The following is a 57,671-nucleotide window of genomic DNA, read 5'->3' on the forward strand; positions in this document are numbered from 1 at the left end:
GGATGTACAATTATAATAATGAACGGACCCATAGCGGGAAATACTGCTTTGGTAAAACGCCCATGCAAACGCTCATCGACAGTATACCAATGGCACAGGAAAAGTTATTGGAGAGGCTCGCCGATGACCAGATTCTTCAGAGCCCTCACAAAAAGGGCTCAGAAGAATCTGTGTCGATGCATTTACACGAGAAAAAACTATATTCACAAATCAAAGCTGACAACTTATAAAAACACACAACTGTCAGATCAAATAGTGGCTATTACATCATCAGCAGATAGTGAAAAATGCTTACATTGGTATAAAACAACCGAAGCTTGTTAACCTCTATCGGATCAAGACCCTCAAAGTTAACCTTAACCTGCAATAAACGCTCCTGTGTTGGTAAATGATGAAAACGGCCACTAAGCTCATCCTGCCAGTTTTTAAAACTTACAGATAAAAATAATTGAACGGGTAATAGCCAAATGCCTAATATGCCAAAGGTAATAATCAGCGGCAAGCGTATTCCCGGAACCAAAAGGTAGACCAAGGTAAAGGCAATTACTAGACCGATTTCAAAGAAAACCTTTCTCATATTCAAAGTTTAGGAAATTTCAACATTTCGTTTCGTTTCTTCTCGTCAACGATTTTGGCGTAGATTTGGGTCATTTCAATTTTACTGTGCCCCAGCAATTCTTTCATAGTATATATGTCGATTCCAAAAGTCAGGCCAATGGTTGCAAACGTGTGACGGGCAGCGTGGAAATGGAGATTTTTTTTCAGACCAGCTTCCAATGCCCAGAATTTTAAATAAACATTTACCACCTGACTCGTTGGCAAATCCCAAAACACTTTTTTATTTGTAGGATGCTTTATCACTTTTGTAATAATCTTTTTTGCTTCATCGGCCAATGGTACAGTAACAATTTTCTTTGTCGTTTTCGCCGGTCGAAATATCAACTGATCGTTAACAATTTCATCGTAATGCAACTTCTTGATATCCGAAAAACGCAAACCAGTAAAACAAGAAAATATAAAAGCTTCCCTGATCTGGCTGTTACCTCTTTTGGGAACGAAATTAGCTAAGGTTCTAACTTCCTCGATAGTGAGCGTGGTGCGCTCCGAGTCTTCCTCCTCAATAATCCTAAAATTAACAAATGGAGAAGTTTGAATAATCCCTTTAATTACTAGCTTATTGAAATGCTGCCTAAACACAGACATGTAAGCATTAGTTGTATTTCTGCTAACCTGATTAAGAAGGTAACTCTGAAACTTATCTAAAAATTCTTCATCTACTTCCTGGAATAATACGGTTCGTTTGGGGCAATACTTTCCGAGATGAATGATCAAGCATTCCAGTTTATAGTTAAATTTCTTTGCAAGGCATTGGTCAAGATAGTCCTGCAAATAATAATTGATTTTGGCAGGTTGCTTATAGCCATGCTCCGAGAAATTCAATTCGTCTTCCCTTTTATTACGCAGTGCTTTAATAATTTTCATCTTTTCTTTATCAGCCTCGCTAACACGGCTTGCTGCATCAGAATAGTCTTTATCTACATAAATCTTAAGAAACTCGTAGTTGCGTTTACTTTTACCCTCACCGGCATTGGAATAGACATCCAAATAAGCACTAAATTTGCCTGTGCTTAGCTTTTTATATCTAATAGTTACCATGACTTATCGATTAGCGTTTAATTGTTACTTTTGTTACTTATGAAACCTAAATAGTAACGCTCGAGTAACAAAAATAACATAAAATGGAATAAAAAACAAAAGATTAAGAAAGCTAACAAAGTGCTTTTTAATACTGATAATCAAAATATTGACATCATTAACCTATCCCATTCATTACGGGATTACATACTCTTAAAGCATGGCCGGAATTTACATCCATATCCCTTTTTGCAAACAGGCTTGCCACTACTGCGATTTCCATTTCAGCACATCATTAAAATATAAAGATGAAATGCTGCAGGCTTTATTGCAGGAGATTAAACTGCAGAAAAGCTACCTGGATAATGAAACTATCCAAACCATTTATTTTGGCGGCGGTACGCCATCCGTTTTAGAGGGGGATGAAATCAGCGGTATCATCGATGCTATTACTGATCTGCATACAGTTTCATCCACTGCCGAAATTACTTTAGAGGCCAACCCCGACGACCTGAAGGCTGATAAAATCAAAGCTTTGCGGCAAACCCCCGTTAACCGGTTCAGCATCGGCATCCAGTCGTTTTATGATGAGGACCTGATTTGGATGAACCGCGTACACCGGGGACAGGAGGCAGAAGCATCGGTAAAACGGGCGCAGGATGCCGGATTTGAAAACATTACCGCCGACCTGATTTATGGTTACCCCATGTTAAGTGATACCAAATGGAAATATAACCTCGATAAAATTTTTGATCTGGATATTCCGCATATATCCTCATACAGTATGACAGTTGAGCCGCAAACGGCCCTCGCCTCATTCATCAGGAAAAAGAAACAAGCCCCCTTAAACGAGCAGCAAAGCGCCGAACAGTTTATAGTACTGATGGATGCGATGCAGGCGCGTGGTTTTGAACACTATGAAATTTCCAATTTTTGCAAGCCCGGACACTATTCCCAGCATAATTCCAATTACTGGAAGGGGGCTAAATACCTGGGCATAGGCCCATCGGCACACTCCTATAATGGTGACACCCGTGCATGGAATATCGCTAACAATGCCAAATATATCCAGTCAATCGAAAAAAACAACATCCCCGCCGAAGCCGAGGTACTGACGGAAGAAAACCGGCTGAACGAATATATCATGACCTCGCTGCGCACTATCTGGGGCCTTGATCTTGATCACCTGAACCAGATTGCCAAAGGCACCGCCGACCAGCTATTAAAAGAAGCTGCCGATTTTTTTGACCGGGAATGGATTATCCGTAAAGAAAATACTATTTACCTTACCAACCGGGGTAAACTATACGCCGACCATATCGCCGCCGAACTGTTTTTCTAAACCTTTGCTGTTTTTTTGCAGTCAGTACTTTGTTACAAAGCAAAATGGTTTTAAAAACTGTTTATCTTTAAATAATCGTACTATATTTATAACCTGCAATTATGAAAAAACTGCAAATCGTCATCGCATTATTATTGGTAACTTATCTCGCGGCGCCAAAAGTTTTCGCACAAAAAACCGTGGGCGGTGCGGTAATGTCGCCAGCTAAAAATATTGTACAAAATGCTTCCGGCTCAACAGACCATACTACGCTGGTAAATGCCATTAAAGCCGCCGGGTTGACCCCTACCTTATCCGGTGCCGGGCCTTACACTGTTTTTGCCCCTACAAACGAAGCCTTTTCGCAATTGCCTGCCGGTACAATTGATAACCTTATGAAACCGGCCAGCAAGGCAAGCCTGATTAAGCTACTCACCTACCATGTAGTACCGGGTAAATTAACCTCGGCCGATTTGCTGACCAGGGTAAAAGAAGGTAAGGGCAAACTGGAGTTAAATACCTTAAGCGGCGGTACCATCACCGTAATGTCGCAGGGAACAAAGCTTTACCTGGTTGATGAAAAAGGCGGCAAATCATTGATTACCATAGCCGATGTGGCACAAAGCAACGGCATAATCCATGTAGTTAATTCGGTGCTTAAACCCAATTAAGTTGGCGGCAGTTAAATGGATGCAGCGGCAGCTGTAATATTATTAGTTCACAGTAAATAGTTTAGCGCTGAAGTTAGCCCATGCTGCATCCTTTTATCTTATTTATACGTGTCGCTACCGCTACCGCCACTAAGAATAACTGTCAGTTGATTTTCAAAATCCCTTAAATAGTTTACATATTTTTTACAAAGAATTAATTTTGCTCATTAATTAACGTAAAAATGAGTATAACCCTCACACCAATTGATAGTGTAGATTATATAAGCAAAGAAGACTTTGTTAACAATTATCTGAATCCGCGTAAACCGCTGATTATCCGCAAGGCTACCGAAACCTGGCCCGCTCTACAAAAATGGACTTTCGATTACCTGAAAGAAACCGTTGGTGATATTACTGTTCCCTTATATAACAGCGCCAAAGCCGATCCTTCCAAGGCTATCAACGCGGCTTCGGGCGAGATGAAGTTTGGCGATTATATCGACCTGATCCGGAGAGAGCCTACCGATTTAAGGATCTTTTTATTCGACCCCATAAAACATGCCCCTAAGCTGCTGGATGATTACCGCTCACCATCTGATTTAATGGGCGGCTTTTTGGATAAATACCCCAACATGTTTTTCGGGGGTTCCGGCTCAGTTACTTTTTTACATTACGATATCGACCTGGCCCACATTTTCCATACTCATTTTAATGGCCGCAAGCATGTGATGCTGTTTGACCAAAAGTGGACTGAGCGCCTGTACTGTATTCCCTTTGCCACCTACGCACTGGAAGATTATGATATCGCCAACCCCGATTTTAAAAAATTCCCGGCGCTTGACGGAATTGAAGGCCAGGAGGCGATACTTGAACACGGCGATACCCTGTTTATGCCTACCGGTTACTGGCACTGGATGAAATACCTGACCGGATCTTTTTCAATATCATTACGCGCCTGGGATAAATCATGGGCTATTAAAGCTAAAAGCCTTTACAACCTCACCTTGCAGCGCAAGTTTGATAACCTGATGAAAGCAAGGTTTAAAAAAGACTATATGGACTGGAAAGAAAACCTGGCTATAAAACGCGCCAACAAAGCCCTTGCGGCAGGCAAACCTTAATATTATACATTAGTTGATACTACTTTGGCGTTTATTTCGTTATTTTGAATGCTTTTAAATAAGTAAGAAACATTGTTGTAACTTTATTTTAAAATAAGCATAACCCCCTAAGTAACAAAAACTATATTATGTGCTTCATTCTTAACCCGATCGATACGGTTGAAAATATTTCTCCCGAAGATTTTAAGAAGAATTATTTAGACCCACGTCGCCCGCTGGTTATTAAAGGGCTTACCAAAAGCTGGCCTGCCCGCGAAAAATGGACACCCGAGTATTTAAAACAAGTGGTTGGTAATAAAGTGGTGCCGCTGTATGATAATTCAAAAGCCGATCCGTCAAAACCGATCAACTCCCGGGCATCAGAAATGCCTTTTGATGAGTATATCGATCTGATCCGCAGCCAGCCAACCGAACTGAGGATTTTTTTCTTCAATATATTTAAACAGGCCCCCCAGCTTTTAGATGATATCGTTTTGCCTAAAGATTTAATGGGCGGCTTTTTAGAAAGCATGCCGGCCATGTTTTTCGGCGGATCAAACTCGGTAACTTTTTTACATTACGATATTGACCTTCCGCATATTTTCCACACCCACTTTGGCGGCCGTAAACATGTGATTTTGTTTGAAAATAAATGGAAACGCCGTTTATACTGCATCCCTAACGCTACTTACGCCCTGGAGGACTATGATGTATTAAACCCCGACGTTAAAAAGTTCCCGGCCCTGGATGGGGTTGAAGGTATTGAAGTATTCCTTGAACATGGCGATACCCTGTTTATGCCAACCGGCTATTGGCACTGGATGAAATACATTGATGGCTCATACTCACTGAGCCTGCGCGCCTGGGACGCGAGCCTAACCCGTAAGGCGGCAAGCGTGTACAACCTGGCCGTTAAAGGCGGGGTTGACAGTGCGTTAAAAATGCTATTTAAGGAAAGGTATGCCAAATTCCGCGAAGAGCTGGCTATAAAATGGGCCAATAAAGAACTGGCTGAAGGAAAGCCTTTTTAATATAGCTTAAAGTTTTAAACCGTTTAAAAAAACAGCGATTGGTTTACCAATCGCTGTTCTTTTTATCCCCGTATCGCCGCTGCGTAAGTCCGCTTTTTGATCAACAACTCCAGTGAGGTGAGTACTCGCAAACCTAAACTTTATACTTGATAATAGCTCCTAACCGCCTGGGGTAACAGGTGCGCGTACAGGGAAGGTTCCTGCCTGATGCGCTCGGCCGCTACGGGCACCACTTTGCAGGGTTCTTCGTAAATAACGCTTTCGCAATCTAAAAAACGGCCCATATAAGCCCCGTATGATTCTGATGCAAATATCACATCAATATGCGGCAACTGCTTTTTGAGATAGCTGGCCCACAACCTCGACATGTTTTCGACCGATACGGTTGCTTCGGGTAACATCGCCTCTTCGTAGTTTAACAATACCGGCTTAACTCGGTCGTTATCCGCATAAGTTTGTTTAAGCCATTCAAGCCTCGCGTTGCCGGGTACCGGCTCATCATCGGTTGCACCAACTAATACCACCAATTCGTCGCAATGCTCAAGGGCATAACCAATCAGGGCCATATGCCCCATATGCAGCGGCAAAAACTTCCCAATTACCAAACCTCGTTTCATGCCGCAAAATTAAACAAATTTACAATTCTACCCTCTGCTACCTTATAGCAATCACTAATCCGCTAAGAAGTATGATCGCAAACTATTTTCCACTTACCGTTAATCTTCCTGAACCACAGGGTAAAATAACCTCCCGGGGTATCCTTTTCGCGGTCGAGTTTCCACCCGCCTAAAACAAAAGCGTTTTTAGGGTCGAGCAATTTTACCTGGATAATAGTGAAAGTGAGTTGCCCCATGGCTGCCTTATCGGGATACGATTTTTTATAATGATCGAGCGTTGTTTGCCAGCCGTAGGTCGGGGCTTCCTTGCCAACAAATAGCAATGAGTCTGATTTCCAGTACCCTTGCATAAAATCGTCGATATCGCCGCGGTTCCAGGCCAACTGCTGGGTATGGAGAACCTTGAGGATGGCCTGTTTATCCTGCGCGAAACAGCAAACCGACATAGTTAGGAGAATAGTGCTTAGGATTAGTTTTTTCATAATGATTAGTTGTCTGAACTTAGTTTAAGGCATTATCCGAATTAACAGAATAAAAACAACAAATACTACTAATCATCCAATTCATTTAATGGGGATTTTAGTATTGAAAAAGCACATCTAAAAAAATCAGTGAAATCAAAAAAGGCGTTAAAATCTTCCAAAAAGAAAAGGCATCGAAATCAAGCTTATCATCAGCAATCAATGGTTCTTTACTATATTTGATTTTCATCCTCATCAAAAAAACAAACAGTAAATATGAAAAATACGGTATTAAGCTTTGGCGAAGTGTTATGGGATGCTTTTGGCGATGGCAAAAAGGCCGGCGGCGCGCCGATGAATGTAGCGAGGCATTTAGTACAGCAGGGGGTCGACGTTAGCTTTGCAAGCTCCGTGGGTATGGATAATTCGGGCGATGGGCTGATCGCCTTCTTAAAAAACAGCGGCTTGTATTCTGGCCTGATCCAGCAGGATGATGAATTTCCAACCTGCGAGGTTACTGTACAGCTTGACGAGAACAATACCGCCACTTATATCATCCCCGAGCCTGTATCATGGGATAATATTGAATTAACAACAGCGCTTAGCAAAGCGGCTAAGGCGGCTACAGCAATTGTGTTTGGCAGCCTGGCGTGCCGCGGTACCAAAACCCGCGAAACCTTATTAAACCTGCTTGATGATACCCCGGCCTTAAAAGTGTTTGATGTAAACCTGCGGCCGCCGCATTATACGCTATCCACCATCGAAACACTGGTAGCGCGGGCCGATGTGGTGAAAATGAACGAGGAAGAAGCGGATTTACTGATAGGCGGCGGCAGTGCGCCTCTACGCGAAAAGATCATCGAGTTCCGGTCTAAATATCACGTTAAAACTATTTGTGTTACCCGTGGCGAACACGGCGCCCTGGTATGGCACGATCATGAATTTTTTGACAGTCCCGGCTGCCCGGTAAAGGTGGCAGATACCGTGGGCGCGGGCGATGCTTTCCTGGCCACCTTTGTATCCGGCCTGCTTTCGGGCAAACCTATGCAGCAGGTTGTTGATAAGGCCTGCTCGGTAGGATCGTACGTGGCCAGCCAGCGTGGTGCAAACCCGGTTTATCCGCCCGAGTTGCTGAATAGTTTGGCATATATTTAATTTTTTAATTTCGGATTTCGGACGTTCGATTTCGGATTTGATTGAATTGAGTTTATCCAATTTGTCAATAAGCAGAATATCAGCCGGATATTTGACACACTAATAAATCAATAAAATCTAATCTGCGAAAATCGGTGTAATCAAAATTCAATCGGTGTAATCCCCAATAATAAAATCCGAAATCGAACATCCGAAATCAGAAATGACCAAATCAAATTGTCATGCTTACCTAACAATTTGATTTATCGGCAGCAGGGGAAAACTTTTACTGAAAATTATCCGTTCCTTTATGTACAGAAAGGACAAAATATGCGCGGTTTTGGATTTTCCAAATTTGAGCCCAACCAGATCCCTAAAGGCGGATTTGACGAATTATTAAAACTATTCCTCGAGTTGCTCAACTACACTTCGGGCGACGCTGGCGAAGCTTTAGCCTGGCTCAACGAACTCGATAAACAATACAACCTCACCAACGATGATTACGGCATGGGCGATTTCATTGATGAGCTGAAGCAAAAAGGCTATTTGAATGAGGATAATCAAAACGGCGAGTTCAGCATCACCGCTAAAACGGAGCAAAGCATCAGGCAATCGGCACTGGAAGAAATTTTCGGTAAGCTGAAAAAATCAGGCAAAGGCAATCACCGCTCCCCCCAATCGGGCCAGGGCGATGAGAAAAATGCGGAACGCCGCGAGTTTGAGTTCGGGGATAGCCTGGACCAGATAGATATGACCCAATCTATCCACAATGCCCAGGTAAACCACGGCATTGGCGATTTTATGATGACCGAGCGCGACCTGGAAGTGGAGGAAATGGATTATAAAACCCTCACTTCAACCGTGCTGATGATCGATATTTCGCACTCGATGATCCTTTACGGTGAAGACAGGATTACCCCGGCCAAAAAAGTAGCGATGGCCCTTGCCGAGCTGATCAGGACAAAATACCCGAAAGACACCCTGGACATAGTTGTTTTTGGCAATGATGCATGGCCGATAAGCCTGCAGGATCTGCCTTATTTACAGGTAGGCCCTTACCACACCAATACCTATGCAGGTTTAGAACTGGCAACAGATCTGCTCCGCAGAAGAAAAACCCACAACAAACAGATTTTTATGATTACCGATGGTAAGCCCACCTGTTTAAAAGAAGGCACCCGGTATTATAAAAACAGCATAGGTCTGGATAGAAAAGTGGTTAATAAAACGCTGAACATGGCGGCGCAATGCAAGCGGTTAAAAATACCCATCACCACCTTTATGATAGCCAAAGACCCATACTTGCAGCAGTTTGTACGTAAATTTACGGAAACCAATGGCGGCAAAGCATTTTACAGCTCGCTAACGGGCCTGGGCGAATACATTTTTGAAGATTACATTAAAAACCGGAGAAAGACGGTGAGGTGAGTTGGAAAGTCGGAAAGTCCGCAAGTCGGAAAGTCCGGAAGATTGGGCTCGATAAATGATTAAATAAAAATTAAACCGCGCTTCTGGACTTGCGGACTAAAATAAATCTTCCGTACTTACGGACCTACCGACTTCCGGACTAAAACATAACGAATGAGCAAACTATTAGATATAAAAACCCTCGGCCAGTTAAAGCAAACAAACTATAAAAGCCGTTCGGTTAAAGATGAACTCCGCGCCAACCTGATTGAGCAGTTAAAAAAACGCGAAGGGGGGTTTGAAGGCATTATCGGTTTTGAAGATACGGTTATCCCCGATCTGCAAACTGCTATATTATCGCGCCATAACATATTGCTGCTGGGCTTACGCGGCCAGGCTAAAACCCGTATAGCGCGCCTGCTGGTAAACCTGCTTGACGAATACATCCCTTATATTGAAGGATCTGAATTGTTTGATGACCCTTACAACCCCATATCGTGGTACGGCCATAGCGTTATTACCGAAAAAGGAGATGACACCCCCATTGGCTGGATCCACCGTTCGGAGCGTTATACCGAAAAGCTGGCCACCCCGGATGTTACCGTTGCCGATTTAATTGGCGATGTTGACCCCATCAAGGCAGCTACGCTGAAACTAACCTATTCAGACGAACGCGTGATCCACTTCGGGTTAATTCCGCGCGCGCACCGCGGCATTTTTGTAATTAACGAGCTGCCCGATCTGCAGGCCCGTATCCAGGTATCGCTGTTTAACATCCTGCAGGAAAAAGATATCCAGATCCGCGGTTTTAAACTCCGTTTGCCATTGGATCTCCAGTTTGTATTTACGGCAAACCCCGAGGATTATACTAACCGCGGTTCGATAGTAACGCCGTTAAAAGACCGTATCGAAAGTCAGATCCTTACACATTACCCACGTTCGATAGAGATTTCACGTAAAATAACACAACAGGAAGCCTCTTTAACCGATGACCAGCGTATAGCTGTTGAGGCCGACGGACTGGTTAAAAACCTGGTGGAACAAATCGCCTTTGAAGCCCGCAACTCGGAGTATATCGACAAAAAATCGGGCGTATCAGCGCGTTTAACTATTTCGGCTTATGAAAACCTTATCAGCAATGCCGAACGCCGGATGATCATCAACAACGAAAAAACAACTTTTGTACGCATAACCGACTTTTTAGGGGTGATCCCGGCTATTACCGGTAAAATTGAACTGGTATACGAAGGCGAACTGGAAGGCCCGGGTAAAGTAGCCAACATTCTGATAGGTAAGGCCATCAAAAGCTTATTGCTGTCGTTTTTCCCAGATCCGGAAAAGGCAAAAAAAGCCAAAGCGCCCAATCCATATGCTGCCATCATTAACTGGTTTAGCGATGGTAATACTTTAGCATTAGTTGACGACATGCCACTGCAGGAATACAAAAAAGCACTGGATGAAGTTACCGGCCTTAAAGACTTGGTTAAAAAGATACACCCCCGCCTTGCCGAAAACCAGCAATTGTTACTGATGGAATTTGTGCTGCATGGCCTGTCGGAGTTTTCGCAGTTAAATAAAGGATTTTTGGATAATGGTTTCGCATTTTCGGATATGTTTAACAGTTTGTTTAACTTGCAGCCCGATGATGATGACCTTGATATTGACGACGACCGATACTAAACACCAGCGCTGATATGATATTGAAAGCGCTGAGCCTTTTATTTTGGATTATAGTTGAACTACTGGTTGACCGGTACACTTTAACGGGTATCCGCGGCGCGTTCCCGAAATGGCGATTGCTTAAATCAAAAGCATTCGCCATTTTTTATTGGGGATGCTCGGCGATGATTGTAACTGCACTGCTAACAGGCGGCTATGCCGATTTTGCCGGTACCGGCGTAAGGGCCGGGTGCTTGCTGGCAACATTTGTATTGCTGATTTGTAAAACAGTGTTTATTTTTTTTGTTTTTGCCGACGATATCAGGCGTAAGTTTATCTCCAAAAAGAAAATAACAACCACTACTAACACCCCGATTCCGGATACTTCCGCTACAACTGATACTGAACCCCCAACGTCAAATACGATACCCCGTTCTGAATTTCTGCTTAAAGCCGGCCTGCTTGCCGCTGCTGTTCCGTTAGCTGCCATAAAAAAAGCGATGCCAAAAGGCTCGTACGATTACCATGTATGGTATCAAACCATGTACCTGCCTAACTTGCCAAAAGCTTTTGATGGTTTACGGATAGGCCAGATCTCGGATATCCACTCCGGCAGTTTTTACAACAAAAAAGCGGTATTGGGCGGTGTGGAAATGTTGCTGCGGGAAAAAACAGACGTTATATTCTTTACCGGCGACCTGGTAAACGGTGAAGCCACCGAAATGAAAGATTACCAAGACATTTTCAGCAAAGTAAAGGCGCCGCTTGGCGTATTCTCCACCCTCGGCAACCATGATTACGGCGATTATGGCGACTGGAATTCTATCGCAGATAAACAACGGAACCACCGCGATTTGATAGCCACCCACAAAAACATGGGTTGGGATTTACTGCTTAATGAAAACCGCCGCCTTAAAGTGGGCAACGAAGAGATAGGCATTTTAGGCATTGAAAACTGGAGCGAGTACAGCCGCTTCCCTAAATATGGCCGCATGGACCTCGCCACAAAAAATACAGATGACCTGCCTGTAAAACTGCTGTTATCGCATGATCCATCGCACTGGCGTGCCGAGGTATTGCCTAAATACCCCCAAATTGATGCCATGTTTGCCGGGCATACCCACGGCATGCAGTTTGGCGTACGTACCGAACATTTCCAGTTAAGCCCTATTACCTATGTTTACAATGAATGGGCCGGTCATTACCAGGAAAACAAACAACAATTATATGTGAATGTGGGCTTTGGTTTTGTTGGTTTAACCGGCAGGGTTGGAATATTGCCGGAGATTACGATATTTACATTAAAAGCGGGTCATGATCCGGCGCTACCAGTTTCCTAAATGATCGGGCACAAGCTCCTACTCCATTACCGATGAAGAAATTACTACAACCTGTATTAGATTTCCTGCTCTTCAGTAATATATTCATGTCGCTTTGCGCGGTTGCGCAGGCTTTACTTACCTTTCACCTGATCGGCTCAAAACCCCTGTTTCCTGTTTTGGGGCTACTGTTTACATCAACGCTGGGCATTTATAACTTCTGCATCCTGGTAACCAAACCTGTAAAACCCGAAAAATCGCCCTACAAGCGTGTGCGTTGGTTTTTTGCCCATTACCGGCTGATGGTTACCTTCACCATCGTCTCGCTGCTGTCGCTCGTCCCTTTATTTTTTATCATCACTACCGAATCCAAAATCCTGCTCATATTTCTGGGCGTATTATCTTTTGGATATGGTTTACCTTTATTTACTGTAGGCGAGCAAAAGTTTGGCCTGCGTAATATCCCCGGGCTCAAACCATTTTTAATAACCCTGGTATGGACAATGAGCTGCGTACTGTTCCCGGTACTCGAATCGATGCACAGGCACCTTACTGGTGTTACCATGCGCGATACTACTATTCTGATAGCCAAACGATTCCTGTTTATCGGCGCGCTTACTATCCCCTTTGATATCCGCGACCTGTTTGATGACCGTAAAATGGGCCTTAAAACCATCCCGGTGGTTTGGGGCGAAAAAAAAGCATACCTGTTTTGCCAGGTATTGCTTGCGGGATATATCATCCTGTTGTTCATGTTCAGGCAGTATGGCTTTAATCTTGATTTTTTTGCGCTCACCCTTACCGTGGTCCTCACCGGCTGGCTCATCTTCAAATCGGCCTGGCAAAAAAACGAGTATTACTACTTCTTTTATATGGATGGCGTACTTATCCTGCAGTATGCTTTGGTGGTGGCATTTAATGCCGTAAAGTATATTATCCGTTAATAACCGATGGCGGCCAATTATGATAACTCTGCCTGGTTTTACGATAACCTTTCGCGGCTGGTTTATGGCAAGGCATTAATAAAAGCGCAGGTTTATCTGCTGAATATGGTGCCCCCGGGCAGCAAAATCCTTATCGCGGGGGGCGGTACCGGCTGGATCCTGGAAGAATTGAGCAAAATTCACCCGGGCGACTTAACCATAACCTATGTTGAGGTTTCGGCCAATATGCTTGCCCTCTCTCAAAAAAGAAAAACCGGCCAAAACAAAGTTATCTTTATGAACAATGCCGTCGAAAACGTCAACCTCGACGCCGACTTTGATGTGATCATCACACCGTTTTTGTTTGATAATTTTTTGGATGAAACTGTAGACCGGGTTTTTAACCACCTTCATAGGCTTCTGAAACCGGGCGGGATCTGGCTCAATGCCGATTTTCAGCTTACCGGCCGCTGGTGGCAAAACGTGTTGCTTAAAAGCATGTTTATATTTTTCAGGCTGCTTTGCGGCATAGAAGCCGGCAGGTTACCGGCTATAGAAAAGCGTTTTAATAATGCCGCCTATAAAATTATTGACGACAAAACTTTTTTCGGGGATTTTATTGTATCGCGCGTTTATACCAGGCCCTGATCCGGCAATAGCCTACACTAATCCGCCGGGGAAGGTCAATTTTATATGCCAATAACACCCCTGCACTGACCAACCTTTATTCTCGATAGACGAACTCCCCTTTTTCTCCGACCAACACCCCAATTATCGACAAAACGCCTTTTTTAGGGTTTTTTGCTCTTTTTTTAGTGTTGGTCTATTTGTTTAGGTAGCTGGTATAACACTTTTTAGCAGTCAAAATATATGTTGTTCATTTGATCATTGAAAATAACAACAACAAAATTTAATCACTCTAAAAACTTTATAGCCATGAAAACCTCAATCAAATTATCAGCATTATTCTTCGTATTAAGTACCATCGTTTTCGCCGCAAATACAGCCAGCGCCAAAGACAATACAGATATTAACCCTAAAGTAAAACAGACCGTTAGCTATGATCTTCTTGACCATGACCGCGGTTTAAAACTTACCATGGCCAAATCAGAAAGCGGCCGTACCTATGTACGTTTTTATAGCAACGACGGCCAGCTTATAATGAAGGATGTAGTTAATACCAAAACAGCCGTAAGTAAAGGATACGTTTTTTCAGAACTTGATCTCGGCGATTATAACCTTGAAATTGCTTCGGACGGTAAAGTGATCAAAGAAACGGTACACGTTTACCTGGACGGTGACCAGAAATCATTTTACATCGCCCAAAAATAATCCGCTCCGCTTTATTTAATCAGGGCCCCGGCTTACAGCCGGGGCTTTGCTGTTTCTCAACAGGGTTATGAAGATGCAACAACTTCCCCTCCCCCGAAATAAGCCAGTATTGCCCTGGCCTGTTTCAGGTTCACCACCTCCAAAAGCACTTCCTCGGTAGCCTCCCGCACTTTTTTTACCGACTTAAAGTATTTTAAAAGTTTCTCGGCTGTGGTTTTACCAATGCCGTCTATCAGCTCAAGCTCGGTAACAAGCGTACCTTTGTCGCGCTTTTTACGGTGAAAGGTAATACCGAAACGGTGCGCCTCATCCCTAAGGTGCTGGATCACCTTCAGTGTTTCTGATTTTTTATCGAGGTACATCGGGTATTGATCGTTAGGATAGTAAAGTTCCTCCAATCGTTTTGCGATACCGATAACGGTTACCTTTTTATCGATCCCCAACAGCTTAAGGCTGTGCATAGCCGACGATAGCTGCCCCTTGCCGCCGTCAATTACAATCAGTTGAGGTAATTCTGTGCCTTCATCCAGCATGCGGCGGTAACGGCGGTGTACGGCTTCTTCCATGGTGGCAAAATCGTTAGGCCCTTCAACGGTTTTTACGTTAAAATGCCGGTAATCTTTCTTGGATGGCTTGCCGTCTTTAAACACTACTATAGCCGATACCGGGTATTTACCCTGGAAGTTAGAGTTATCAAAACACTCGATATGCCGGGGCAACTGGTTCATGCGTAAATCCTTCATCATTTGCGTAAGCAGGCGCTCAGTGCGTACTTCGGGGTTCAGTTTTTCGTACTGATCTATCTTTTCCTTTTTAAAGAACTGCACATTTTTTTGCGACAGATCTAACAGCTTACGTTTTTCGCCCAGTTTAGGTACCGTAAATTTGATATTGGGGTGATCTTCCAGGTCGATATCAAACGGAACGATGATCTCCTTACTATCGCTGCTGTAGCGGCTCCTGAACTCGGATATGGCCAGCGTAAGCAGTTCCTCATCCGTTTCGTCAAGTTTCTTTTTCAGCTCGATGGTTTGGGTCTGGATCACTGTACCATTCATCACCTTTAAAAAGTTCACAAATGCCAGCTTCTCTTCCGAAGCAATGCTAAATACATCCACATCGGTAATGGATGAGTTTACGATGGTTGATTTGCTCTGGTAATTCTCCAGCATATCAAACTTACGTTTAAGGCGGTGGGCCAGCTCAAAATTCATATCCATGGCAGCGGCTTCCATTTCATTTTTTAAACGGCGGAGCACCGCGCCTATCTTACCGTTCAGGATATCCTTAATTTCTTCAATGCTGTTATCATAATCGTCCTCCGTCTGGAAGTTTTGGCAGGGGCCTTTGCAATTACCCAGCTGGTATTCCAAACAAACCTTAAACTTGCCTTTATCAATATTTTCGCGGGTAAGTGCCAGGTTGCAGGTACGCAGGGGGTAAGTTTCCTTAATTAAACCAAGAATATTGTGCATCATGCTTACCGAAGCGTACGGGCCGAGGTATTTAGAGCCATCTTTAACAATGCGGCGCGTCCAGAAAATGCGCGGAAAGTTTTCGTTTTTGATAATGATCCAGGGGTAGGTTTTATCATCCTTCAGCAATACGTTGTAACGCGGCTGATGCTTTTTAATCATGCTGTTTTCCAGCAGCCAGGCGTCAACCTCGGTATCAACAATAGTAAAAGTTATAGCACGTATTTTTGATACCAGCACCCTTGTTTTAGCATTGATATGGATATCCTGGTTAAAGTATGAGCCAACGCGGTTGCGCAGATCTTTGGCTTTGCCAATATATATCAGTTCGTTTTCACTATCCCAGTACTGGTACACACCGGGCTTGTGCGGAATATTTTTTAAAGCAGCCTTGTAGTCAAATTTCTCGCTCACTTAAGTATTGGTTTTAATTAAAAACGCCGTCGGGATTTAAACCTCAGGCTAAGCCCGGAAAAATCACAACATACAAAAATAGCTATTGATGATCAATAGCTATACACTTATGCCCTTAATAACCCGGGCACTTTAAAACTTTACAAAACAGCTATATACCAATATAACAGCCCAAGCCGCTAACTAACTTATTGGTTATAAACAAACTTATACCCTATTCCGCGCACCGTTTGTAAATATTGCGGTGAATCGGCATTGGTTTCTATCTTTTTACGCAGGCGTACAATATGCATATCCAGGGTACGGGTATTAACATCGGCGTTGTAGCCCCAAACTTCCATCATCAGCTCTTCGCGGTTAATTACCTTATTTTTGTTTTTGAGGAAGTACAACAAAATCCTGTTTTCGAGAATGGTGAGCTCAATTTTACGGCCATCACGAATAAGCAGGTGCGTATTGGGCAGGTGCTCCATGTTGGCAAACTTGTACGATTCGGGCTTTTCACTGTTTAATGAAAACTTGATCTTGTTCTCGATCAGGGCCACCAACACGTCCATATTGTAGGGTTTGGTAACATAATCAGATACGCCGAAGTTGTAAGCCTCAATTTTGTCAACATCCTGGGCTTTAGCGGTCATCATGATGATGAGCTTATCGAAACCTTTTGCACGGATGTTGCCGCAAACTTCCGAGCCTGATTTACCTGGCAGCATCCAATCCAGTAAAACAATATCTGGTTGCTCTTCCAATATTATGGTCTCCGCGTCGTTACCATTATCAGCTTCCAGTACCTTGTAACCTTCAGATTGTAAGCGTTCGGCAACCAGGAAACGCAGGTTTTCATCGTCTTCAACCAGCGCGATTTTAATTTCTCTGTTCATATTTTAATTTTCGTATGGAAGCGTAACAACAAATTCTGAGCCTTCATTTATTTTACTGTGAACGGTGATATCACCGTTCATAAAATTAACCAGTTCTTTACAAAATGCCAAACCCAGGCCAACGCTCCCGTTTTGGTTATATTGGTTTTCTATCCTGTAAAACTTTTTAAACACGTTACCCAATTCATTTTTAGGGATGCCTATCCCCTTATCAGCAAATGAAAATACAATATTGCGCTTTTCCTGTGAAATATTGATGAACAGTTCTTTCTGGTGCGGATGCGAATATTTGTACGCGTTTTCAATCAGGTTTTGAAACACACTTCCTAATAATACCGGATCGGTGTAAAAAGTTTGCACGCCCGTAATTTTATAAACCAGGTTAAAATTGGGGTATTTAATTTTAAAGGTTTCAATGTACCTGCCAACAAAACTATCCAATGCAATCTCTTCTTTTTTAAGGGTGATGGATTTGTTTTCGAGCTGGGTAAAGGAGAGCAGTTTGTTCATCAACTCGTTCAGTTTATCGGCCTCTTCATCCAAAATTTTGCCGTAGTGGCGGCGTTGCCGTTCGGTAAGCTCGCCATCGCCCTTCAGGTTCGAGCCTGCTATTTTAATAACGCTTACCGGCGTTTTAAACTCGTGGGTAAAGTTGTTGATAAAATCGTACTGAAGCTTAAACAGCTTGATATTTACATTCAGGTTGCGGTAAATAAGCCAGCCAATCAATATCAAAATCCCGGTCATAACTAATACCACGGCGCCAATGGGCATAAATCGCCGGTTAATCTCGGTGGTGAGGTATCCCTGTGCAGAACTGAAAAACAGCTTATAATCAGAAAAAGCGCCCGGGAAGGATACTTCGGTGATCAGTTTATCCCCCTCGCTGTCTATCGGGTCGTAAACCACCGGCGTGATGGTTACGTTTTCATATAATTCAGGATGCGTGTTTTTTACCTTCATCAAATAAGGATCAAGATAAAAAGTCACCATGTTTTGTTTGTAAGTGGCGCCCTTGGCATTACCCAATACCTGCATGTTACGATAAATACGCACATCTTCTCTACGTAAAATGTTGGTATAACTGATCTTATCAGGCTTTACATCCCAAAAGGCCTTAAACAGCTCGTCCTGGGTTGATATTTTCGATGTATCAGAAAAAGCCACATAATTACTTAGTTTTACCGCCATCTCCCTGAAATCATCCTCATTGGTACCGTTATGCTGCCGCGAACCTTTAACCACTCCTTTTTCATTCCAGTATTGGTAAACCGCCGTGGCAGATATATTAAGATTATTCCGGTTAACAGTGAAACCTGTTTTGCCACCTATCAGGGCATCGTAAAAAATAATGCGCCGCACAAAGCCGAAATCGTTAAAAACCGTGGCGGCGTATTTTCCTGCCGAAGCCGAATCCAGGAACCCCTGGTACGATGTTATCTCGGGAATTTTATTCTGAAAAAAATCGTTATAGGGCTTAACGGTTTGCTCCAGTACTTCAATCTTTTTGGAGGCAAACTCATTTTCAACATACTTGGCAGTAAGGTTATAAGATATAAACAGCGCCACCACAAAAGTGATGGATATGAACACCAGGAAAATGATGATCAATAAACGGTTTTGCCTGTAAGCGTTTTTCTGTACTGCCATAGCCGCGGCTTAAGGTTTAACCCGCATATTTTTATCCAGGAACTTCTCAATTTCGGTATACATTTCCATACGGTTATGCTCGCTCCTGAAGTAGGCCCGTTCGTTAGGTTTTAAAAAGTATTTAACATCAACATTCCGTTTGCGCAGTTCGCGTACAAACTGGTTAAGCTCGCTGATGTTTGCCCGCTGATCTTTTGCGCCCTGGAAGATAATTAAAGGTACCTTTATTTTATCGGTATGAAAAACCGGCGAAATGGCCCTGAGCTGGTCGGCATCTGTTTCGGGGTTGCCTACCATTTCGTAAACCATTTTTAAATAAGGTTTAACAAAAGGCGGGGCATCTTTAATGTAGGTAAAAAAGTTGATCAGGCCATATTGTACCACCGCGCAATTATACAGCTCGGGATGAAAAGACACACCATACAAAGCCGAAAACCCGCCAAACCGACCGCCAAAAATGGCTATCTTTTTAGGGTTGGCTATTTTGGTATCGATAAGCCAATGCACCCCATCGGTAATATCATCCTGAATTTTACCGCCCACCTGCTTGTAACCCGCGCTCCTGAAGGCTTTGCCATAACCGGTTGAGCCGCGGTAGTTAACCTGAAAAACGGCATAACCACGGTTGGCCAAAAACTGTACCTGCTCATCATACCCCCACAAATCGCGGCCCCAGGGCCCATCATGAGGCATCACCACTACGGGGTAATCGTCCTTTTTATTACCAAGCGGCAATGTCAGGTAGCCGTTTATCAGCAAGCCGTCGCGGGCTTTGAATGATATCGGCTTCATTTCGCAAAGCTCGTTGGGCAAAAGGCTTGAATTTACGTCACCCAATTTGTTCAACTTCCCGGTACTTTTCTCATACAGGTAATAGGAGCCTGGGTTGCGGTCGGTATAAGTATTTACTATGAATTTGTTTTCAGAACTGTCGCGGTCAACCACCCTGATCTGGTTACCTTTTAACTGCTGCTGAATGATGTTATAAACCTGCTCCATATCCGGCGCCAGAAAATGTTTACGGGGCATGGCTTCATCCCAGCCGGCAAGTTCTATACGGCGTTTGTTTTTGGAGTAATCAACCCAGGTAATATCAGCTTTGGCGCAATCAAAAATAGTACGTACTTCTTTTCCGTCCTCGGCATTGATCTCAACAAGGGCAGTTTTATCGCGGTTTACATTTGATAACGCGTAGAAGTAGTTTTTTATCCCGGTAAATGCTATCGGCCTGACCGTATTTTTGAAATTATTTTCGATGATGGGCTTAAACGGCGCATCCTCATCCGGGCGGAACAAAATGGTTTCGTTCACCCCGTCAGACGCGCGCTCCAGCCTGATGCGACCGTCGGCGTCGGCAAACCATTCGGTTATGTTACCGGGGTTAAGCAGGTATGTTTTCATTTCGCCGGTTTTGATATTTAAGCGGTAAACATCAAAATTGGCGGGGTCGCGTTCATTGGTTTTTATGGTGATGATATCGGGCTGCTGCCTGTTACGGTTCACCAATCCTATACGAACATTACCAAGCGAAAGAATGGTATGCATACGGTTTGATGCTACATCAAGCGCGTACATTTTTACCGAATCGGTAGCGATAAGATCCTGCGAAAACACCAGTTGGTTAGCATAGGTCCAAAAGTAATCGCCCCTTACCGAATAATCGGCAAAAGAGGTGGCCATGTGCTCTTTCCCGTCGGCCAGCGATTGTATAAATATGTTCTGCTTATCTTTATAAGGCTTAAGATAAGACACATATTTACCATCGGGCGAAATCTTGTAAACGCTCCTTTCCGGCGTTTTAAAAAAGTCGATAATAGGGATCCGCCTTACCTTATTCCCGTTACAGGAAAAGCAGGTAATGATTGCAGTTATAAGAAGAAAAAACCTGGTTCGGCTAAGCATGTTATCGGCACCCTATTTAAATATTGACCTCAAATTAGATAAATAACTTCGATGTTATCAAGATGTCACTACAATTTTACCCTGATATTCCGTTATATAAATAATACCGCAACAGGCATTAATCAATACCTTTAATTGATTATTTTTGAGCAGATGAGGGCTTTATACGCAGTTATTATTTTAGTTTTTTGCTTTAGCGCCAGCCTGTTGGCACAGGATAACGAGCTGTTGCTGGCCAGGCAATACAGCGCCAACGGCGAACCCCAAAAGGCCCTCGAAATACTCCAAAAGCTATACAGGCAAAACAACGAAGCTTACTACAGCAATTATGTAAATGCCCTGCTCAACCTTAAAAAATTTGACGAGGCCGAAAGCATCACCAAAAAACTACAGCGCCGCCACCCTGATGATCACCAGTACTCCATAATGCTGGGCAATATCTATACCCAGGCCGGCAACCTGGAAAAAGCAAATGCCATTTATGATGGTTTGCTCAAAGATCTCCCGGCAAATGTGGGGCAAATTGCCGCGCTGGCATCAGAGTTTTACCAGAACGCCAATATGGATTATGCCATCAAAATATTTCAACAGGGGCGCAAGCTGCTTAAAGATGATAATGCTTTCAGCTATGAGTTGATCAGCCTGTATCGTTTTAAACGCGATAAGGTTGCCCTTACCGAAGAATACCTCAACTTTTTGCCGCAAAACCCCAGCTTAATTAACCAGGCGCAAAACGCGCTTTCAAATGTATACGAGGGCAGCGCCGATTATGATATGCTCAAAGTGGCGCTATTAAAGCGCATTCAGAAAGATCCGCAACAAACCATTTATGCCGACCTGCTTACCTGGCAATACCTGCAGCAAAAAGAGTTTGGCCTGGCGCTTAACCAGGCATTGGCACTGAGCCGCCGGCAAAATGATGATGGCAACAGTATTTATGAGTTGTGCCGTACTTTTATCCAGAACGAGGCTTATGATGAGGCTATCCGCGGTTATGAATACATTATTGAAAAGGGCAAGGCTTCGCCGCTATACATCACCGCCAAAATAGAGCTCATCAACACTAAAAACCTTAAAATAACATCGGGCAAATACCAGCCTACCGATTTGCTTGGCCTCGAAAAGGATTATTACGACCTGCTTACCGAGTTTGGCCGCAATGCAGGCACAGCTTTCGCCATGCAAAAGCTGGCCAATTTACAAGCCTTTAAACTACACAAAACAACCGATGCCCAAAAGCTGCTTGAAGAAGCCGTAAAAACTCCCGGCATCCGCCCGGGCCTGCTTGCCGATTGCAAACTTGATCTGGGCGATATTTACCTCCTTAACAACCAACCCTGGGAAGCCACATTACTATACAGCCAGGTTGAGAAAGACTATCCGGCAACGGCCATTGGCCAGGACGCTGTTTTCCGTAACGCCAAACTGGCCTATTACACCGGCGATTTTACGTGGGCCAAAGGGCAACTGGATGTGTTAAAAGTAGCCACATCGCAACTGATTGCCAATGATGCCCTCAACCTGTTGTTGCTGATTCAGGATAACCTGGCCGCGGATAGTACCGGCGCCGCCCTGAAGATGTATGCACGGGCCGATTTGCAGATCTTTGCCCAAAACCCCGAAAAAGCGATAAGGATATTAGACAGTATCGATAAGAAGTTCCCGAACAACGCCCTGGACGACGATATCCTGATGTCGAAATCGCGCATATTCATCCAGCAAAAGGATTATGCAGCTACGGTTCCGCTGCTTAAAAAGATTGTTGAAGAACACCCCGGAGGCCTTTGGGCCGACGATGCCGTTTTTATGCTGGGCGATATTTACGAAAACCGCCTCGATGATAAAACCGCCGCTAAAAATTATTATCAAAAAATTATTACCGATTATCCCGGCAGCCTGTGGATCAATGAAGCCCGCAAACGGTTCAGGTTATTGAGGGGAGATAAGCCTGTTTAACCATTGTTTCATTGGGTCATTAAGTCATTACTCAACAGCCGGACGATCCTATCTACGCCAAAAAAATGGCTCAATGCCCCAATGACATAATGACTAAAAAGAAATGATTATTTTTGAGGATGATTGTATACAACGATACCATAATAATTGACGAAAGCATTCACGACGAATGGCTTAACTATATTAAAACCGTTCATATCCCGGCCATTATGGCTACAGGGCTTTTCAGCTCGTACAAAATGCTTACGGTGATCGATTCGCCTAACGAAGGGGTAACCTACTGCATCCAGTACAATGCTGAAACCATCGATCATTTTCACCAGTTTTACATGAACCATCTGCACAAATTCCAGGCTACCCACCAGGAAAAGTTTGCCGAAAAGTTTGTGATGTTCAACACGTTGATGGAAGAGGTAGCGTAGATTAAACCTGCCTGCCGTATTATTAACACAAAGTGATTATTAACTAAAAGAGGCTCACGGAATACCGCAAGCCTCTTTCATTTTATTTGGTTGTTATCAAATTATACAACTCATCTAACTTCGGCGTAAGTACTATTTCAATACGCCTGTTTTTTGCCCGGGCTTCGTCGGTACCGGCAGGATCTATCGGCTGGAACTCGCTTTTTCCGGTAGCAGTAAGCCTGTGCGGATCAACACCTTCGGTTTCGGTGAGGTAGCGGGTTACTGATGTTGCACGCAGTACGCTCAAATCCCAGTTATCTTTAATCTGACCAAGGTTTTTTACCTTTTTATCATCGGTATGGCCTTCAACTGCCATATTAATATCAGGTTCCTTATTTACCACTACTGCCAGTTGTTTCAGGGCCGCTTTCCCCTTATCATCAATAATAATACTACCCGACGGGAATAACAATTTATCGGCTAATGATACATAAACCTTTCCGTTCCTGATATCAACCGTTAAACCACTTTGCTGAAAACCCAACAACGCTTTTTGCAATTTGTCCTTCAGGGCATTAGTAGCTTCATCGCGTTTTTTTAGGATACCTTCAACTTCCTTAAGGCGGGCTTCGCGCTTTTTCAGGTCGGCTTCAAGCCTTGCAGCCTGCGATGCCAGTTCGTTAGCTTTTGACGATGTGGCGTCAAGGTTGCTGTTCAGCACACTGTTGTTACTCCTTAAATCGGCAAGCTGGCGGTTAAGGCGCATGGTATCGGCCTGCAGTTGCGCAAGCAGCCCTTCTAACGTGCCCGTACGGTTAGCCAGCGAATCGCGTTCGGCAACCAGGCTCTTATAGGCTTTAGGCGACATAATTTTGCATGAGTATGTTGTTAAACACACTGTAAGCACTAACAAAGCATATTTAATTTTCATGGTAATTAGGGTTTGATCTATGGTTAAGCAAGCGCGTTTTTCAAAAAAACGTTTAAAGGCAAAATGCGGGCACAAATATCAGCCACCAACTGAACCGAATTTGCGCCGGTTATCTCCTCATCGCTTATTTTATGCCAGGCCACAAAACTTTTAAGCTTTAGCAAATCGATATTTTCATTATCAGCCTCATAGCCTTTCGGAACTGTTTTTAGTTGCTCCTGCGCCCTGAAATCGCCAAAAAGCTTGATAAATTCCTGATCATCGATGATCTTTTTCAGGTCGGTAGCATTGTAATCAATTTCCTGGCGGATAGCTTTAAGGTGATCTGCCTCGGGCATCCAATACCCGCCGCCTATAAATGAGTTTCCGGGCTGAATTTGCAGGTAGTATTCTACACCCCCACCTTTGGTACCGGTGGTTGGTAAACTTATTCCAAAGTTATTTTTGTAGGGCGTTTTATCTATCCTGAAACGGATATCGCGGTAAATGCGCATTACACATTTCTTGGCGTCAAGGTTTTCGTCCATCCCCGGGTTGGCTTTCCGTACAATGTCCAGCAACTTGCCTGCAAAGTCTATCACATTTTCACGAGCTTTCTCGTAACGTGACTTGTTGGCGGTAAACCATTCGCGGTTATTATTTTCGGCCAGATCCTTTAAAAAATCAAGACTTTCCTGGTATATCATCGGTATCTAAATAGGATTGATAGTGTATTTTGGGCGATAACCAATACAACAGTATAACACGCGAATATCTGAAATTTATAGGAGCAAGCACCAGGCAGCCTAAAATTATAGTGCCCAAATATAACCAGGGCGAATCGTTATTTTGAGTAACCAGGTAAGTAAGCATGGCAATACCTATGGCCTCGGCCACATTAAGGGCATAGCTAACGTACATAGCCGCATAAAAGTACCCGGGTTCAATCTCGAAAAACAAATTGCAACGCGGGCAATTTAAATTGATTTTGTTAGAGAAACTGTAGGGGCCGCCCTGAAACATATCGCCCCGCCTGCAACGGGGGCATTTACATTTAAGCATTGCCCATGACTTGGGGGTTTGAGACATGGGAAGAAATGTTATTAAAAAACGGTGCCGGTTGATGTGATCAAACCGGCGCCTATAAGTTTTAATTAATTAAGATGCAGTTTTTCGCTGCGGATATCCAATTTAACATCCTTACGGCGATATTTTTTGTACCATACATAACCGCCTATGGCAACAGCAAGGTAAGGCGCCGCTAATAAAAACAGGATGCCGTTGTTTAAACCTTTTGTTTTTGAACTGCCGCTCTGGGCATTAGTTTCAACCTGGGCGGCACACTGCGCACACTGGGCCACTGCAGGCTGGCGGGCAATCAGCATAAGGCCGAAAGCCAGCACAAAAAGAACAATTTTAAAGCTGTTTTTCATACTTACAAAGTTAACCAATTATTAATTAAAAGTGGTAATACGGGCGAATCATTAAATAAACAACTACCCCGCTTGCGGTAACATATAGCCAGATGGGAAATGCCCAACGCACCAGTTTGCGGTGCTTCTCAACCTGCATTTGCAAACCGCGGTAAAAGCTCAATAATATCAACGGTAAAACTGCAGCGGCAAGTATAATGTGCGGTGTTAATATAGCAAGGTATAAAGGACGAAGAAATCCGGCCGATGCCTTCTCCGCTTCCGATAGCTGTCCATCGCCATTCATATCGCCATAAAAAATCTCGTTACGCATCAGGTAATGAAACAGGATGTATGATACCAGGAAAAGCGACGACAAACAAAACGTAACGATATTAAGGCGTTTGTGTATTGTAACGTTACCCTGCTTAATGTAATAAAGCGAAACCAGTAGTAATATGGTGCAGGTACCGTTCAAAACAGCGTTAAGCATTGGCAAATAGGGCGTAAATGAAGGCGCAACCGCAGGCCCGGGAATGATATGCCGGTTTAATACAACTACTACCGCAATTACAAAAACGGTTACACCCGCAACAAAACGGATTATAAATTTATCGCTCATGATCAATCAATATAAGGGCTTATCTATTTTACGTAACTCCTCGGCTATCAATACTTTTATCTCGTCGTTAAGGCGGTTAACCTCGGGGGTTACCGCAGCCTTATAATATCCCCGGATGCGATGTTCCTGGTCTATCAGTACAAAACTATCGCTGTACACAAAATCACCGCCAACCTTTGCAGCGTTAACATAAAGGCCGTTACGCGCAAAGCTGTAAACTGATGAGGTATCGCCGCTGCACATTAACCAGCGGTTTGATTCGGGCTTAAACGTTTGCAGGTACTCGTTCAGCACTTTGGGCGTGTCGTGTTCCGGATCAACCGTGATGGTTAAAAAATAAACCATCTTGTTTTTATAGTACGTACCCACCAGCCAACTCATGTTTTTATTAACGGTTTGGCAAACCGAAGGGCAATTTCTGTAAAAAAAGTTAATCACTAAAATTTTCCCTTTCAGGCTATTCAGTGTTACGGTTTTGCCTTCCTGGTCGGTAAGTTTAAAATCAGGAATAGTATGGTAAATAGTATCGGGGATATATTTGCCATGGTATTTGTGCCCGGTTGCGGCTACCTGTTTTGGACCGAAAACAGCCAGCGGTTTATACCTGTTTTTACCTTTAACGGTAAGTAAATAATATAAAAATCCTGGTACTGCCAATATGAGCACCAGGATCGCTATCTTTTTTCCTATTGAAACGTTGTTCATTACCTCAGGTCTACCCAGTGGTGGCTTTCGTTAGTAAGTACCAGGATTAAACCGATAATAAATATTACAGGGATGGCGATTGATAGAATCAATCCCATTTTTTCGAATTTAAGGTGCATGAAGTACGCTACGATAGCATATGCTTTGGCCAATGTTAAAATAATGTAAACTGGGTTAGCAAACCTTAATAAATTGGGGTGGCTTGGCACTACTGCAAGAGCAATGATAAACTCGATACAAGTGATAAGCGTTAAAATACCAGCTACCTGCCAGATCTTCTTTTTGCTCATTGATTCGTGTTCACCGTCGTGGTGAACTTCATGCGATTCTGCTGATGACATATGTGTAAATATTTTTAAACTAAGTAAAAGAATGTAAATACGAATACCCAAACAAGGTCAACAAAGTGCCAGTACAGACCGACTTTTTCAACCATTAAATAGCTGCCGCGTTTTTCGTAAGTACCCATCAAAACATTAACGGTGATGATGATATTGATAATTACACCAGTAAATACGTGGAAACCATGGAATCCGGTGATGGTGAAGAACAGGTTAGCAAATTCCTGCGAGGTTAAATGCTGGGAAGCTTCACTGCCTTTAGTAAATAAAGCTTTCAGTTCTTCCGGTCCCGGAACGCTACCCCACCAAAAACCTTCATGGTGTAAGTGGCCCCACTCTAAAGCCTGGCAGCCCAGGAACATGAAACCACCAATAACGGTAGCCACCATCCATCCCATAACTTCCTTTTTCGAATTACGATGACCGGCCTCTACAGCCAATACCATGGTAACCGAACTTAAAATAAGGATAAAGGTCATTAAACCTACGAAAACTAATGGCGCACCATGATCAATAAGTCCGGGTACTGATTGGAAAACTTTATCGGCAGCAGGCCACACATCAGCACTGAAACGCAGTGCGCCATAAGCTATCAATAATGATGAAAAGGTAAACGCATCCGAAAGGAGGAAAAACCACATCATTATTTTTCCGTACTCCACGTTGAACGGGGATCTTCCTCCCGACCAGGGCGAAGTTTTTACTTCGTCAATTTGTGAAACTGTTGTACTCATCTGTACTAATCTATGGGTGTATTAATTATGATTCAAAAGTAAAAAAACATACAGATAAATCCATATAATATCGAGAAAATGCCAGAAAATGGAGGTCAGCTCCATCTTAAACAAATTCTTTACCTGAGGGATATTACGGTATGTACCTATAAGCGTATTGATTAACAACAAAAGCGCGGCGAAAATGTGCAGTAAATGCGCGCCAACAAAAACGTAAACAAACGAGCGCGAAGCATTCGGATCTACAAAATAGATCTGCATTTTGTAGGTTAGTACATAACAGGCATAAACCTGTAATGCGAAAAAGGCAAGCCCCAAACCCAATGTAATCCATAAATACAGCTTTTGCTTATCAAACTGTAAAGCTTTAGCCGCCTTTGAGGCTAAAAACAAAGTACCGCTGCTTAGCACAATAACAATGGTGCTATATAAAAACGAACCGGGCATAATTACGTTTAAGCCATGGCCGCTGCCGCCGCTGTAAACGATAAAACCACTTGTAAAGGCGGCAAAAAGCATGAACGAGGTGAATATGAAAATCCACATGTTAAACTTTTTGGCTCCGAGGTTAAGCCTGTCGTTATCCTGATCAATCCTTGCCATCATTTCACTTAACTATAAAGTCTACTAAAAACATTATCTGAACTATCGGCAGGTAAAAAAACGAGCCGAACATTAATTTACGGGCCTCGGGTATTTCGCGGGTACGTAACAACATGAATGCCTGGTACAAAAATATCAGGCTGCATAGCAACGATACGCCCCCTACCCAGTAACCGCCATAACCATAAATAGTTGGCAACAAACTTACCGGCACCATAATAACGGCAAATATAAAGGTAATTACCGCGCTGGTAACATCTCTTTTGCCCGATGGTAACAACCTGAAACCTGCGAGTTTATAATCATCATCCAAAACCCAGGCTATTGCCCAAAAGTGAACAAACTGCCAGATAAACTGTATACTGAACAGGATCACCGCGATGTCATCAATCCTGCCATGTACCTGTGCGGCAACATAACCAATAAGCGGCGGCAATGCGCCTGGAATCGCACCCACAAAAACAGCAATCGGCGATTTTCGCTTTAAAGGCGTATATGCAAAAGCATATAACAATATCGAAAACACAGATAATAAACCGGTGAGCAGGTTTAAACTTCCAAGCAGGTAAGTACCCGCCATACCCATGCCTAACCCCAGAACAAGTGCCTGCCCGGTAGTCATTTTACCCGACGGGATGGGACGGTCCATGGTGCGCTTCATCAGCTTATCCAGGTCCTTCTCAATAATCTCATTAAAGGAATTAGCTGCTGCGGTTACCAAAAAGCCGCCTATAATAAGTTTTGCCCAGTCAATCCAGATCACATGGCCATTAACCCGGCTGCCTATTAAAAATGATATTGAAGCCGAGAACACCACCAAAAAGGTGAGCCTGGTTTTAATCAGTTTCGAAAAGTCGGCCCACTTCATTTGCTCACCTCCCTGCCTTTAACGCCCTGAAATAAGTTCAAAAGCAAATAAAACTGGGCGCCAAACAGCAAGCTGGCCAATACGATGTGTGAAGCCTGGGCCACCGGCGGCAATGCCAGATAAGATAATAAAATACCGGTAACTATCTGCAAAGTAATAATCAAAAACGTGAAACTCATTAACTGCTGCTGGATGGAGTGCCGGCTAAAATTCTTACGGATCAACACAAACAGCGCTATATTCAATACCAACACAACAAGCGCAATATCCCTGTGGTGATGAAAGATATCGCCCGCGTGAGCAACCCAGCTATCGCGATAACCGCCCTGAAAATGGTTGGCAACCGCGTCTATTTTCTCCCGCACTTCTGTACCAAACGCTATTTGTAAGGTACTCATCAATAAGGCCACTAAAGTTAATATAGAAACCAAAGGCTTTGAAACCGACGTTGGTCTACCGGAGATCCGCGCCGCATGATAAGTATAAATACATATCCCCAATATGGCCAATGCAAGCAACATATGTACGGTAACAATCCATGCAACCAGATTAGTTGATACAACGATGGAACCCAACCACGCCTGAAAACCAACAAGTACCAGGTTCAAAAAACTCAAAACGGCTATACGCTTATCTGTTTTCCAGTAATTAAAGGAAAACACGAGCGATAACAGCAGGAAAACGCCTGATAACGCGCCTACCAACCTGTTGATATACTCTGTCCAGGTTTTGCCTGCATTAAACTCCTCGGGAACAAGGATGGACCTGTCCTCGCGAATCCGTTTGGCAAGATCGCTATAACCGAACACATCCAGCGTTTTGGCAAAACGCTGATTTTTTTCAAGGCGTTTGGCTACATATTTCTGTTTGTAATCCTTAGGGAGTTCATTGATGTTAGTGGGAGGAATGTATCTGCCAAAACACTTGGGCCAGTCAGGACAACCCATGCCCGAACCCGAGCTCCTTACAACACCTCCGGCAAGTATCAAAACAAAAAGCAGAACAATTGTAGTCAAATTGATCTTCTGAAACCTATTTCTCCCGGCTGTGCTCATCTAAATATGTCTAAAAAATTAGGGCACCTTGCCAAGTCGGAAGTGCTAAGTTTTGAGTTCAAAGTTATTCACTTCCAACTTAAAACTTCCGACTTAAGACTTAACCGGGTACCCTAAAAGATCAGCGTATAGTATTAAATCTATTTAACTTGTTCGTTTGCTTTTAGTGTACTTGTGTACGTATTCAATGCTTCCAAACCTGCAGGATTATCTTCAAAATCGTGCGGTAGGTTTGAACTCATGGTTTGAGAATAAGGCACAGTTTGCGGGATATAATCCTGCTCGGCACCTGGCTTGCTGTAATCATAAGGCCAACGGTAAACGGTAGGGATTTCGCCAGGCCAGTTACCATGTAAGTGCTCAACCGGTGTAGTCCACTCCAGGGTATTTGACTCCCATGGGTTTTGAGTAGCTTTCTCACCTTTAAACATCGATACAAAGAAGTTATAAAGGAAACCAAACTGGCTCAAAGCAGCGATAATAGCGGCCCAAGTAACAAAGGTGTTAATGGTTAACCATTTCTGCATTGAAGCAAATTCGGTGAAGGCGTAGTAACGACGAGGCACACCGTCAAGACCCATAAAGTGCATTGGGAAGAATACCAGGTAAGCGCATATAAAGGTAAGCCAGAAATGCAGGTAACCTAATTTCTCGTCCATCATACGGCCAAACATTTTAGGGAACCAGTGGTAAACACCGGCAAGCATACCAAATATAGCAGCCGAACCCATTACCAGGTGGAAGTGAGCTACTACAAAGTAAGTATCATGCAAGTTGATATCCAAGGTAGCATTACCCAGGAAGATACCTGTTAAACCACCTGAAATGAAGAACGATACCATGCCGATAGCAAATAGCATAGCAGGTGTAAACCTGATGTTACCGCGCCATAAAGTGGCCAGCCAGTTGAATGTTTTTACAGCCGAAGGAACAGCGATAATCAGCGTAGTGATCATGAACACACCACCTAAGAAAGGGTTCATACCGGTTACAAACATATGGTGTCCCCATACGATGAATGATAGTACGGTGATACCAATCAATGAATAAACCATCGCATGGTAACCAAAGATAGGCTTACGTGAGTTAACTGACATTACCTCTGATGAGATACCCATTGCAGGCATAATTACTATATATACCTCAGGGTGACCCAGGAACCAGAACAAGTGCTGGAACAGGATAGGGCTACCACCTTCAAACGGCTGTTGTACACCATTTAATACGATATCAGAAAGATAGAAACTTGTACCAACACTACGGTCAAATATCAGCAACACAACACCGGCAACTAATACCGGGAACGCCAGGATACCTAATATAGCGGTAAGGAATAAAGCCCAGATAGTTAACGGCATTTTCCAAAGGTCCATACCTTTTGTACGCATGTTTAATACTGTACTTACGTAGTTGATACCACCCATTAATGATGATGCTACGAATAATACCATACTGATTAACCAAAGTGTCATACCCTCGCCAGAACCAGGCATTGCTTTAGGTAAGGCTGATAGCGGAGGATAAATTGTCCAACCGCCACTGGCAGGGCCCTTTTGTACAAAGAATGATGACAACATGATAACGCTGGCTAAAAAGAACAACCAGTATGAAAGCATGTTCATAAATGGTGAAGCCATATCACGCGCGCCTACCTGCAATGGAATAAGTAAGTTGGCAAAAGTACCGCTCAAACCAGCGGTCAGTACAAAGAATACCATGATGGTACCGTGAATGGTAACCAAAGCAAGGTAAAAATCGGGGCTGATACGACCGTTAGGGGCAAAACGACCTAACAAAGTAGTTAACAGCGGGAATGTTTTTTCAGGATAAGCAAGCTGGATCCTGAAAAGGATTGATAATATCATCGCGATAACCGCCATTGTAATACCTGTAATCAGGAATTGCTTGGCAATCATCTTGTGGTCCATGCTAAATACGTATTTAGACAGGAATGATTGGTCATGGTGATGTTCGTGACCGTGCTCGTCGTGATGGGCCACTTCGTGGTCGTGAACTGCTAATGTTGACATATCTCTCTTTCTTATCTTAATTAATTATTTAAGGCTAACCTGTTTGTTGATCCGTTGCTCTGCTCGTTGGCTGATGCAAAATGCAATTCCTTCCTCAAAGCATCATTCAGATATGGTTTCTGTTTAGACAACCATGTTTGATATTCGGCTTCCGATACCACACGCACAACTTTCTGCATGTTGTAGTGGCTTCCGCCGCATATCTTGTTGCAATAAAGGGTGTATTCAAATTTCGGATCATCCAGTTTAGCACGCATTTGAGCCGTAGTAATGGTAGGCACAAACTTAAAGAAGGTAGGCAAGCCCGGTACCGCGTTTAGCTGCACCCTGAAATAAGGCATGTAAACGCTATGGATCACATCCTGGGCAAGTATGTTCAGCCTGATAGATTTGTTAACCGGAAGGTACATGGTATCAACCTTCAAATCATCAAAACTGGACTTCTTTTTAAAGTTAACACCAAGGTTATTGGTTCCTGTTACCAAACGAAAATCCTTAGGACCTAATACGCCATCTTTACCGGGATAACGCAGTTCCCAGGCAAACTGGTGGCCTGTTACATCGATATTGATATCATCCTTAAGGTTTTCGCTATTCATGATTTTTTGCCATGTGAAAAAGCCGAATACTACCAGGATGGTTAAAACCACAGCAGGAATAATTGTCCAAACTTTTTCAATAGTATTATTGTGCGGCAGGAAGTGCGCGCGCCGTTTTGCAGAATAGCGGTACCTGAACAAAAACGTAAACAGCAGTATCTGGGTGATGAAAAATACTATCATCGTTAAAATGGTAGTGACGGTAAACATCTCATCAATTTTAACACCATGTGCCGAAGCTGCCTCCGGCAATGTCATACTACCCTGCTCTGTAAACGACCAGTAAGCGCCGTAAAGACCAATTAAAAGGAAAATGATACAAAAAGTAGCCATAACTGTATTCCAGTTGAGGCCTTTTTTTCCCTGCATTTTTAGGGTAAGGTCATAAACCTTCAGGATCTTGCCAACAACGGCAACGCCTAAACAGATCAGGAAAAATATGAGCACGTAATAGGCAACACCTGTCCAGTCAACCTTAGGGGCCTCTGCCTGGCCGGTGGCCGCACTACCGGCATCGGTTTGCGCCATCAACAGGTTCGTGCCCAGGAGCATGAACGCCGCGAAAAACGATAGTAATTTTTTAGAATTTATTAGTTTTCTGAATCCCATTTTAGTATGCTGTTTGGTATTCTGTATTATAGTGCAAATGTAATAATAATTATATGTGCAGGTGTAAGCTTTCCTGCAGGAAAGGGTGCTTTTTAGGAGCAAGCGATTTGGCTTTGCTCAAAGCTGTCATTGCAAGGAAAGTAAATAAACCGGCAAAGCCTATTAAAGTACCTATTTCAATTGGACCAATCTCGGTTAACCATGATGAAGTAGGCCCTGTTGTGCCTGGCATAACCATCATAAAATAATCCAACCAGTGGCCAATGATCAGGATGATACACATCACCTGTACGGTGCCATAAACACGTTTTGAATCGCGGGACATTAATACCAGTAACGGTGTAAGGAAGTTTACCACGATATTGATCCAGAACCATGGTTTAAATTCTGGCTCCCAGCGTTTAAAGAAGTAAACTGTCTCTTCCGGTAAGTTAGCGTAGTAAATCAGCAGGAACTGAGCAAACCAAACGTAGGTCCAGAAAATTGAGAAACCGAAAATGAACTTGGTTAAGCTATGGATGTGATCTTCAGTTACCCATTCAAAGTAACCTATCTTCTTCAACCTTAACAGCGTTAAAGTGATAACAGACAAACCGCTAACCCACATAGCCGCGAAGTTATACCAACCGAACATGGTAGAGAACCATTCAGCCTCTAAAGACATGATGGTATCAAAAGCGTAAATCGGAGTTGTAAAGCCAAAAATCACCAGGAACAGGCACGACATGTTGAAGCTCTTTTTGTAGTAGAACATGCCACCCAAATCGTCTTCCATCTCTGAATATTTAGCCAATAAGCGGCCAAAAATGCAATATGACCCAAGAAATACAACTAACCTGATCAGGAAAAAAACTTTGTTCATGTAACCAGACTTACCGGCGATCACCGCATTGTAATTTTCGCTATGCGGATCGGTAACGCCTGCTGCACCCCAGATTTTGTATAAGTAAGGGGCAACCACCTCTTTACCTTCTTCGTTAGTTATGTGGTGAGTTATAGAAAGACCGGCGAAAACTACCAGGATCAAAATACCTGCTGCCCATGGAAGCACTTTTCCAAAAGCCTGGGGAATCCTGATCATAGAGGCAGACCAACCAGCCTGAGCGGCGTATTGCACGGCGCAAAAGAAAATTCCGCACATACAAACCGCAGCGAAATAATACGCCATAATCAACAGGTTGGCAAACGTACGTTCAGTTTGACCAAACGCGAAACCACCTGCAATGGCAACTAAACCAATTACAATAGCAATGAGACTATATGTTTTGGCTTTGCCCACAAATTCGTATCGTGCGTCAAAATTATTATGAGTTTTCATTAATATCTTTTCTTATAGGGTTTGTAAATGGTGAACATACATTACCACTTTCCAGCGCTCTTCCGGAGATAACTGTGATGCGTATGAACCCATCGCATTTAACCCGTAGGTAATGGTGTGATAAATTTTACCGTCGGTAAGGTCCTTCATATTACCGCCACGTGATGATTGGCCGGTTGAATATGATGGCGGCGGTGGATAACCGTGTTTGGTTACTTCACCATCGCCCTGTCCGTTAACACCATGGCAAGGAGAACAAAAATGTTCAAACAAAACTTTACCTTCGGCGTAATTTGCCTGTGTTTGAGCGATTACCGTTTTAACTTCAACACTCGCCAGTTCATACCCTTCCTTAGTATTAGGATAATCGAAACGGGTAAAGCCAATCGGGGTAGTTCCCGCCGGTGGTACCTGCGCTGTCTTACCATCTTTAAAATTCGGGTTTTTCTGATCCGGATCGTATGCCAAATGCTCGTACATATTAGGTGCATACTCCCAACCGGTGCTCCTTTTATCCTTGCACGATGTAAAAACCATCGAGGCGGCGATAATGGTAACTACAGTTCCTAATATTTTAATTTTATTCATAGCTAACATATTTTCTGGTGTTGTGCTTCACTTCTGTAGCACCCGCCTCTTTTAGTAAATTAGTTATATCGTCGTGTGGAATATTTCCTTTGGCATCAATAGCGATCACAAACTTATCGTCAGTTGCCCTTAAATCCATTACCCTTGGCGTACGACCAGGAAATAAATGTGTAGCAAAGAAAAACGTAAACGTCATACCGAACGAAGTCCACAAGATTGTCCACTCGAAGGTAACCGGAACAAAATCCGGGATGGCGAAAAAGTTTTTACCACCGATATTGATTGGCCAATCGTGAACAAGCATGTAGTACACCATCGTAAACATGATCGAACCACCTAAACAGCCGAACATAAATGCCGCATAACCTAAACGCGAATCTTTAACATTCAACTTTGCCTCAATACCGTGGATAGGCATCGGGGTGTAAACATCATAAATCGGAACGCTGTTTTTTTGCAGCTTATCAATCCCGTGCATCATTTCATCGGGATCATCAAAAACGCCTAATATATATTTAGTGCTACTCATTGTAATATTATGCTTTTAGGTATTCAGATTGGTCAACACTATCATATTTCTCCAACGATGCGATGTAGAACTCAGCTTCAGCAGGTTCAACATGACCATCAGCCATCAATTTCTTCTTAGATTGCTCGCTCGAGCTCTTCAGCAGCAATTTCACCTCGGCCATAGCCACAGAAGGTAATACCCTGATGAACAGAAGGAACATCGTGAAGAATACACCTATCGAACCGATGAACACGCTCACGTCAACCCAGGTTGGATAGAACATCGCCCAGCTTGATGGTATGAAGTCGCGGTGCAGTGAAGTAACGATAATTACAAAACGCTCGAACCACATACCAATATTTACCACGATTGATAATACCCATGACAATGGGATATTGGTACGGATTTTTTTGAACCAGAACAACTGAGGAGTAATTACGTTACAGGTCATCATACTCCAATATGCCCACCAATACGGACCGGCAATACGGTTTGCGAAAGCGTATTGCTCATACTCGTTTTGTGAGTAGAAGGCGATGAACAACTCTGTTAAGTAAGCCACACCTACTATCGAACCGGTTAACATGATGATCTTGTTCATCGATTCGATGTGGAACATGGTGATATAGTTTTCAAGTCCTAATACTTTACGGGCGATAAGCAACAGGGTTTGCACCATAGCAAAGCCCGAGAAGATAGCGCCTGCAACGAAGTACGGAGGGAAAATGGTAGTATGCCATCCTGGTTCCAGTGAGGTTGCAAAGTCCATTGATACGATAGTGTGTACCGAAAGTACCAGTGGCGTTGAAACACCCGCAAGGATCAGCGATACGGTTTCAAAACGCTGCCAGGTTTTTACAGAGCCTGTCCAGCCGAAAGAAAGTACCGAATAGATTTTTTGACGGATGCCATGTGCACGGTCGCGGATGGTTGCGATATCAGGCAATAAACCTGTATACCAGAACACGAGTGAAACCGAGAAGTATGTTGAGATCGCGAACACGTCCCAGATAAGCGGTGAGTTCCAGTTTACCCATAATGAACCGTACTGGTTTGGAAGCGGCAATGAATATACTGCCATCCATGGGCGACCCATGTGAGCGGCGATGTAAGTGGCCGCGCAAATTACCGCGAAGATGGTCATCGCCTCGGCCGAGCGGTTAATCGAGTTACGCCAGTTTTGACGGAACAGTAACAATACGGCAGAGATCAGCGTACCGGCGTGACCGATACCTACCCACCATACGAAACCTGTAATATCCCATGCCCAGCCTACTGTTTTGTTCAGGCCCCATTCGCCCAAACCGAACCAGAAAGTCCAGCTGATAGCGAAAACCCAAAGCATGGCGCCAAGCGAGGCTACGCTAAAACCGATCCACCAGGCTTTACCCGGCATATTTTCTACAGGGCGTAATACATCGTTCGTAATCTGTGCATACGTGATGTCCTTACCCGTAATTAACGGTTCCCTTATTATTGATTCACTGTGAGATGCCATATATCTTTAATCTCTGTATATAAAATTTATGCCTGAGCTTCAGTTTCTACTATATTCCTGATTTTGGTTTGATAACCGATACCTGGTTGTACGTTTAATTCTTCAAGCACGTAGTAAGTTCTTTCGCTTGCAAGTGCTTTTGAAACTTCCGAATTAGGATCATTCCTGTTACCAAACACGATGGCGTTAGCCGAACAGGTTTGCTGACAAGCCATTTTAATCTCGCCATCTTTCAACGGGCGTTTCTCAATTTTAGCTTTCAGTTTACCAGCCTGGATACGTTGGATACACATTGAGCATTTTTCCATAACACCACGGAAACGTGTAACCACATCTGGGTTCAATACCAATTGTGTATGCTCACCTTGCAGGTAGTTATCGAAACGGGCATCGTTCCAGTAGTTGAACCAGTTAAAGCGGCGTACCTTGAACGGACAGTTGTTAGCGCAGTAACGGGTACCAACGCAACGGTTGTAAGCCATGTGGTTCAAACCTTCTGATGAGTGAACGGTAGCTAATACCGGGCACACAGTTTCGCAAGGTGCGTGGTCGCAGTGTTGGCAAAGCATTGGCTGGTGAACAACCGATACGTTATCAAAGTTATCCAGCTTCTCGATCTCTTTCTCTTTGGTTACCGCTTCTTCGCTGTTACCGTGATCGTTATAAGCATAATAACGGTCGATACGGATCCAGTGCATTTCACGGCGGCGGGATACCTCATCCTTACCTACAACCGGGATGTTATTCTCGGCATTACAAGCTACCACACAGGCACCGCAACCGGTACAAGCGTTAAGGTCGATAGCCATAACCCAGTCATAAACAGGGCGGTCGTGATTATCCCAAAGTGATTCGGCATTGTAATCCTTACGGCCATGCTCGTTACCGCTACCGGTAGCTGGGTTCTTTTTGTATTCAACAAAAGTAGCCTCGCGGATCACGCTCCTGCCCTCGTATGAGTGGTGGGTTTGCGTTTGCGCTAACGGCGATTTGTAACCGGCTGCTTTGAATGTAGCTACAGCGGCGGTTTGGAAAGTACCATTACTTAAGCTGAAGAATGGGTAGGCATTTTTACCTACATTGTTACCAACCGGACCGGCATTTGTACGGCCATAACCTACAGCTACCGATAAAGTACCCTGGGTTTGACCTGGCTGGGCCAATACGGGTAACTCAACCGAGTAACCGTTGGCATCAATTTTAATTACGTCACCTTCTTCCAGCTTCAATTTCTTCATATCAGAAATTGACATGGCTGCGAAGTTATCCCAGGTAACTTTAGATACCGGATCGGGCAACTCCTGTAACCATGGGTTGTTGGCACGTTTACCATCGCCAATGGCCTGGCTTACGTAAAGGCTCAATTCAAAATTGTCGCCACTGGCGGCAATAGCTTTGCTCTGGGTTAATATTTTTTGAGCTACACCGGCAAGGTCAAGGCTAAAGGTATAAGTTGACGCGGCTACCGGAGCTGCAATCACCATACCTGTTTGCAACAGGGTTTCCCAACCTTTTTGGCCGGATAAACCGCCTTTTGCCAACAAGCCTGAATCCCAGGTTTTGCGAACGTAGGTGTAGTAATCTTTTATAGGGTTTTCCATCCAAACCAATAAGCTATGCTCGGCCTGGCGGGTGTTATAAACAGGGTTAATAGTTGGCTGAACTACGGTATAGTAGCCTTCAACAGCGTTGGCATCACCCCACGACTCAAGGTAGTGGTGGTTAGGAGCAATTACCGTGGTTAATAAAGCTGTTTCATCAGCATGATCAGAAAATGAAACGCTTAAACGTGCTTTCTTTAAAGCCGCTATAAACTCAGCGCCTTTATAGTAGTCATAAGCAGGGTTAGCATTCAGGAACAATACAGCGCCAACATCACCGCGGTTCAATTCGTTTACAAACTCAACAAAGGCAGCATCGTTACCGGCATATTGTTTCGATGGGTTATCCAGATCGATAGTGGTACCATAGCTTCCTAACAATGAGTTGATGGCGTTAACCAATACCTGGGTAGCAACATCGTTTGATCCTGAAACAACCAGGGCTTTGCCTTTAGCTGCAACCAGTTCTTTAGCTGCTAATTGAATTGCGGTATCAACTTTTTTGCTGCCGGTTGCTTTTGAACCCGGCAAAGTAGTACCGGCAATAGCGTTATACAGGTTAAGCAATGCAACGCCCATTTCCGATGGTTTGGTAGTGATGCGGGCATCGGCATTGGTGCCGGTTAAGCTCATACCGGTTTCAAACTGGATGTGGCGCGACATTTTTTTAGCCGCCAGCGATTTGCTGTTACGGTTTGATACGTATTGGCGGGTAAATTCTTCGCCCGAAATCCAGGTACCCAGGAAATCAGCGCCAAAACTTACAATTACATCAGCCTTATCAAAGTTATAGTGCGGCAATACTGCTTTACCAAAACTGTTTTGATTAGCCTGGATGATACCGGTATAAGATACCGCATCGTAATTGATATGTTTCGTAGTAGGGTATTTAGCTATAAACTCGGCAATAACCGCCAAGGTTGAAGGGCTGTGCACGGTTGAAGTAACCAAACGGATGCCTTTACCCGAAGCAGCAACAGCGGCAAGTTCCTTTAATACGTAAGCGTCTGTTTCTTCCCAGCCTGCTTCAACACCTTTAATTTTAGGGTTTTGCAAACGGTTTACATCGTACAGATCAAGTACCGAAGCCTGCGCCTGGGCGCTTAAACCGCCTTTTGAAAACAGATCGTTAGGGTTACCTTCAACTTTGATGGGGCGGCCTTCGCGGGTTTTAACCAGGATAGCCTGACCTTCATAGCTTGAAGAGTAATAGTTGGCCACACCCGGGGTAACCTCTTCAGGTTTAATCAGGTATGGGATTGATTTATGCACCGGCACTTTCTGACAAGCAGCCAATGTTACCGCGCCAACACCAAAGCCAAGCGCCTTTAAAAAGTCGCGGCGAGGGGTTTTAGCAGATAAACCTGATCCGCTAAGCACTTCCTCGATAGGAATAGGCTCGGCAAATTCATTCTTATTTTTCTCAACAAATTCTGGTGTTCTGTTTAGTTCTTCTAAACCTTTCCAGTATTTTTTATTGCTGTCCATTTAAGTTATATAAACTGTAATGCTAAATTCTTTTGATTAATAGTGACACTTACCGCACTCGATACCACCCAATACGGCGGCTGTAACTTTCTCGCCCTTCTTGATCTTATCGTGTGCAGCCAGGATGCTGTCATAATAAGCATTGCCTTTACCGTTAACTTCGGTACGTTTGTGGCACTGGATACACCATTTCATGGTAAGCGGAGAGTACTGGTAAACCTCTTTCATGGTTTGCACAGGGCCGTGGCATTGCTGGCATTTAATACCACCAACTTTCACGTGCTGTGAGTGGTTAAAGTAAGCCAGGTCAGGCAGGTTGTGGATACGCACCCATTGAATTGGCTTAGCTGCAGTGCTGTCATACTTCTGGGTTTTAGGATCATAACCCAAAGCATCATAAATTTTATGAATCTCTTCCGACTCGGTTTTAACAACCTTGTGGCAGTTCATACATACGTTTAATGATGGTATTGAAGCATTTTTTGATTTGTATGCGCCCGAGTGGCAGTACTGGCAATCAATTTTCATAACACCCGCATGCAGTTCGTGCGAGTATTTGATTGGCTGTACCGGTTGATAACCTGTGTGTACGTTGGTGTTCCATAAAGTAACCCAACCCCAGCTGCCCATAGCTATGGTACCGCTAACCAGTATAAAGAATACCAGTTTCTTGTTTTTAAGAATCTTGGCAATAAACGCTTTCCTCGCATCGATAGCGGCGGCACCGGCAGCTTCGGCAGCAAGTTCGTCTTCAACCAAAAGGTCTTTATTTTTAAGCAGCACGCGCTCTAACGAACCTACTACCCTGTTTAATACCAGGATAACGATGAACGCGATGATGATAATACCGATCAAACCGAAAACAACCATTTCGCTCGGGCCGCTTTCAACAGGCACAGGCGATACTTTACCTTTATCACCGCCGCCAGATTGCTTTTCTTTCCAGTCGGCACGGATGTAAGTAAGGATGTTACCTACATCGGCGTCGCTCAGATCGGCAAACACGGTCATCCCGGCCTGGTTATACTCATTGTAAATTTTTAGCGCCTTAGGGTTTTTAGCCGCAATTAAGGCCTGGTTGTTCTGAATCCACTTGATAAGGTATTTATCATCAGTTTCTGCAGTAACCTGCGGCCCCAGCGCCGGACCAACTAAACGGGTATCGATTTTGTGACAGGCAGTACATTTCGATTTAAAAATAGCCTCGCCTTTTGCCGCGTCTGTTTGCGCGTTAGCGATGGATAAACTTCCAAATGCAAACCCGGCAATCAGTAAAACCGACCTTGAGAATTGTTTAAGAATCAATGAGAAGCTTCTCATACAGTGTATTTATGCTTAATAAATTTGTATTAGATGTGTGAAATTGTTGAAAGAACTTCGTTTCCTCGGGCAATTACAGGCACAAAAGTATAATTTTATACACTATCGGTGACACATAAATGACACCAACGTATAATTTATAATCGTTCTAAATAGACAAAAAACCTCATTTAAACGTTGCTAAACGCATATTAATGTCATTTAGCAATTTTTTGCCGAAATTGTCCCTTTACTTTTTTTATGAAATATTGTTATTGCTTCAAAATCCAGGCAAAAATGAGCGGCGCAACAATAGTCGCGTCACTTTCTACTATGAATTTTGGCGTGTGGATATCCAATTTGCCCCAGGTAATTTTTTCGTTCGGCACAGCGCCGGAGTATGAACCGTACGAAGTAGTTGAATCGGAGATCTGGCAGAAGTAGCTCCAGAACGGAACATCATGCATTTCCATATCCTGGTAAAGCATAGGCACCACGCAAATAGGAAAATCGCCTGCTATACCCCCACCAATCTGGAAAAAGCCGATGCCTTTGCCTGATGAGTTTTTAGTATACCAATCGGCCAGCCAGGCCATGTATTCGATACCGCTTTTCATGGTTGAGGCTTTAAGCTCGCCTTTAATTACGTAAGAAGCGAAAATGTTACCCATGGTCGAGTCTTCCCATCCCGGTACCACAATAGGCAGGTTCTTTTCGGCAGCGGCCAGCATCCATGAGTTTTTAGGATCTATCTCATAGTATTGCTCCAGTTCGCCGCTCAATAATATTTTGTACATGTATTCGTGCGGAAAGTAACGCTCACCGCTGTCATCAGCATCTTTCCAGATCTTGTGGATATGTTTTTGCAGCCTGCGGAAGGCTTCTTCTTCAGGGATACAGGTATCGGTTACACGGTTGTAGTGGTTTTCTAACAAATCCCACTCTTCCTGCGGGCTCAGGTCGCGGTAGTTAGGTACACGCTTGTAGTGCGAGTGCGCTACCAGGTTCATAATATCCTCTTCGAGGTTGGCGCCTGTACATGAAATAATAGCGATCTTATCCTGGCGGATCATCTCGGCCAATGAAATACCCAGCTCGGCTGTACTCATGGCACCTGCTAAGGTAACCATCATTTTACCGCCTTCTTCAAGGTGTGCTTCATAGCCTTTAGCTGCATCCATTAATGCCGCGGCGTTAAAGTGCAGATAATTTTTTTCAATAAACTGCGAAATAGGTCCTCTTGTAGTGCTCATAGTATTTCATTAAAATTCAGCCGCAAAAGTAGGCATTTTAGTTAAATTGAATTTTAAATGATGATTTATCTTTTTGCGAGCAAAACAAGGGTGATTTTACCAATTGGATCAGCTGCCCACCCGCTTAAATTAACATGTGGTTACGCTACCTTAAGCGAAGCGCGAATGGGACAATTCTTTATTTTCAGATCCATCAATCATCGGCACAAATCAGGGTTTAGTTATCTGCGCGGGCACCGTTTAGCGTGATCATATTGTCAATAACCGCGATTAAACTTTTAAATTGTTAATGGTAAACCAAAAGAAACAAAATGGGTTATATTAGCCACTGCAAATCTCTATGAAGAAACTTGTTACATTAGTACTGTTTATTGCCGCTTTTCAAAACGCCCATTCGCAAATATCCCGTGTTATCAGGCGCATGTATTTTGATAAAGATACCACCCGCAAAAGCAGTTTTGTTATTTTACCCGTACTAAGTTCGGCACCCGAAACCGGCTTAGAAGTGGGCGGAGCCGGTTTATTATCTTTTTATACCAATACTTCAAAGTCAAATACCCGCGTATCCAACGTGTTTGGTTATGCAACTGTAACAACAAAGGGACAAAGCCGATTAAGTCTTACCACCAGCTATTGGACACCCGGCAACGACTACCATCTTACGGCGGGTGTTAGCTATATTAACTTTCCGTTCGATTTTTATGGAATTGGTAACAATACGCTCAGGGCAAACTCCGATCGTATTGGTCAAAAACGCTTTAAGGTTAATTTTATCGGTGAAAAAAGGATCACCAATAACTTATATGCCGGGATAACCGCCGGCGCCTGGGATTACAGTTTTAGGGATGATGATAAAACGGGCATATTTTACACCGACCCGAGGGTTGAAAACCGTGGTGGTGGACCAAGCGCTTATATAGGCCCTACTATCGTATTTGATAACCGGAACAACAATACCTATACCACCAAAGGTATGATCATCAACACCTATTTTGAGGCTATACATGGTATGTTCAGCAATAACGGTTACAAGGGCGGCTTCTTCAATATCGAATATTCACAATTTTTCCTGCTGGCCCCTAAATGGGTACTTGGTTTGGATATACAGGAACAAAGCCTTACCGGACACGATTCGCCCTTTTATTTATTACCGGACCTGGGCAGCGACGAGCTGATGCGCGGCTATTACAACGGCCGTTTCCGCGACAGGAACATGATTGCCGGCCAGGCCGAATTACGCTATCGTCTGAGTAACCGTATAGGCTTCGCCGGTTTTGTTGGCGGAGGTGAGGTTTTTCAAAGCGAGTTTAAAACATCCCAGCTCAAACCCAACTATGGCGGCGGCATCCGCTACTTCTTCGACGTAGAGAAGGGTCTCGCCGTACGTATAGATTATGGCGTAGGCCAGAAAATACCTAACGAAAAAAGGCTGACAGGGTTTTATATCGGATTGGGACAGTCGTTTTGATTGTCACGTAACAGTTATTTCAGTGATATTGTTATCATTGAGTAATTTAACCCAGTCATTAAGACACTTGTTTGTTTGATCATTATTTACAAAATCAGAAAGATTAAAACTTTTGGCTATAAGAATACCTTTCTCATTAGTTCGTATTAAGCTACCTGAATTGGCTTTATAAAGATCCAGATTTTCGTCGTCAAATAATGCCTTATAATCAGGATCCCACCAAACGTTTTTCCCAATTAAAAAAATCAACTTTGTCATCGATTGCCTAACTGGTGAATATGAATTGACATCTTCAGATGGATTTTGCGCATCAAAGTACCCCGTATCCGCTTCAACCAATACAGAAAACCGAAATAAATTATTATTTATCTTTTTTTCTGAAAAATAAAATTCGTAAAAATACATACCCAACAAATCCCACGATAAAGTATCAAATTTAACTTTGCTCCTATAGGGCGGCGCAATGAAATTACACCAGGCAAAACCGCCTCCAAACGTTTGAAAATCTAAACTATCGCCGATGTGCTGCGCTAAGCTAAGTACTCGTTGTTGATAAAGGAATAATAACCTGTAAGCTTTTCTAACATCTAACAATACATTTTCAAATTGGTCCTTTGAAAGTTCACTCATGATTTTAATAATAAATAGTAGCTATCCATATCAATACTGCAATGATTTAATAATTTATGTCATTGGAGCAAATCGTTCTTAATATTAAAATATTCTAATAGATGAATACTTTCATCTCTGATACCTGATAACTCTCCAAAATCTGTTTTCTCAAACCACTCCCCGGTGTAAAATCCATGTATACGAAACCCCAACAACAAATCGTTTAATATATTAAAAACAGAAGAATGAGCACTAAGCATTAACTGATTTTTATCAAATTTGTAGTGAAAGTCTTTTACTGTCTTTAAAAGCCTCGACCAACGGCATTTTATTACTTTAATTTTCTTGTCCAAATATGGCGCCTCATTCAAAATAATGGTTTCCGTTTTATCATCGTTGATTCCTCCAACTGCTATCAGATAAACATCTCTATTAAAATCTCCAAATTCATTTAAGTAGGCTTTGTATTCGCTAATCCACTGTTCCGCATCCTGCAGTCCTTGGTCATACCGCTTAACTTCAATTATAATATCAAAATCAAGCGTTTTTATAAATAAATCAGGCTCAACTAAATTAGTGTTACGTGTATTTAAAGGATCCCATCTGGGCCAGAATGAATAATCTGTGATTCTATAACTGTAATTGGGAATGTCATTTCCATAACAGGATTTTAATAAAATGTCCCAAAATAGTTCGTTAGGAAGATAAAGCAATAAACCAAAAATTGTTGAAGTAAGAGAATCTTCAGACGTTCGAAATAGTTTCTTCCAATGAATTTCGTCACTTGTAATATTCCTTCCGGCTTTGTTTAGGCTTATCGCTTGGAGCATATTCGTAAAAATGCAATTATCTTTTTAAAATAAAGCTTTCAGTTTAATATTTTATAGCAAAATGCTCTTGTTCTTTCCTGTTTTCCTTAAAAAAAACTAAACCAATGTAAAACAAGTCGATTGATAGCATAACTCGTTTATTTGTTTTCACTACCTTCCAGGCTGCTTCTATTTCCATTTTCCGATGAATGTTAAAAAACAACATGATTGTTTGACTTTGAATATACTGCAGACAATCGTTGAAAGCATGAATAATATCGCCCCTCGAAGCGTCGATCATTACCCAATCTGGAGAATTATAGCCTGACAACCTATTTACATCAGTTAAAATAGCATCCGGAACAGCCTTTTTGATAGATAACGACAAAACGCCATTGTCATCGCCTGCAAAAGCGATTACCCGTGGGTTAAAATACACAGCCAGCCTATAAATTAACTGATAAACCTTTAAGGGCAGTGTATTTATCAAACGTTTGTCAGGATGATGGGCTTTAGCATAAGCGGCAATTTCCCGGTACACTTTTTGGGGACTGTAATCGTATATAACCGTATCAATCAGCTTGTAAACAAATGGGGAGTGGATTCCGTGCCTGTTATTGGCCACAAAACGGTGCCGCAGGTAATTGAGCCCGTACCTTAAATTATACATCGCTGTAAAAATAAAAAAGGTTTAGTATTTTAGCGTACAGCGTATGATTAATCCCAACGAAGTAAATTCACTGATCCGCTTACTGGATGATCCGGACGGCGAAATTTTTGAACACGTATATGGTAAGCTGCTCTCCTACGGCGCCGAAGCTGTAACTTATCTCGAATCGGCATTTGAGCAGGCTTTCGACCCTATATTGCAGGAACGTATTGCCAACCTGGTTCATGACATCCAGTTCGGCAGCCTTAAAAATGACCTTAAACTCTGGAACCAAAGCGGGGCGTTCGACCTGCTTCAGGGTATCCTGATCATCAACCGCTACCAATACCCTGATCTGGACGAGCAAAAAGTGATTAACCAGATAGAGGCCATTAAACGCGACATCTGGTTACAGATGCTGAACGAGGCGAGCCCGAAAGAACAGATCAAACTTATTAATCACGTTTTTTATAACATTTACGGCTTTAGCGGTAACACCGCCAACCACCTCGATCCGCAAAACAGCTACCTGAGCCAGGTGCTCGAAACAAAAAAGGGCAACCAGATCTCGCTCGCTATTATTTATTCTATAGTAGCGCAAAAGCTTGACATACCGGTTTACGGCGTAAACCTGCCCCAGCATTTTATCCTTGCCTATGTTGATGAAAGCCTGCAGAGCGAATTTGAAAGCGGCATACTGTTTTACATCAATGCCTTTAACAAAGGCTTTTTGTTTGGCAGGCGCGATGTTGATATGTTCCTGAAACAGCTTAACCTGAAATATGATAAGCAGTTTTACGAGCCATGCTCCAATACCGATATCATTAAACGTGTAATCCGCAACCTCATCAGCGCTTACGAAAACCTTGGCTCGGCAGATAAGGTTAGGGAATTGAATGAGCTGCTCAGGATAATGGAAGCCCCCCCCGCCCCCTGAAGGGGGTGCCTTTGATTTGCAGGGTATGCTACCGTTAAATTTCGCTTATTCAACTATTGTTCCCCCTTCAGGGGGTTAGGGGCATCCACCCCACATTTCCTGTATTTCATCCCATTTATTTATTCAGTAGTATTGTGCATTATACCTTGCGGCATAATTAAAAATCACTATGACTGAGTTGCTGAAAAAAAACCTCGACCTGAAAAAAATTGAATTCTGGGCCGCAAGCACTATTTACGCCTTTGGGCTGATGCTGTTACTGGCCAAAGTAGCCAATAGCGGCGATACCGAAATATGGACCCCCTATCGGTATATGTTCAATAACTATCACCTGCATTACTCCTACTCCAAATATTATTTCTTCCCTCAGGTGTTCAGGTACACCGGCTACTACGGTGGCTTTTTACTGTGGAATTTTGTGATTATACCGGCGCTTGCCGAAAAACGCCGGGTTGTCTGGCATGTTATTTTAGGCTTGATGCTGCTGGTTTTTTTCTGGGGACTATTTGGGATTACTGATACCTGGCTCAAAGGTTACCTGTTTTATCATAAAAGTGCCGACTATGTGTACAACCTTGTTTTTAAACTGAACGTAATTTATACGCTGTGGGTAATGATGATGCTTACCTTTTATAGCGCCATCAAATATTCGGCGCAGTTTCTGTTAGTTAATATTGATAAAATCCAGGCCAGGTACCGCATCCTTACACACGATTGCATTATTGCCATTGTAGTTGTAATGATCATCGCTTTCTTAATGGCGCTTCTTGATGCGGGGATAGAGTTAATTACCTGCTTTGTCATAATGTCACCAACCGCGATCGGTGTTTACGCGCTATCATTTTACAGCCTTATCCCTCAAACCCTCGCAAAAAACCGGGGTATATTGAGGTACCTGCTCAAGGTTGCCGGTATTATGCTTGGTATTGGTATACCTATAGGCTTTGTGACCGCCTTGATCTTTAACCGCGTCGAGCCGGTTTTTATTATTTTTGGCTTTAACAGCGGCATTCAAATTTTACTTACAGCACCGTTTGCGTGGATTGTTTATAAACGTAAACTGGCCGGTAACCAGGAAATTACCTACCTTAAAACCGCCCTTGGCCGCTCAACCGCCGATCTGGATTTTCTCCGTTCGCAAATTAACCCGCATTTTTTGTTCAACGCGCTTAACACGCTTTACGGCACTGCCCTGCAGGAAAATTCCGAACGCACTGCCGAGGGCATCCAGCGCCTGGGCGATATGATGCGCTTTATGCTGCAGGAAAACATGCAGGAAAAAATACTGCTGGTACGCGAAATCGATTACCTGAACAACTATATCGCCCTGCAAAAACTGCGTGTGCAAACCTCGCCCGATATCACTATTGTTTTGCAGATAGAAGATCACCTGGACGGCTTACAGATAGCCCCTATGCTGCTGATCCCCTTTATTGAAAACGCTTTTAAGCATGGCATCAGCCTGCGCGAGCCGTCGCATATTAACATCAGCCTGCAAACCAGGGATAATACGCTTTATTTTGATGTGCATAACAGCATTCACGCCAAAACCGTTAACGATACCGAAAAATATAATAATGGCATAGGACTTGAAAATGTAAAGCAAAGGCTTAGCCTAATGTATCCCGGCAGGCACGAGCTGGTAATCCGCCAAAGCGCTAAAGATTTTTTTATACATTTAACCATCCAACTTAAATAGCATTGATAACAGCCATTGCCATTGATGATGAGCCCATAGCGCTCGATGTGGTACGCTCGCACGCTGCCAAAGTACCTTTTATTGATTTGAAAGCCGAATTTACCGATGCTTTCAAAGCGATGGAGTACCTGCAGCGGCAACCTGTTGATCTGCTGTTTTTAGATATCAAGATGCCCGATATTTCGGGCATTGATCTTTTAACATGCCTCAATAAAAAGCCGCTGGTAATTTTTACCACAGCCTATTCCGAGCATGCGGTAACCAGTTTCGAGCTCGACGCGGTTGATTACCTGCTGAAGCCCTTCGCGCTTACCCGTTTTATAAAAGCATGCAACAAAGCCTACGAGCTGTACAACTTCAGGAATACGGCCGAGGTTAAGGATTACATTTTTTTGAAAACAGGCTACGAGCAGGTAAGGGTTAATTTCGATGAGATTTGCCACCTCGAAGCCACCGGCAACTACGTTAATTTTATTTTGAAGGATAATACGGTAGTTACCCGGATGACCATCACCGAGGTTGAAGCCTTACTGCCCGCCGATAAGTTTGTGCGCATTCATCGGTCATTCATCGCGGCGGTTAACAAAGTGGATAAAATAGAACGGCACCAGGTAACTGTTAACGGATTTGTATTGCCTGTGGGCGGGGCCTATATGCAAAACCTGGGGATGATCAAGTAGTTTATACCTCCTTGTTTCCCGCTTACTCCACCACCAGCTTTTTCAAGCTAATACCCACTGTAGCGGTTTTCTTTCTCGTACCGGTGCCATAGCTGAAAGCTATCTTATACATCTTTTTCGATTTGACCCAGTTGGTAAACTTCGGATCGCAAACAGGGTTGAGTTTAAAAACGCGCTGCTCGGGTTCTGCTTTATTTACCTCCGATACCGCTACATAAACGGATGCGGCATTTTTACAATCAGCAGGCGCATCCGGGTCTCCCTGCCGGTCGGCCACCAGGTATACGGCTATGTTAAGCGTTTTATGATCGGAGTAAACGTATCGTTTTTGGAAGTTATTTAAAACGTAGATAAGGTCATTGTTAGCTACGTTTTTATAATTGATGGATTGGGCAATAGCGTTAAAACCGGTTGATAAGATGAGTAATGCTAAAAAAAGTTTCTTCCACATAACTGATGTTCCTGTTGTAAATAATGCTTTTTTCTCAACAACAAAAATCATCAGTGTGTTTTTACCTTCAAAAATTATTACTTATGAAATGTGATATCAGTTCAATTTTCTGATCAATAACGCTCAATGCATTTCCAATAACCGGATCGCCTTCTTTAAGTCCATAAATATCTTTATTGCATTTACCACAACGCTCACCAATATCAGCCGATCCGCCGCATGCGCAAACCCATATGTCTTTTTCTTTTGATGAAAGCAGTTGCTTTTTTGTGGTACGGGAACCGCGCTCAGGGAACTTTTGCATAATAAGCTCTTTTATGCGCCCAAAGTCAGAAACGTCCTCCCGATCATAAAAAGACTTATCGCAGCCTACAAAGCGCACAACTTTCTTTTGCTTTTCAAAATCGCCATTAATTAACACGTTTTGTATCAGCTTTAAATCCAGCACACGCAATTCATGAATTATCTGGGTTAACTCTCTGGCAATTTTAGGATCGGCCTCATTAAATATTGCGTTATAAAGCAGTTCCTGAATCTTCTCTTCAGGAAATTGGCTAAGATAACTTATTACCCGCTTCAAAAATTCTTTAGCCAAATCCAATTGCAAATTGGCTATCAACATTTTGTACTTTTTTATCAATAAAGGTAAAGCTTCCTCTACCAGGTTATCACTTATAAAATTCCAGGTTTCATCATCAACATCCGCAGATTCGATTGCCATCTGCCTTAATACCTGGTACTTTTTTTTAAGGATATTGATCTTCTCCACACTTACAACGTCAAGCTGCAAGTCGGTATTCACAACAGGTACTGCCCGGTTTATATTTTCAAAAACCGCGGCAGTACCTACAGCGGTTATCATAAACATTGCCTTATTTTTCCCGGAAATTTCATCAATATCAACCTTCAATCCCAATACACAATTGGCACCTATTTCAAAGGCGGCTACTTTTAAACGCTCAATGGCTTCATCATAAATAGATGATAACTGGCGCTGATAAGCCCCGGACCTGCCTCCAAAAAAATCAGATAAGGAAGCAGCGAAATCAGTAAAAATATTTGTCCCTGCAACTACATGCGCCGAAACAGGTTTCAAATAGGTAGTAACTTTGTGATTGTCCAGGCCAGATGTTGTAACAACCAGCACTTGTTTAGGTAATAACATTCTTTCAGTTTAAAAATCGGGATTTATTTAAAGGATTATTTGCCGCTTAAAAAGCCGTTCTCTTCCAGCCATGAAACAGCCCAATCAAACCATTTGCCTTTATTTTTGGGATTGTTCATGCCAAAGCCATGGCCACCCTCCTGGAAAAGGTGCATCTCTGCCTTCACTTTATTTTTCAGCAGGGCATCATAAAACAACAAACTGTTTTGCACCGGAACCACGTTATCGTCCTGGGCATGTATCAAAAACGTGGGCGGCGTGTTGGCAGTTACCTGTTTTTCGTTCGAGTACAGGTCAACCTGCGCTGCAGAAGGTGTTTTCCCTATCAGGTTTTCCTTCGAGCCAAGGTGGGTATATTCACCGAAAGATATCACCGGGTAAATCAGCATCATAAAATCAGGGCGAACACTGATATTACCGCTGTCTTCAATAACCGGTTTATCAAAATGCGTTCCTTCGGTAGAGGCCAGGTGCCCCCCTGCCGAAAAACCGATGATCCCTATTTTTGATGGATTAATGCCCCATTGAGCGGCATTTTTACGAACAGTATAAACAGCCATCTGCGCATCCTGCAACGGGCCGATTGATCTGTCAGTCATGATCTCGTCGCTCGGCAAACGGTATTTTAATAAGAAAGCCGTTACGCCGATATCCGCAAACGCTTTGGCAACCGCCCTGCCTTCATGTTCCGAGGCCAAACCAGCGTATCCTCCGCCGGGGCAAACAACTATCGCCGCGCCGTTGGCTTTCCCTTTTTCAGGAAGATATGGCGTTAAGGTTGGTTCGGTAACCATGGTGGTCCAACCCTTGTCAGATTTTTCAATATAAGATGCCGGGGCTTTTTTTGAATTAGGTACGCCCTGGAGATAAAGCGGCATAGGTTTTTCCTGTGCAATAACAGTAAGCGTAGTGAACATTACAACAAGGGATGATAAAATGTATTTCATAATGGCAAGGCAAATTGGTTATATCTAAAGTACAATTAATCTGCTTAAAACAAAAAACGGAGCATCATTTATGATAACTCCGTTTTTGTTTTCGGGCAATCGCAGTTGCTTTGTCCGTCGCTGCCGTGTTGCCGTTTTTTAGCTCTTCGGCCCGCCAAATTCCATCAGGTAGGCTTTCAGGAAATCGTCCAGATCACCGTCAAGCACTGCGGCGGCGTTTGAGGTTTCATGGTCGGTACGTAAATCCTTCACCAGCTTATACGGGTGCAAAACATAGTTCCGAATTTGCGATCCCCATTCAATTTTCTTTTTATTCCCTTCGATGGCGTTGGTCAACTCCATACGCTTGCGCATCTCAATTTCATATAACTGCGATTTAAGCAGGCGGATGGCGTTATCCTTATTCTGTAACTGCGAGCGTGATTCCTGGTTTTTTATAATGATGCCCGATGGTTTGTGATACAAACGCACGGCGGTTTCCACCTTGTTCACGTTCTGTCCGCCGGCACCACCCGAGCGGAAGGTTTCAAACTCAATATCGGCCGGGTTCACTTCTATCTCAATAGTATCGTCAACCAGGGGGTAAACATACACCGAAGCGAAAGAAGTATGGCGTTTGGCGTTGGCATCAAACGGCGATACGCGCACCAGGCGGTGTACACCGTTTTCGCCTTTTAAGTAACCATAGGCAAATTCGCCCTCCAGCTGCAATGTTACTGTTTTTACACCGGCAACGTCGCCTTCCTGGTAATCCTGCTCGGTAACCTTGTAGCCGTTTTTTTCGCCCCACATAATATACATACGCATCAGCATCCCTGCCCAGTCGCAGCTTTCGGTACCGCCGGCGCCGGCAGTAATCTGGAGTACTGCGTTCAGCTGGTCTTCCTCGGCCGAGAGCATATTTTTAAACTCAAGCTCTTCAACCGCTTTCAGGGCAGCGTTAAACTGCTCCTGCATTTCGGCTTCGCTGGCATCGCCGCCCTGGTAAAATTCAAACATCACCACGGCGTCGTCAACAACCGAAGCAACTTTTTGAAAAGCGTCTGTCCAAACTTTTTTCAGCTTGATAGATGCCAACACTTTCTCAGCTTCTTTGGGATGATCCCAAAAATGCGGACCGATAGTTACTTCCTGTTCTTCGTGTAATAATTCAAGCTTCTTATCAATGTCAAAGATGCCTCCTCAGGGAAGTTACTCTATCCCTTAAATCCTGAACCTGTTCTTTAGTCATGCAGCAAATATATATAATTTGAAAATCGCCCTAAATAAAAAAAACCTGCCTGATGTTCAATAATCGGCAGGTCCTTCCGGCGGGCGGATATAATACTATAAATTGTTAAGCAACCATCAGGTTCTTTACAAGCGGGTTTAAATCTGTGCGGTTACCATTTAATTTGGTTAACAAAGTTCCCAGGGCAAACTCTTTGGCCTCACCGCTTTTGGTTTCCTTTACCAGCTCATTCATTACCTTAGGGATCAAAGCCTTTGCAGCCGATAAAGCGTTAGCCGGATCAATACTGTAAAAATTATTAAGCTTATTGGCAAAACTGTTAGTTATGCTTGATACCAATGAATTGTTGTAATTACCCGAAAACTGAAAATACCTGATCAATTCCTTTACCTTACCACTCTCTAACTGGCCCTTTAAAACTTCAATGATAGAGCTTGAAGCTTCATTGATCACCGCTTCGTGATGTTTTGCGGGGATAACCGGGTTGTTGATAACAGCCGTCCCGGCGTTATCTTTCACAAGCAAAAACAGTTTTTCAAACATAGCACACTTGTTTTTAAAGTAAATTGACAAATTGATGATAAACCAACCGTTTGATTATCATTGATACAAATATGATAAATAAAAATTTTTAAATCCTAAACTATTTTGTAATTTCTTTGTAATTCTCATAATTTACAAGTGTAAAACAAACACTATCCATACGGTGTTTAATAAACACTATGCCATACAATTATTTTATTTAACAACCACCTTACAATTAACTTTTTACTTTTGTTAAAAAACAACACAATTATGCTGCCAACTACCGATTTTACAACAACCCAGGCGTATAAATACCTTACAGATCATTACATCGATATCGTATCAAAAAGCCTTAAAGAATTATTTGATACTGATGATCAGCGATTTAATAAATTCTCGATCCAGTTTGAAGATATCCTGCTTGATTATTCAAAAAACCGCATTGACGATGAAACCCTTGCTTTGCTGATCCAGCTGGCCAAAGAGTGTTCATTAAAAGAGGCTATCGAAGCCATGTACAGCGGCGAAAAGATCAATGTAACTGAAGGCAGGCCGGTGTTGCATATTGCTTTACGTAACCGCAGCAATACGCCAATTTATGTTGATGGCAAAGATGTAATGCCTGATGTGAACAGGGTGCTCGACCAGATGAAAGCCTTTAGCGAGGCCATCATCAGCGGCGAATGGAAAGGATATACAGGCAAAGCCATTACTGATGTGGTAAACATTGGCATAGGTGGTTCTGATTTAGGCCCCGTAATGGTTACCGAAGCATTAAAAGCTTATAAAAATCATTTGAACCTCCACTTTGTAAGTAACGTGGATGGCACCCATATTGTTGAAACCCTGAAAGCGGTTAACCCCGAAACCACCTTATTCCTGGTGGCTTCAAAAACTTTCACCACGCAGGAAACCATGGGCAACGCCCACAGCGCCCGCGATTGGTTCCTGGCCGGCGGCGCTACCGAAGCCGATGTAGCTAAACACTTCGCTGCCCTGTCAACCAATGCTGCCGCGGTTGAAAAATTTGGTATCGATACCAAAAACATGTTTGAATTTTGGGATTGGGTAGGCGGTCGTTATTCTTTGTGGAGCGCCATCGGCTTATCTATAGCCCTGAGCATTGGTTTTGAAAACTTTACCGATCTGCTTGCCGGTGCGCACGCTACCGACAACCACTTTAAAACTGCCGACTTTGACCAGAATATCCCGGTTATTATGGGCTTGCTGGGTATCTGGTATAACAACTTCTTCGAGGCTGAAACCAATGTGATCCTGCCTTACGATCAGTACCTGCACCGTTTTTCGGCGTATTTCCAGCAGGGGGATATGGAAAGCAATGGCAAACATGTTGATCGTAACGGTAAAGAAGTTGATTATTCAACCGGTCCGATTATCTGGGGCGAACCCGGCACTAACGGTCAGCACGCGTTTTACCAGTTAATTCACCAGGGCACCAAACTCATCCCTGCAGACTTTATCGCTCCGGCACAATCGCACAATCCGCTGGGCGAGCACCATAACATGCTGCTGTCAAACTTTTTTGCGCAAACTGAAGCTTTGATGAACGGCAAAACCGAAGAGGAAGTAATTGAAGAATTGAAAGCAGCCGGTAAATCAGACGAGGAAATTGCTAAAATAGCTCCTTTCAAAGTGTTTGAAGGTAACCGTCCAACCAACTCGTTCCTGCTTAAAAAAATCACGCCTTATACATTAGGTGCACTCATTGCCATGTACGAGCACAAAATATTTACCCAGGGTATTATCTGGAACATATACAGCTTTGACCAGTGGGGTGTTGAGCTTGGCAAGCAGCTGGCCGGCAAAATCCTTCCGGAGTTGAAAGACGACGCGGAAGTTTCAAGCCATGATTCATCAACCAATGGTTTGATAAATCAATATAAAGCCTGGAGGTAAGCTCCGGGGCCTCTCCTGAACAGGATGATGTATTACTAAAAGCAAAATGCCCGGAAAAACCGGGCATTTTGCTTTTAGGTGAGAATGATGTTTCCTGCCGTTCATTATTGCAACAGCAGCTTTAAGTTGATCCCGAAATTGGTAAATGATGTATTGAAAGTTTGCGAGGTATACGGCTTGGTCAGGTTCGAATCATAAAACAGGTTGAGGTTAAAACGCTGGTTGATCACATAATCAATAGATGGGCGAACGGTAATATTCTGTGCGCCGGATGAAATTTCGGCCGATTGGATATCGGCACGGTAAATCAGCGTTTTATTATCTCGTAATGAAAAGTCGAGCTTAAAGTTTACATCTTTATGCTGAAAGCCCTCAAACCAGCCAAAAGGAAAGTGGAAATCCCGGGTATGGTAACCAAAGCCCAATACAATGATCTTTTCGTTTTGCTGGGCCAGCTGGCTGTTCAGCAGGCTCAGGCTCAGCGCGCGGCTCTGGCGGTATTCGGCGTTTGCGGTCATGCTGTTTTTAAAGCGCATGCTGGCGCCAATTAAAGGCACAAACTGTTCAAAAATAGTTACCTGCGAAAACTGGTACAGCGGTAAAAAGTCGTTATTTAAATCGCGGGCGCTTGAGGCACCGTTCTCTTCGCGGTATTGCAATAACGAGGTATAACCGGTTACGTTGTAAGCCGAGCGGTAACCATGGCTCAGATCAAACGAATCAAAAACATCCTGAAACCACGAAATTTTACTTAAACCATTGTAGGTAACCTGCCAGTTGGGGATGGGGATCTTGGGAAATTGCGACAGGTTACTGCCCGACGGACTTTTACCGGTGTAAGCCGCCAGGAAAGCCGGCACCAGTACGTTTTGCGAATTCGGCCCATAGCCATCGGCATACCCGTCGGCGCTCCCTGATGAGTTAGGGTTTGTTCGACCTAATTTTTGCGAGATCACGGTACGGGCATCTAAAAATTTCTGAAACGTTCCGGATACATTGGTAATGCCTTTAGCGCTTTCAAAGGCGGTACCTATGGTAAGTATGGAAACGCTGTAGTTGCCTGTTGTAACCGGGCTGAGCGTTTCGATGCTATTACTTGAAGGAAGATATTTAAAATTGGCCTGGTAGTTATGATCCTGCGTTTTAAAGGCGGTAAGCTCAATCCTTAAATCTTTAAACGGCTCAATAACACCGCGGAAGTGCATATCCTCGTTAGAGGTAGTGGTGTACAACTGGTTTTGCAGCGTATCTTTACTGATCCAGCCA

55 protein-coding genes and 1 pseudogene (1 of these 56 running past the window's edge) are annotated in these 57,671 nt (G+C 43.3%); 19 read left to right on the forward strand and 37 right to left on the reverse strand.

Annotation, left to right across the window (positions count from 1 at the left end; translation table 11 throughout):
• Positions 1-230, forward strand: a pseudogene (locus tag LX99_RS26115) (hypothetical protein); the annotation flags it as partial.
• Between the two features lie 32 nt (positions 231-262).
• Here the strand turns inward: LX99_RS26115 and LX99_RS16245 are convergent.
• The gene (locus LX99_RS16245; protein ID WP_109608838.1) at positions 263-577 is read right to left on the reverse strand and encodes a hypothetical protein; all 315 of its coding nucleotides are present in this window, start codon (positions 575-577) and stop codon (positions 263-265) included.
• A gap of 2 nt (positions 578-579) precedes the next feature.
• The gene (locus LX99_RS16250) at positions 580-1,656 is read right to left on the reverse strand and encodes a site-specific integrase (protein WP_109608839.1); all 1,077 of its coding nucleotides are present in this window, start codon (positions 1,654-1,656) and stop codon (positions 580-582) included.
• Positions 1,657-1,855: 199 nt separating this feature from the next.
• Between LX99_RS16250 and hemW the strand changes: the two genes are divergently transcribed.
• From hemW to LX99_RS16270, 4 genes are all read left to right on the forward strand, one after another.
• Positions 1,856-2,977, forward strand: a complete 1,122-nt coding sequence (gene hemW / locus LX99_RS16255) for a radical SAM family heme chaperone HemW (RefSeq protein WP_109608840.1) — start codon at positions 1,856-1,858, stop codon at positions 2,975-2,977.
• A gap of 101 nt (positions 2,978-3,078) precedes the next feature.
• Positions 3,079-3,627, forward strand: coding sequence for a fasciclin domain-containing protein (locus LX99_RS16260; RefSeq protein WP_109608841.1), 549 nt, complete (start codon positions 3,079-3,081; stop codon positions 3,625-3,627).
• 221 nt (positions 3,628-3,848) lie between these two features.
• Positions 3,849-4,727: a cupin-like domain-containing protein gene (locus LX99_RS16265; protein ID WP_022831660.1), complete on the forward strand. Its 879-nt coding sequence runs from the start codon at positions 3,849-3,851 to the stop codon at positions 4,725-4,727.
• A 128-nt stretch (positions 4,728-4,855) separates the two neighbouring features.
• Positions 4,856-5,737 carry a cupin-like domain-containing protein gene (locus LX99_RS16270; RefSeq protein WP_109608842.1) on the forward strand — a complete coding sequence of 294 codons (882 nt, stop codon included), beginning with the start codon at positions 4,856-4,858 and terminating at the stop codon, positions 5,735-5,737.
• Positions 5,738-5,877: 140 nt separating this feature from the next.
• Here LX99_RS16270 and LX99_RS16275 read toward each other — a convergent pair whose 3' ends face one another.
• Both LX99_RS16275 and LX99_RS16280 read right to left on the reverse strand, forming a co-directional pair.
• A complete protein-coding gene (locus tag LX99_RS16275; protein WP_022831662.1) occupies positions 5,878-6,354 on the reverse strand; it encodes an adenylyltransferase/cytidyltransferase family protein in 477 nt (158 codons plus the stop codon).
• Between the two features lie 62 nt (positions 6,355-6,416).
• On the reverse strand, positions 6,417-6,836 hold the full coding sequence (locus LX99_RS16280; protein ID WP_109608843.1) for a YybH family protein: 420 nt from the start codon (positions 6,834-6,836) through the stop codon (positions 6,417-6,419).
• A gap of 255 nt (positions 6,837-7,091) precedes the next feature.
• Here LX99_RS16280 and LX99_RS16285 point away from each other — a divergent pair, with 255 nt between their 5' ends.
• The 7 genes from LX99_RS16285 to LX99_RS16315 all read left to right on the forward strand — a co-directional run bounded on the left by LX99_RS16285 (position 7,092) and on the right by LX99_RS16315 (position 14,589).
• The gene (locus tag LX99_RS16285) at positions 7,092-7,970 is read left to right on the forward strand and encodes a carbohydrate kinase family protein (protein WP_109608844.1); all 879 of its coding nucleotides are present in this window, start codon (positions 7,092-7,094) and stop codon (positions 7,968-7,970) included.
• A gap of 309 nt (positions 7,971-8,279) precedes the next feature.
• The gene (locus tag LX99_RS16290; protein WP_031266468.1) at positions 8,280-9,377 is read left to right on the forward strand and encodes a vWA domain-containing protein; all 1,098 of its coding nucleotides are present in this window, start codon (positions 8,280-8,282) and stop codon (positions 9,375-9,377) included.
• Positions 9,378-9,530: 153 nt separating this feature from the next.
• Positions 9,531-11,036 (forward strand): sigma 54-interacting transcriptional regulator, encoded by a 1,506-nt coding sequence (locus LX99_RS16295; RefSeq protein ID WP_109608845.1) that lies wholly within the window; start codon positions 9,531-9,533, stop codon positions 11,034-11,036.
• A 14-nt stretch (positions 11,037-11,050) separates the two neighbouring features.
• A complete protein-coding gene (locus LX99_RS16300) occupies positions 11,051-12,355 on the forward strand; it encodes a metallophosphoesterase (RefSeq protein ID WP_109608846.1) in 1,305 nt (434 codons plus the stop codon).
• Positions 12,356-12,387: 32 nt separating this feature from the next.
• Complete coding sequence (locus tag LX99_RS16305; protein WP_245927946.1) at positions 12,388-13,278, forward strand: UbiA prenyltransferase family protein; 891 nt, start codon at positions 12,388-12,390, stop codon at positions 13,276-13,278.
• Between the two features lie 6 nt (positions 13,279-13,284).
• Positions 13,285-13,905, forward strand: a complete 621-nt coding sequence (locus LX99_RS16310; protein ID WP_109608848.1) for a class I SAM-dependent methyltransferase — start codon at positions 13,285-13,287, stop codon at positions 13,903-13,905.
• Positions 13,906-14,193: 288 nt separating this feature from the next.
• A complete protein-coding gene (locus tag LX99_RS16315) occupies positions 14,194-14,589 on the forward strand; it encodes a hypothetical protein (protein WP_109608849.1) in 396 nt (131 codons plus the stop codon).
• Between the two features lie 65 nt (positions 14,590-14,654).
• Here the strand turns inward: LX99_RS16315 and uvrC are convergent, their stop codons facing one another.
• The 4 genes from uvrC to LX99_RS16335 form a co-directional block, all read right to left on the reverse strand.
• A complete protein-coding gene (gene uvrC, locus LX99_RS16320) occupies positions 14,655-16,478 on the reverse strand; it encodes an excinuclease ABC subunit UvrC (protein WP_109608850.1) in 1,824 nt (607 codons plus the stop codon).
• A gap of 188 nt (positions 16,479-16,666) precedes the next feature.
• Positions 16,667-17,359, reverse strand: a complete 693-nt coding sequence (locus LX99_RS16325; RefSeq protein WP_022830876.1) for a response regulator transcription factor — start codon at positions 17,357-17,359, stop codon at positions 16,667-16,669.
• 3 nt (positions 17,360-17,362) lie between these two features.
• A complete protein-coding gene (locus tag LX99_RS16330) occupies positions 17,363-19,009 on the reverse strand; it encodes a sensor histidine kinase (protein ID WP_109608851.1) in 1,647 nt (548 codons plus the stop codon).
• A 9-nt stretch (positions 19,010-19,018) separates the two neighbouring features.
• Entirely contained in the window at positions 19,019-20,911 is a 1,893-nt protein-coding gene (locus LX99_RS16335; protein ID WP_109608852.1) for an alpha/beta hydrolase family protein, read from the reverse strand.
• Between the two features lie 153 nt (positions 20,912-21,064).
• Between LX99_RS16335 and LX99_RS16340 the strand changes: the two genes are divergently transcribed.
• Together LX99_RS16340 and LX99_RS16345 are read left to right on the forward strand one after the other, a co-directional pair.
• Positions 21,065-22,867: a tetratricopeptide repeat protein gene (locus tag LX99_RS16340; RefSeq protein ID WP_109608853.1), complete on the forward strand. Its 1,803-nt coding sequence runs from the start codon at positions 21,065-21,067 to the stop codon at positions 22,865-22,867.
• A 119-nt stretch (positions 22,868-22,986) separates the two neighbouring features.
• Positions 22,987-23,289 (forward strand): DUF4286 family protein, encoded by a 303-nt coding sequence (locus tag LX99_RS16345; RefSeq protein WP_109608854.1) that lies wholly within the window; start codon positions 22,987-22,989, stop codon positions 23,287-23,289.
• Positions 23,290-23,371: 82 nt separating this feature from the next.
• On the opposite strand, the gene LX99_RS16350 is transcribed toward LX99_RS16345, so the two are convergent.
• The 20 genes from LX99_RS16350 to LX99_RS16445 form a co-directional block, all read right to left on the reverse strand.
• Positions 23,372-24,202 carry an OmpA family protein gene (locus LX99_RS16350; protein ID WP_109608855.1) on the reverse strand — a complete coding sequence of 277 codons (831 nt, stop codon included), beginning with the start codon at positions 24,200-24,202 and terminating at the stop codon, positions 23,372-23,374.
• Positions 24,203-24,225: 23 nt separating this feature from the next.
• Entirely contained in the window at positions 24,226-24,888 is a 663-nt protein-coding gene (locus LX99_RS16355) for a DUF2461 domain-containing protein (protein WP_109608856.1), read from the reverse strand.
• The gene (locus tag LX99_RS16360) at positions 24,866-25,270 is read right to left on the reverse strand and encodes a hypothetical protein (RefSeq protein WP_031266233.1); all 405 of its coding nucleotides are present in this window, start codon (positions 25,268-25,270) and stop codon (positions 24,866-24,868) included. The genes LX99_RS16355 and LX99_RS16360 overlap by 23 nt, the downstream gene beginning before the upstream one ends.
• Before the next feature lie 65 nt (positions 25,271-25,335).
• Positions 25,336-25,614 carry a hypothetical protein gene (locus tag LX99_RS16365; protein ID WP_109608857.1) on the reverse strand — a complete coding sequence of 93 codons (279 nt, stop codon included), beginning with the start codon at positions 25,612-25,614 and terminating at the stop codon, positions 25,336-25,338.
• Between the two features lie 25 nt (positions 25,615-25,639).
• Positions 25,640-26,215, reverse strand: a complete 576-nt coding sequence (locus LX99_RS16370; RefSeq protein ID WP_109608858.1) for a DUF420 domain-containing protein — start codon at positions 26,213-26,215, stop codon at positions 25,640-25,642.
• Positions 26,216-26,221: 6 nt separating this feature from the next.
• On the reverse strand, positions 26,222-26,920 hold the full coding sequence (locus tag LX99_RS16375) for an SCO family protein (RefSeq protein ID WP_109608859.1): 699 nt from the start codon (positions 26,918-26,920) through the stop codon (positions 26,222-26,224).
• Positions 26,920-27,261, reverse strand: coding sequence for a cytochrome C oxidase subunit IV family protein (locus tag LX99_RS16380; protein ID WP_109608860.1), 342 nt, complete (start codon positions 27,259-27,261; stop codon positions 26,920-26,922). The genes LX99_RS16375 and LX99_RS16380 overlap by 1 nt, the downstream gene beginning before the upstream one ends.
• Before the next feature lie 14 nt (positions 27,262-27,275).
• Complete coding sequence (locus LX99_RS16385) at positions 27,276-27,995, reverse strand: cytochrome c oxidase subunit 3 (RefSeq protein WP_109608861.1); 720 nt, start codon at positions 27,993-27,995, stop codon at positions 27,276-27,278.
• Positions 27,996-28,016: 21 nt separating this feature from the next.
• Entirely contained in the window at positions 28,017-28,601 is a 585-nt protein-coding gene (locus LX99_RS16390; protein WP_022830430.1) for a cytochrome c oxidase subunit 3, read from the reverse strand.
• A gap of 1 nt (position 28,602) precedes the next feature.
• Entirely contained in the window at positions 28,603-29,466 is an 864-nt protein-coding gene (cyoE, locus tag LX99_RS16395; protein WP_109608862.1) for a heme o synthase, read from the reverse strand.
• A complete protein-coding gene (locus LX99_RS16400; protein WP_342769430.1) occupies positions 29,463-30,482 on the reverse strand; it encodes a COX15/CtaA family protein in 1,020 nt (339 codons plus the stop codon). The genes cyoE and LX99_RS16400 overlap by 4 nt, the downstream gene beginning before the upstream one ends.
• A 179-nt stretch (positions 30,483-30,661) precedes the next feature.
• Positions 30,662-32,551, reverse strand: coding sequence for a cytochrome c oxidase subunit I (locus LX99_RS16405; RefSeq protein WP_211319042.1), 1,890 nt, complete (start codon positions 32,549-32,551; stop codon positions 30,662-30,664).
• A 20-nt stretch (positions 32,552-32,571) separates the two neighbouring features.
• Positions 32,572-33,759: a cytochrome c oxidase subunit II gene (locus LX99_RS16410; RefSeq protein ID WP_245927947.1), complete on the reverse strand. Its 1,188-nt coding sequence runs from the start codon at positions 33,757-33,759 to the stop codon at positions 32,572-32,574.
• Between the two features lie 49 nt (positions 33,760-33,808).
• The gene (locus tag LX99_RS16415; RefSeq protein ID WP_109608865.1) at positions 33,809-35,077 is read right to left on the reverse strand and encodes a quinol:cytochrome C oxidoreductase; all 1,269 of its coding nucleotides are present in this window, start codon (positions 35,075-35,077) and stop codon (positions 33,809-33,811) included.
• Between the two features lie 12 nt (positions 35,078-35,089).
• A complete protein-coding gene (locus LX99_RS16420) occupies positions 35,090-35,674 on the reverse strand; it encodes a c-type cytochrome (protein ID WP_109608866.1) in 585 nt (194 codons plus the stop codon).
• Positions 35,658-36,194, reverse strand: a complete 537-nt coding sequence (locus tag LX99_RS16425) for a DUF3341 domain-containing protein (RefSeq protein WP_022831191.1) — start codon at positions 36,192-36,194, stop codon at positions 35,658-35,660. The genes LX99_RS16420 and LX99_RS16425 overlap by 17 nt, the downstream gene beginning before the upstream one ends.
• Positions 36,195-36,201: 7 nt before the next feature.
• Entirely contained in the window at positions 36,202-37,674 is a 1,473-nt protein-coding gene (gene nrfD, locus LX99_RS16430) for an NrfD/PsrC family molybdoenzyme membrane anchor subunit (protein WP_109608867.1), read from the reverse strand.
• A gap of 26 nt (positions 37,675-37,700) precedes the next feature.
• The gene (locus LX99_RS16435; RefSeq protein ID WP_109608868.1) at positions 37,701-40,763 is read right to left on the reverse strand and encodes a TAT-variant-translocated molybdopterin oxidoreductase; all 3,063 of its coding nucleotides are present in this window, start codon (positions 40,761-40,763) and stop codon (positions 37,701-37,703) included.
• Positions 40,764-40,799: 36 nt separating this feature from the next.
• Entirely contained in the window at positions 40,800-42,083 is a 1,284-nt protein-coding gene (locus LX99_RS16440; RefSeq protein ID WP_109608869.1) for a cytochrome c3 family protein, read from the reverse strand.
• Positions 42,084-42,334: 251 nt separating this feature from the next.
• Entirely contained in the window at positions 42,335-43,315 is a 981-nt protein-coding gene (locus LX99_RS16445) for a deoxyhypusine synthase family protein (protein WP_109608870.1), read from the reverse strand.
• A gap of 340 nt (positions 43,316-43,655) precedes the next feature.
• On the opposite strand from LX99_RS16445, the gene LX99_RS16450 reads away from it, so the two are divergent.
• Entirely contained in the window at positions 43,656-44,783 is a 1,128-nt protein-coding gene (locus LX99_RS16450) for a BamA/TamA family outer membrane protein (RefSeq protein WP_109608871.1), read from the forward strand.
• Between the two features lie 3 nt (positions 44,784-44,786).
• On the opposite strand, the gene LX99_RS16455 is transcribed toward LX99_RS16450, so the two are convergent.
• Genes LX99_RS16455 through LX99_RS16465 form a run of 3 tightly spaced genes read right to left on the reverse strand, consistent with a single transcriptional unit; the run spans position 44,787 to position 46,745 of the window.
• Entirely contained in the window at positions 44,787-45,413 is a 627-nt protein-coding gene (locus LX99_RS16455) for a hypothetical protein (protein ID WP_109608872.1), read from the reverse strand.
• Positions 45,414-45,472: 59 nt separating this feature from the next.
• Positions 45,473-46,225 carry a hypothetical protein gene (locus LX99_RS16460; RefSeq protein ID WP_109608873.1) on the reverse strand — a complete coding sequence of 251 codons (753 nt, stop codon included), beginning with the start codon at positions 46,223-46,225 and terminating at the stop codon, positions 45,473-45,475.
• 43 nt (positions 46,226-46,268) lie between these two features.
• Complete coding sequence (locus LX99_RS16465) at positions 46,269-46,745, reverse strand: hypothetical protein (RefSeq protein WP_146203145.1); 477 nt, start codon at positions 46,743-46,745, stop codon at positions 46,269-46,271.
• A 172-nt stretch (positions 46,746-46,917) separates the two neighbouring features.
• Between LX99_RS16465 and LX99_RS16470 the strand changes: the two genes are divergently transcribed.
• The 3 genes from LX99_RS16470 to LX99_RS16480 all read left to right on the forward strand — a co-directional run bounded on the left by LX99_RS16470 (position 46,918) and on the right by LX99_RS16480 (position 50,169).
• Positions 46,918-47,790: a transglutaminase-like domain-containing protein gene (locus tag LX99_RS16470; RefSeq protein WP_109608875.1), complete on the forward strand. Its 873-nt coding sequence runs from the start codon at positions 46,918-46,920 to the stop codon at positions 47,788-47,790.
• 169 nt (positions 47,791-47,959) lie between these two features.
• A complete protein-coding gene (locus LX99_RS16475) occupies positions 47,960-49,489 on the forward strand; it encodes a sensor histidine kinase (RefSeq protein WP_211319043.1) in 1,530 nt (509 codons plus the stop codon).
• 2 nt (positions 49,490-49,491) lie between these two features.
• Complete coding sequence (locus LX99_RS16480; protein ID WP_022832853.1) at positions 49,492-50,169, forward strand: LytR/AlgR family response regulator transcription factor; 678 nt, start codon at positions 49,492-49,494, stop codon at positions 50,167-50,169.
• A 22-nt stretch (positions 50,170-50,191) separates the two neighbouring features.
• On the opposite strand, the gene LX99_RS16485 is transcribed toward LX99_RS16480, so the two are convergent.
• The 5 genes from LX99_RS16485 to LX99_RS16505 form a co-directional block, all read right to left on the reverse strand.
• Positions 50,192-50,620, reverse strand: coding sequence for a hypothetical protein (locus LX99_RS16485; RefSeq protein ID WP_146203146.1), 429 nt, complete (start codon positions 50,618-50,620; stop codon positions 50,192-50,194).
• Positions 50,621-50,687: 67 nt separating this feature from the next.
• Positions 50,688-51,785 (reverse strand): YbjQ family protein, encoded by a 1,098-nt coding sequence (locus LX99_RS16490; protein WP_109608877.1) that lies wholly within the window; start codon positions 51,783-51,785, stop codon positions 50,688-50,690.
• Positions 51,786-51,820: 35 nt separating this feature from the next.
• Positions 51,821-52,732 (reverse strand): alpha/beta hydrolase, encoded by a 912-nt coding sequence (locus tag LX99_RS16495; RefSeq protein WP_109608878.1) that lies wholly within the window; start codon positions 52,730-52,732, stop codon positions 51,821-51,823.
• 138 nt (positions 52,733-52,870) lie between these two features.
• A protein-coding gene (prfB, locus tag LX99_RS16500) for a peptide chain release factor 2 (protein ID WP_109608879.1) occupies positions 52,871-53,963 on the reverse strand; the annotation gives its coding sequence in 2 pieces (ribosomal slippage) (positions 52,871-53,902 and positions 53,904-53,963; 1,092 coding nt in all).
• 105 nt (positions 53,964-54,068) lie between these two features.
• Entirely contained in the window at positions 54,069-54,506 is a 438-nt protein-coding gene (locus LX99_RS16505; protein ID WP_109608880.1) for a hypothetical protein, read from the reverse strand.
• Between the two features lie 252 nt (positions 54,507-54,758).
• Here LX99_RS16505 and pgi point away from each other — a divergent pair, with 252 nt between their 5' ends.
• Positions 54,759-56,405: a glucose-6-phosphate isomerase gene (pgi, locus tag LX99_RS16510; RefSeq protein WP_109608881.1), complete on the forward strand. Its 1,647-nt coding sequence runs from the start codon at positions 54,759-54,761 to the stop codon at positions 56,403-56,405.
• A 104-nt stretch (positions 56,406-56,509) separates the two neighbouring features.
• Here pgi and sov read toward each other — a convergent pair whose 3' ends face one another.
• Positions 56,510-57,671, reverse strand: partial view of a T9SS outer membrane translocon Sov/SprA gene (gene sov, locus LX99_RS16515; protein WP_109609046.1) — the 3' end only. The gene runs 5,804 nt beyond the window's last position; the window shows 1,162 of its 6,966 coding nt (coding positions 5,805-6,966); the start codon falls outside the window, past its right edge — the gene reads right to left on this strand; its stop codon occupies positions 56,510-56,512.

This window comes from Mucilaginibacter oryzae (assembly GCF_003148845.1).
Classification (GTDB): Bacteria; Bacteroidota; Bacteroidia; order Sphingobacteriales; family Sphingobacteriaceae; genus Mucilaginibacter; species Mucilaginibacter oryzae.

Bases quoted from the DNA above. Each gene is read 5' to 3' on its own strand.
- LX99_RS16495 (WP_109608878.1), bottom strand. From the start codon at position 52,732: ATGAAATACATTTTATCATCCCTTGTTGTAATGTTCACTACGCTTACT.
- LX99_RS16265 (WP_022831660.1), top strand. From the start codon at position 3,849: ATGAGTATAACCCTCACACCAATTGATAGTGTAGATTATATAAGCAAA.
- cyoE (WP_109608862.1), bottom strand. From the start codon at position 29,466: ATGAAGTGGGCCGACTTTTCGAAACTGATTAAAACCAGGCTCACCTTT.
- LX99_RS16450 (WP_109608871.1), top strand. From the start codon at position 43,656: ATGAAGAAACTTGTTACATTAGTACTGTTTATTGCCGCTTTTCAAAAC.
- LX99_RS16490 (WP_109608877.1), bottom strand. From the start codon at position 51,785: ATGTTATTACCTAAACAAGTGCTGGTTGTTACAACATCTGGCCTGGAC.
- LX99_RS16250 (WP_109608839.1), bottom strand. From the start codon at position 1,656: ATGGTAACTATTAGATATAAAAAGCTAAGCACAGGCAAATTTAGTGCT.
- LX99_RS16330 (WP_109608851.1), bottom strand. From the start codon at position 19,009: ATGGCAGTACAGAAAAACGCTTACAGGCAAAACCGTTTATTGATCATC.
- LX99_RS16285 (WP_109608844.1), top strand. From the start codon at position 7,092: ATGAAAAATACGGTATTAAGCTTTGGCGAAGTGTTATGGGATGCTTTT.
- LX99_RS16455 (WP_109608872.1), bottom strand. From the start codon at position 45,413: ATGAGTGAACTTTCAAAGGACCAATTTGAAAATGTATTGTTAGATGTT.
- LX99_RS16340 (WP_109608853.1), top strand. From the start codon at position 21,065: ATGAGGGCTTTATACGCAGTTATTATTTTAGTTTTTTGCTTTAGCGCC.
- LX99_RS16380 (WP_109608860.1), bottom strand. From the start codon at position 27,261: ATGTCATCAGCAGAATCGCATGAAGTTCACCACGACGGTGAACACGAA.
- LX99_RS16470 (WP_109608875.1), top strand. From the start codon at position 46,918: ATGATTAATCCCAACGAAGTAAATTCACTGATCCGCTTACTGGATGAT.
- LX99_RS16435 (WP_109608868.1), bottom strand. From the start codon at position 40,763: ATGGACAGCAATAAAAAATACTGGAAAGGTTTAGAAGAACTAAACAGA.
- LX99_RS16315 (WP_109608849.1), top strand. From the start codon at position 14,194: ATGAAAACCTCAATCAAATTATCAGCATTATTCTTCGTATTAAGTACC.
- LX99_RS16440 (WP_109608869.1), bottom strand. From the start codon at position 42,083: ATGAGAAGCTTCTCATTGATTCTTAAACAATTCTCAAGGTCGGTTTTA.
- LX99_RS16365 (WP_109608857.1), bottom strand. From the start codon at position 25,614: ATGAAAAACAGCTTTAAAATTGTTCTTTTTGTGCTGGCTTTCGGCCTT.
- LX99_RS16270 (WP_109608842.1), top strand. From the start codon at position 4,856: ATGTGCTTCATTCTTAACCCGATCGATACGGTTGAAAATATTTCTCCC.
- LX99_RS16390 (WP_022830430.1), bottom strand. From the start codon at position 28,601: ATGATGGCAAGGATTGATCAGGATAACGACAGGCTTAACCTCGGAGCC.
- LX99_RS16290 (WP_031266468.1), top strand. From the start codon at position 8,280: ATGCGCGGTTTTGGATTTTCCAAATTTGAGCCCAACCAGATCCCTAAA.
- LX99_RS16385 (WP_109608861.1), bottom strand. From the start codon at position 27,995: ATGAGTACAACAGTTTCACAAATTGACGAAGTAAAAACTTCGCCCTGG.
- hemW (WP_109608840.1), top strand. From the start codon at position 1,856: ATGGCCGGAATTTACATCCATATCCCTTTTTGCAAACAGGCTTGCCAC.
- LX99_RS16415 (WP_109608865.1), bottom strand. From the start codon at position 35,077: ATGAAAACTCATAATAATTTTGACGCACGATACGAATTTGTGGGCAAA.
- LX99_RS16280 (WP_109608843.1), bottom strand. From the start codon at position 6,836: ATGAAAAAACTAATCCTAAGCACTATTCTCCTAACTATGTCGGTTTGC.
- LX99_RS16260 (WP_109608841.1), top strand. From the start codon at position 3,079: ATGAAAAAACTGCAAATCGTCATCGCATTATTATTGGTAACTTATCTC.
- LX99_RS16370 (WP_109608858.1), bottom strand. From the start codon at position 26,215: ATGAGCGATAAATTTATAATCCGTTTTGTTGCGGGTGTAACCGTTTTT.
- LX99_RS16300 (WP_109608846.1), top strand. From the start codon at position 11,051: ATGATATTGAAAGCGCTGAGCCTTTTATTTTGGATTATAGTTGAACTA.
- LX99_RS16355 (WP_109608856.1), bottom strand. From the start codon at position 24,888: ATGATATACCAGGAAAGTCTTGATTTTTTAAAGGATCTGGCCGAAAAT.
- LX99_RS16360 (WP_031266233.1), bottom strand. From the start codon at position 25,270: ATGTCTCAAACCCCCAAGTCATGGGCAATGCTTAAATGTAAATGCCCC.
- LX99_RS16275 (WP_022831662.1), bottom strand. From the start codon at position 6,354: ATGAAACGAGGTTTGGTAATTGGGAAGTTTTTGCCGCTGCATATGGGG.
- LX99_RS16505 (WP_109608880.1), bottom strand. From the start codon at position 54,506: ATGTTTGAAAAACTGTTTTTGCTTGTGAAAGATAACGCCGGGACGGCT.
- LX99_RS16405 (WP_211319042.1), bottom strand. From the start codon at position 32,551: ATGTCAACATTAGCAGTTCACGACCACGAAGTGGCCCATCACGACGAG.
- LX99_RS16345 (WP_109608854.1), top strand. From the start codon at position 22,987: ATGATTGTATACAACGATACCATAATAATTGACGAAAGCATTCACGAC.
- LX99_RS16460 (WP_109608873.1), bottom strand. From the start codon at position 46,225: ATGCTCCAAGCGATAAGCCTAAACAAAGCCGGAAGGAATATTACAAGT.
- LX99_RS16295 (WP_109608845.1), top strand. From the start codon at position 9,531: ATGAGCAAACTATTAGATATAAAAACCCTCGGCCAGTTAAAGCAAACA.
- LX99_RS16375 (WP_109608859.1), bottom strand. From the start codon at position 26,920: ATGAACAACGTTTCAATAGGAAAAAAGATAGCGATCCTGGTGCTCATA.
- LX99_RS16485 (WP_146203146.1), bottom strand. From the start codon at position 50,620: ATGTGGAAGAAACTTTTTTTAGCATTACTCATCTTATCAACCGGTTTT.
- LX99_RS16335 (WP_109608852.1), bottom strand. From the start codon at position 20,911: ATGCTTAGCCGAACCAGGTTTTTTCTTCTTATAACTGCAATCATTACC.
- LX99_RS16305 (WP_245927946.1), top strand. From the start codon at position 12,388: ATGAAGAAATTACTACAACCTGTATTAGATTTCCTGCTCTTCAGTAAT.
- pgi (WP_109608881.1), top strand. From the start codon at position 54,759: ATGCTGCCAACTACCGATTTTACAACAACCCAGGCGTATAAATACCTT.
- LX99_RS16325 (WP_022830876.1), bottom strand. From the start codon at position 17,359: ATGAACAGAGAAATTAAAATCGCGCTGGTTGAAGACGATGAAAACCTG.
- LX99_RS16475 (WP_211319043.1), top strand. From the start codon at position 47,960: ATGACTGAGTTGCTGAAAAAAAACCTCGACCTGAAAAAAATTGAATTC.
- LX99_RS16420 (WP_109608866.1), bottom strand. From the start codon at position 35,674: ATGTTAGCTATGAATAAAATTAAAATATTAGGAACTGTAGTTACCATT.
- LX99_RS16310 (WP_109608848.1), top strand. From the start codon at position 13,285: ATGGCGGCCAATTATGATAACTCTGCCTGGTTTTACGATAACCTTTCG.
- LX99_RS16445 (WP_109608870.1), bottom strand. From the start codon at position 43,315: ATGAGCACTACAAGAGGACCTATTTCGCAGTTTATTGAAAAAAATTAT.
- nrfD (WP_109608867.1), bottom strand. From the start codon at position 37,674: ATGGCATCTCACAGTGAATCAATAATAAGGGAACCGTTAATTACGGGT.
- LX99_RS16350 (WP_109608855.1), bottom strand. From the start codon at position 24,202: ATGAAAATTAAATATGCTTTGTTAGTGCTTACAGTGTGTTTAACAACA.
- LX99_RS16410 (WP_245927947.1), bottom strand. From the start codon at position 33,759: ATGGGATTCAGAAAACTAATAAATTCTAAAAAATTACTATCGTTTTTC.
- LX99_RS16245 (WP_109608838.1), bottom strand. From the start codon at position 577: ATGAGAAAGGTTTTCTTTGAAATCGGTCTAGTAATTGCCTTTACCTTG.
- LX99_RS16425 (WP_022831191.1), bottom strand. From the start codon at position 36,194: ATGAGTAGCACTAAATATATATTAGGCGTTTTTGATGATCCCGATGAA.